The following is a 56,643-nucleotide window of genomic DNA, read 5'->3' as shown; positions in this document are numbered from 1 at the left end:
AATGGATGATCCGCTGGTGCACAGAGTTAGGGAGGCGCTGCAGGAGGTGCCGGATACCGATGTCACCGATCTGCATCTGTGGCGGGTAGGGCGGGCGCAATACAGCTGCATCCTGAGCCTGGTGACGCATCAGGCGCACACCGCCGACCACTACAAGGCTGCGTTGCAGGACTTTCCGCAGCTGGTGCACATCACCGTGGAAGTGAATCGCTGCGACGAAAGCGCGCACCTTGATCGTCGACAATAGCGCGGCCGAAACACGCGCGCCAAGGCCGTTTGGTCGATTCGTGAAAAAAAGCCGAGTTCAACGGAAAAGTCTTTTGTCTGTCATAACTTTTACGGTATTACCGAATTCAGACCGCCGAACCCTGCGACACAGGTGGCGGCTCCTGGGCAGCCCCGAATCCACCGGCTGCCCTCGTCCGCTCACCTGAATCGCATGGCGGTCACTCTGCAGCGAAGCGCTTTTGGCTCTTCGTTTCTGGCCCCAGAAGAAGGTGATCAGTATGGATGACTACGGCAGACCTCGCGCGACCCAGCCCACGCTCTACGTCCTCGACACGAATGTACTGATCCACGATCCCAATGCTTTGCTGAACTTCCAGGAACATCAGGTCGCCCTCCCGATGACCGTGCTGGAGGAGCTCGATCAACTCAAGACCGGTAAACACAGCGTCGCGGCCGAGTGTCGTCAGGCGATTCGTCTGATCGACAAGCTGCTCGGTGATGCAACGCCGGAAGAGGTCGAGCTCGGCGTACCGATCCAGCGCGGCAAGAGCGGGCCGTCCGGTAGTCTTTCGATCCTCATGAGCAAGCGTGGCGAGCCCAACGCGTTGCCGGAAGATCTGAACGACAACAAGATCATCAACCAGGTGGTCGAGCTGAGCAGACAACGCCCCGACGTGCCTGTGGTACTGGTCACCAAGGACATCAACATGCGCCTGAAGGCGCGTGCCTGTGGCGTAGCGGCAGAGGATTACCATACCGATCAGCTGGTCGATGACGTCGGCCAGCTTTCCCCCGGCTATCACAGCGTCAGCGGCTCGTTCTGGGATCGTGTGAGCAAGGTCGAGACCCACCAGGGCCATGGGCGCACCTGGCATCGCGTGCAACTGACCGACAATCTGCCTGCGGTACACATCAACGAGTTCATCATCGACGAACAGGGCTTCGTCGGCTGGATCAAGGGCATCAAGGCCGATGAGCTGCTGCTGCTCGACCTGCATCAGGAGCCGCTGCTGCATCAGGAAGCCTGGGGCTTGCGACCGCGGGACATTCATCAGGCATTGGCGCTGTTCGCCTTGCTCGACCCGGACATCCATCTGGTCAACCTGTCCGGCGCGGCCGGTTCGGGCAAGACCATTCTTGCGCTGGCTGCAGCCATCGAGCAGACCGTGGTCAGCAAGCGCTACCGGCGCATCATCGCCACCCGCAGCGTACAGGGGCTGGACGAAGACATCGGCTTTCTGCCTGGCACCGAGGCGGAGAAGATGGAGCCTTGGCTGGGTGCGATCACTGATAACCTCGAGGCGCTGCACATGGAGGACGAGAACACCCACGGCAGCATCGACTACATCCTGCAAAAGGTGCCGCTGCAGTTCAAATCGCTGAACTACATTCGCGGGCGCAGTTTCCAGCAGAGCCTGATCCTGATCGATGAATGCCAGAACCTCACGCCGCACCAGATGAAGACCATCATCACCCGTGCGGGCAACGGCTCGAAGGTGATCTGTCTGGGCAACCTGGCGCAGATCGACACGCCATATCTGTCGGCGACCAGTTCGGGCCTTACCTACCTGACCGAGCGCTTCAAGGACTTCTCCCACGGTGTTCACATCACCTTGCAAGGTGTGCCGCGTTCGGTACTGGCCGAGTACGCCGAAGCGCACATGTAGCGGAGAAGCGTGCGGCGATGCCCGGTAGTACCTCTTACGGGGGCGGGTTCATCGCCGACGACTGCGGTAGACTCGTGATTTTCCGATCAGGAGCGCCGAATGCTCACTCATCTCGATTCCCAAGGCCGGGCCAGCATGGTCGACGTCACCGACAAGGTCGTCACCGCGCGTGAGGCTGTGGCCGAGGCGCGTGTCCGCATGCTGCCGCAGACCCTGCAGATGATCCAGCAGGGTGGCCATCCAAAGGGCGATGTCTTCGCCGTGGCGCGCATCGCCGGTATCCAGGCGGCGAAGAAGACCTACGAACTGATTCCCCTGTGTCATCCGCTGCTGCTCACCAGCATCAAGGTCGAGCTGCAGGCGGATAGCGAAGACTGCGTGCTGATCCGCGCGGCCTGCAAGCTGGCCGGGCAGACCGGTGTCGAGATGGAAGCATTGACCGCTGCCAGCGTCGCTGCGCTGACCATCTACGACATGTGCAAGGCTGTGGATCGCGGCATGGTCATCGAAGGCGTGCGCCTGCTGGAAAAACTCGGCGGCAAGAGCGGCCACTGGCAGGTGCAGGCATGATTACCGTCCAGTTCTTTGCCCGTTATCGTGAAACCCTCGGCACCGATGGCGAACGCCTGCAGTGGGATGCTTCGCTCGCCAGCGTGAACGATGTGCGCCAGCGGCTGCTTGCGCAGGGCGGTGTTTGGGACGTGCTTGCCGAGCAGAACCTGATGTGTGCGCGCAATCAGGAACTCTGTGGTCTCGATGAGCCGATCACCGATGGCGATGAAGTCGCGTTCTTTCCCACCGTGACCGGAGGCTGAGCATGGCGGTTCGTGTACAGACGGCAGCGTTCGATCCGGGGGCCGAACTCAATGCGCTGCATGCGGCCAACCTGGGGATTGGAGCGGTCGCAGGGTTTGTCGGTTACGTAAGAGATTTCAATGACGGGCAGGATGTCGCCGGAATGTTTCTCGAACATGCGCCGGGGATGACCGAAAAGGCGCTGGAGAAAATCATCATCGAGGCGGAGCAGCGCTGGCCATTGTTGCGGCTCGACGTGTTGCATCGCGTCGGGCCCCTGGAACCAGGCGAGCCCATCGTCTTCGTCGGTGCGGCGAGCGCCCATCGCGACGCGGCCTTCGATGCCTGTCGCTTCGTGATGGATTATCTGAAGACGCGGGCGCCGTTCTGGAAGAAGGAAACGACGCCGTCCGGGCCGCGTTGGGTGGAAGGCCGCACCAGTGATCAGGCCGCAGCTGAACGATGGCGCGAGAACGGCTGAGCCCTCAATAGAAGGTGATGTACATCTTGAAGGCCAGCGTCGAGAACATGGTGAGCACACCCAGGCCAAGAAGGCCCACGCCCCAGTTCCGGTCTCGGTAGTTGAAGCCTACGCAGAGCAGGATGAAGCCAATGACGATTAGCGACAGTAGCCAGTGCATGCTGTCCATCGATTTCTCCTTGAGTTCCGATCTAGCTACCACTCTAGCCGTTTGAGCTCTTTTGTGGCCTGATTCAGGTCATTGATGGAGGAGGGAGCGGGGCACGGCGAATGCCGTGCCCGATTGACTCAGCGCGAGTGAGGGGGCGGTGCGAGCAGTTCCGCCGGAGGCATTTCGCACTGGATCTTGCGGCCGATCAGCGCTTCGATCGGCGGCAGGGCGAAGGCGTCGTCCTCGCCAGCGAAGCTGATCGACGTGCCACTGGTGCCGGCACGGCCTGTGCGGCCGATGCGGTGCACGTAGTCATCAGGATCTTCCGGTAGCGTGAAGTTGATCACGTGGCTGATGCCGTCGACATGGATACCGCGGCCGGCGACATCGGTCGCCACCAGCACGCGAATCTTGCCTTCGCGGAAGCCTTCCAGCGTGCGAATGCGCTTGTGCTGCGGCACGTCGCCGGACATCTGCGCGGCGCTGATGCCATCCCGGGTCAGGCGCTCTTCGATGCGCCGCACCTCGTCCTTGCGGTTGGCGAAGACCATCACCCGCGTCCAGTCGTTCTGGGTGATCAGGTTGTACAGCAGCTTGTACTTGTCGCTGCCGGCCACGGCGAATACGTGCTGCTCGACGGTGTCGCTGGCAACGTTCTCGGGTTCGATCTCGACGACGGCAGGATTGGTCGTCCACTGCTGCGCCAGATTCATCACGTCATCGGTGAAGGTGGCGGAGAACAGCAGGGTCTGACGCTCGCTCTTGGGTGGCGTCTGCCGGATGATCTGGCGGACCTGCGGGATGAAGCCCATGTCGAGCATGCGGTCGGCTTCGTCCAGCACCATCACTTCGACCATGTCCAGATGCACCTCGCCGCGCTGGTTGAAATCCAGCAGGCGACCGGGCGTGGCAACCAGGATGTCGCAGAACCGCGATTCCAGCAGCTTGAGCTGTTTGTCGAAATCCATGCCGCCGACGAAGCTCATCACGTTCAGGTTGGTGTACTTGGTCAGGTCCAGCGCGTCATTGGCGATCTGCACCACGAGTTCACGGGTCGGCGCGATGATCAGCGCGCGCGGCTCGCCCATGTAGCGATCTTTCGGCGGCGGCGTATCGAGCAGCTGCGTGATGGTGGAAATAAGGAAGGCGGCCGTCTTGCCGGTACCGGTCTGCGCGCGGCCAATGGCGTCTCTGCCGGCAAGGGTATAGCCGAGCACCTGGGCCTGGATCGGTGTGCAGTAGGGGAAACCCAGATCGTGAATCGCATGCATCAGCTCGGGCGCGAGCTTGAAGTCGTGGAAGCGGGTCTTGCCTTCGGCCGGTTCGACCACGAAGTCGTCCAGCTTCCAGGCTGGAGCGGCGGGTTGCGCTGGTTTGCGGCTGCGCTGATGGCGCGGTTTTTCGGCGGAGCGCTCAGCGGGCTGCGGCTTGGGTTGAGTATCGGGTGTCGTTGCTTGCTGCGGGGCCGGGGCGCTGTGTTGGCCCTCGTTGTCGGCGGCGAGCACGCTATCGGCTGTGCTGGCCCGTAGATCCGGGGCCTTGCCAAAGATTTTCTTGAGTGCTTTGAGCACGGTCTTCTCGTCATTTATTAGGAAAGTGTCGCGCGCCAGTGTAATGCAAGACGCATGCATGGCGAAGCCTCGCGCACCGGAAGGCTTGACTTCCAGCCGGACGCACTCGCGCCTCGCTTACGGTTGTGTGGTGCTGCGCGACAGGTCTAGTCCAGGAGAGGCCAGGGGCATGGCCGTGACTGACGCATAGACAGCCGGACCTGGCGCTCGGGAGGCATCTCAGTCAAGCAACGGTGCGAGCCAGTTGCCGATGTCGCGGATTTCCTCCGGGAGCACCTCGTGGCCCATCGGGTACTCGCGCCAAGTGACATTGACGCCGGCGTCGTGCAGGCACTGATAGGCGGCACGGCCCATCGCTGGCGGTACCACATCGTCCCGGCTGCCATGCAGGCATAGCGCCGGATAACGCCGGGCATCTTCGGAAAGCTCGAGGCGTTCGGCAAATGTCGGGGCATAGGTGGACAGTGCGATAACGCCGCCCAGCGGACCCTGCCAGCGCAGAAATGCCGTATGCAGCACCACCGCGCCACCTTGGGAGAAGCCGGCGAGAAAGATGCGTGCCGGATCGATGCCCGCGTCACGCTGCGCTTCGATCAGGGCGATGACCTGTTGTGCCGAGGCCTCGAGTTGCGCGCGATCGATCGCGCGCGCAGGGCTCATCGCCAGGATGTCGTACCAGCTGGGCATGCTCCAGCCGCCGTTGATGGTCACCGGCCGCGTTGGCGCCTGCGGCAGAACGAAGCGAGTGCTATGCAGGCTCTGCTGCAGCGCTTCGGCCACAGGCAGGAAATCATAGCGATCAGCGCCCAGGCCATGCAGCCAGATGATGCATGCATCGGCCACGGCATTGGGTTCGAGGGTCAACGGTTCGCTCATGGATCGGCTCCAGTTGGGGGCAAGTTGCCTCGTCTTGGGGCAATTACGCGCCACTGGCGAGGGAGTAGCGCGAGGTTACCCGCTCGCGCACTTCGATAGAACCCGCGACCTGGCGTATCGGGCTGATTGGCCGGATGAGCTGGTACGCGCCTTGCTAAGTCCAGTTCGACTCAAAAGGGAACGGCCCGCATGAGCGAGCCGAGGCAATGGCACAAAGAACATTGCCGATCATCCACGGACGACTAGACTCAGGTCAGGCTGCGCCGCTTCGCTGCTGCCGGTTACGCATCGAAGGGCATCAGACCCGGACCCGAGAATAAGAAAGCAAACTGGAGGTTTCGATGATTAGGGTGAAATCCACACTGGCTGCGCTGGGTGCAGCGTCACTGCTGGGAATCAGTGGGCTGGCGCAAGCGGGGGCGACCCTCGATGCGGTGCAGAAGAAAGGATTCGTGCAGTGCGGCATCAGTGATGGCCTTCCGGGCTTTTCCTACGCCGACGCAAAGGGGCAATACCTGGGGATCGACGTGGATGTGTGCCGCGCGGTAGCCGCGGCCGTGTTCGGTGACGCCAGCAAGGTCAAGTACAGTCCGTTGACCGCTAAAGAACGCTTCACCGCGCTGCAATCCGGCGAGGTGGACATGCTGTCGCGCAACACCACCTGGACCAGCTCGCGTGATGCGGCGATGGGCCTGAATTTCACCGGCGTGACCTATTACGATGGTCAGGGCTTTCTGGTGAACAAGGAGCTAGGCGTTAAAAGTGCCAAGGAGCTGGATGGCGCGACTGTCTGCATTCAGGCAGGCACGACTACCGAACTCAATCTCTCCGACTATTTCCGCGCCAACAACCTGAAATACACCCCCATCACTTACGACACCTCGGACGAAAGCGCCAAGTCCCTGGAGTCCGGTCGCTGCGACGTGCTGACTTCCGACCAGTCGCAGCTCTACGCCCAGCGCATCAAGCTGGCCAATCCCGATGACTACGTCGTGTTGCCCGAAGTGATATCCAAGGAGCCCCTCGGTCCGGCGGTCCGCCAGGGCGATGAGGAATGGTTCGATATCGTGCGCTGGACCTTGTTTGCCATGCTCAACGCCGAGGAATTGGGCATCACTTCGGCAGATGTCGAAGAAAAGGCCAAGAGTACCAAGAACCCGGACGTAGCCCGTCTTTTGGGTGTCGAGGGGGAATATGGCAAGGACCTGAAGCTGCCGAAGGATTGGGCGGTACAGATCGTCAAGCAGGTCGGTAACTATGGCGAGATCTTCGATCGCAACGTCGGCGCCGGCAGCGAGCTGAAGATCGAGCGTGGCCTCAATGCCCTGTGGAATAACGGCGGCCTGCAGTACGCCCCGCCGGTACGTTGACCAGACGGGGCCGGCTACACCGGCCCCGTTTTCCAAAGGGAGAAGTGCCGCCGGCGCGCACAACGCGCCGGCGGTGCGGTATGAGGACATTCGATGCGAACCATCGACAATCCTAGGCCGGCCGGCGGGTCGTTATTGACCGATCCTCGGGCACGGGCCTGGCTGTTTCAGATTCTGGCTGTAATCACCGTCGTAGCATTCGGCTGGTACCTTTTTCACAATACCCAGACCAACCTTGCCCATCGCGGCATTACCTCCGGCTTTGGTTTCCTCGAGAACGCCGCCGGCTTCGGCATATCCCAGCACCTGATCGACTACAGCGAGAGCGACAGCTACGGTCGCGTCTTCTGGGTCGGGCTGCTCAATACGCTGTTGGTCAGCGTCATCGGGATATTTCTCGCAACGGTGATGGGGTTCATCCTCGGCGTGGGGCGCCTGTCGAGCAACTGGCTGATCCGCCAGCTGGCGACGCTCTACATCGAGATATTCCGCAACATCCCGCCGTTGCTGCTGATCTTCTTCGTCTACTTCGCTGTGATCAGCCCGTTGCCCGGACCGCGCAACAGCCTGAGCCTGTGGGAGGCGGTATTCATCAACAACCGTGGCGTGCAGATGCCTGCACCCAGTGCCGCCGATGGCTTCTGGGCATTCTGGCTGGCATTGCTCGTGGCACTGGTGGCGGTGGTCCTGCTCAATCGCTGGGCTCGGGCGCGTCGGCACGCCACCGGGCAGATGTTTCCGGTGTTATGGACCAGCCTTGGGCTGTTTCTCGCGATTCCGTGGCTGACGACACTTGTCGCGGGAGTGCCTTTCACCTGGGATGTCCCGGAGCTGCAACGCTTCAATATCCGCGGCGGCTGGGTGGTGATCCCTGAGCTGGTATCGATCGTGGTCGCGTTGTCGGTGTACACCGCGGCGTTCATCGGCGAAACCGTGCGTTCAGGCATTCAGTCGGTCAGCCATGGTCAGACCGAGGCCGCTGCTTCGCTTGGGTTGCGCCCAGGACAAGTGCTGCGCCTGGTCATCGTGCCGCAGGCACTGCGGGTGATCGTGCCGCCGCTGACCAGCCAATACCTGAACCTGGCAAAGAACTCGTCGCTCGCTGCTGCCATCGGTTATCCGGACATGGTGTCGCTATTCGCCGGCACGGTGCTCAATCAGACCGGGCAGGCCATCGAAACCATGGCCATCACCATGAGCGTCTATCTAGCCATCAGCATCAGCATTTCGTTGCTGATGAACTGGTACAACAAGCGCATTGCGCTGATCGAGCGGTGAGCGCATGACCATTCATACCTTCAAGCCCGACCTGCCGCCACCGACGATCAGCATCGGTGCGCTCGGCTGGCTACGGGCCAATCTGTTTTCCAGCTGGATCAATACCCTGCTGACGCTGGCGGGGCTTTACCTGCTCTGGTTGATCGTGCCGCCGGTGCTCGAGTGGGCCATCTTCAAGGCCGACTGGACCGGTGAAACCCGCGCCGATTGCAGCCGCGAAGGCGCCTGCTGGGTATTCATCCAGACCCGTTTCGGCCAGTTCATGTATGGCTTCTACCCCACGGAGCTGCGCTGGCGCGTCGATGCGGCAGCCTGGCTGGCGATCATCGGTGCGGCGCCACTGTTCCTGCGACAGATGCCGCACAAGTTGCGCTACGGGCTGGGCTATCTGCTGGTCTACCCGCTGCTGGCCTACTGGCTGCTGCACGGTGGCTTTCTCGGCCTGCAGACGGTGCCGACCAGTCAGTGGGGCGGGCTCATGCTGACGGTGGTGATCGCTGCGGTGGGCATCGCCGGTGCGTTGCCGCTGGGCATCCTGCTGGCGCTCGGGCGGCGCTCGGACATGCCGGCGATTCGCGTGCTCTGCGTGACCTTCATCGAGTTCTGGCGCGGCGTGCCGTTGATCACCGTGCTGTTCATGTCCTCGGTGATGCTGCCGCTGTTCCTGCCCGAAGGCATGAGCCTCGACAAGCTGCTGCGGGCGATGCTGATGGTGGTGTTCTTCGAGGCCGCCTACGTTGCCGAGGTGGTGCGTGGCGGTCTGCAGGCGATCCCCAAGGGGCAGTACGAGGCCGCGGCGGCCATGGGCCTGGGCTATTGGCGCAGCACGCTGCTGGTGATCCTGCCGCAGGCGCTGAAACTGGTGATACCGGGCATCGTCAACACCTTCATTGCCCTGTTCAAGGACACCAGCCTGGTGATCATCATCGGCCTGTTCGACTTCCTCAACAGCATCAAGCGCGCCACCGCGGACCCGGCCTGGCTGGGCATGTCCACCGAGGGTTACGTGTTCGCCGCTCTGGTGTACTGGATGTTCTGTTTCGGCATGTCCCGCTATTCGATGCGCCTGGAGCGCAAGCTGGACACCGGCCACAAGCATTAGGAGTGATATATGAGTGATTCAAACGCGCAGGCCGAGCAGAGCAGCGAGCCGGTCATCCGCATGCAGGGCGTGCACAAATGGTTCGGCCAGTTCCATGTGCTCAAGGACATCAACCTCTCCGTGCGCCAGGGCGAGCGCATCGTCTTGTGCGGGCCTTCCGGCTCCGGCAAGTCGACCACCATTCGCTGCCTCAATCGCCTGGAAGAGCACCAGCAGGGGCGCATCGTCATCAACGGCGTGGAGCTGACCAGCGACCTCAAGCAGATCGAGGCGATCCGCAGCGAAGTCGGTATGGTGTTCCAGCACTTCAACCTGTTCCCGCACCTGACCGTGTTGCAGAACTGCACCCTGGCGCCGATGTGGGTGCGCAAGCTGCCGCGACGGCAGGCCGAGGAAATCGCCATGCATTATCTGGAGCGCGTGCGCATTCCGGAGCAGGCCAACAAGTTTCCCGGCCAGCTTTCCGGTGGCCAGCAGCAGCGCGTGGCGATCGCCCGTGCGCTGTGCATGAAGCCTAAGATCATGCTGTTCGACGAGCCGACCTCGGCCCTTGACCCGGAGATGGTAAAGGAGGTGCTCGACACCATGGTCAGCCTCGCCGAAAGCGGCATGACCATGCTCTGCGTGACCCATGAGATGGGCTTCGCCCGCACCGTGGCGGATCGGGTGATTTTCATGGACAAGGGCGAGATCGTCGAACAGGCCGAGCCAGAGGTGTTCTTTACCAACCCGGTCAATGACAGGACCAAGCTGTTCCTCAGCCAGATCCTGCACTGATCCAAGCCAGGCCAGGCGCGCCGTCGGAGCACGCGGCGCCTGGCTGTGTTCAGCCTTAGCCTCGGCCGCCGTCATGGGCTAGAATACGCGCCCCGACTGCTCCCCCCTCCGAGGCTGTTCCGACGATGTTGATCCTGCGCGGCGCTCCCGCTCTTTCCGCCTTCCGTCATGGCAAGCTCCTGGCACAACTGACCGAGAAGGTCCCCGCTGTCAGCGGGCTGTATGCCGAGTTCGCCCATTTTGCCGAGGTTTCCGGCACGCTCGGCGTGGATGAGCAGAACGTACTGACCCGCTTGCTGAAGTACGGTCCCAGTGTGCCGGTGCAGGAACCTGCCGGGCGGTTGTTCCTGGTGGTACCGCGCTTCGGCACCATCTCGCCGTGGTCGAGCAAGGCCAGCGATATCGCCCACAACTGCGGCCTGGAGAAGATTCAGCGGCTGGAGCGGGGCATCGCCTATTACGTGCAGGGCGAGTTTTCCGACAGCGATGCACAGCTGATTGCCGCGGCGCTGCACGACCGCATGACGCAAATGGTGCTCGCTCGCTTCGAAGAAGCCGCCAACCTGTTCAGCCATGCCGAGCCCAAGCCGCTGACGGCGGTAGACATCCTCGGTGGCGGCCGCGCTGCGCTGGAAAAGGCCAACACCGACCTGGGCCTGGCCCTGGCCGAAGACGAAATCGATTATCTGGTCAGCGCCTTCCAGGGCCTCAAGCGCAATCCGCACGACATCGAATTGATGATGTTCGCGCAGGCCAACTCCGAGCATTGTCGCCACAAGATCTTCAACGCCAGCTGGGACATCGACGGCGAAAGCCAGGACAAGTCGCTGTTCGGCATGATCAAGAACACCTACCAGATGCACAGCGAGAACGTGCTGTCCGCCTACAAGGACAACGCGTCGGTCATCGTCGGCCACATCGCAGGGCGTTTCTTCCCCAATCCTGAGACCCGCCAGTACGGCGCGGTGCAGGAGCCGGTGCATATCCTGATGAAGGTGGAAACCCACAACCACCCGACCGCCATCTCGCCGTTCTCCGGTGCTTCCACCGGCTCCGGTGGCGAGATTCGCGACGAGGGTGCCACCGGCCGCGGCGCCAAGCCAAAGGCCGGTCTGACCGGTTTCACCGTCTCCAACCTGAACATTCCCGGCTTCGAGCAGCCGTGGGAACAGGCCTATGGCAAGCCGGAACGCATCGTCACGCCGCTGGACATCATGATCGAAGGCCCGCTGGGCGGCGCCGCGTTCAACAACGAGTTCGGCCGCCCGGCGCTGACCGGTTACTTCCGTACCTTCGAGCAGTTGGTCAACACGCCGCGCGGCGATGAGGTGCGTGGATATCACAAGCCGATCATGCTCGCCGGCGGCATGGGCAACATCCGTGAAGATCATGTGCAGAAGGCCGAGATAACCGTTGGCGCCAAGCTGATCGTGCTCGGCGGCCCGGCCATGCTGATCGGCCTGGGCGGCGGCGCCGCCTCCTCGGTCGCGACCGGTGCCAGCTCGGCCGATCTGGATTTCGCCTCGGTGCAGCGCGAGAACCCGGAAATGGAGCGCCGCTGCCAGGAGGTCATCGACCGCTGCTGGCAGCTGGGCGACCAGAACCCCATCGCCTTCATCCATGACGTTGGCGCCGGTGGCATCTCCAACGCCTTCCCGGAACTGGTCAACGACGGTGGCCGCGGTGGCCGCTTCGAACTGCGCAACGTGCCCAACGACGAGCCGGGCATGGCCCCGCACGAGATCTGGAGCAACGAGTCCCAGGAGCGTTACGTGCTGGCCGTCAGTGCCGCCGATTTCGAGCGTTTCCAGGCCATCTGCGAACGTGAGCGCTGCCCGTTCGCGGTCGTCGGTGAGGCCACCGAGGAGCCGCAACTGACCGTCACCGACAGCCATTTCGGCAACACTCCGGTGGACATGCCGCTCGAAGTGCTGCTCGGCAAGCCGCCGCGCATGCACCGCAGCGCCAGCCGCGAAGCGGAGCTGGGCGACGATTTCGATGCGTCTGCGGTGGATCTGAACGAAGCTGTTACCCGCGTGTTGCGTCACCCCGCGGTGGCCAGCAAGAGCTTCCTGATCACCATCGGTGACCGCAGCATCACCGGCCAGGTGGCGCGCGATCAGATGGTCGGTCCTTGGCAGGTCCCTGTCGCCGACTGCGCCGTCACGGCTACCAGCTACGATGTTTACACCGGTGAAGCCATGGCGATGGGCGAGCGTACGCCGCTGGCGCTGCTGGATGCCCCGGCGTCGGGCCGCATGGCCATTGGCGAAACGCTGACCAACCTGGCAGCGGCGCGTATCGAGAAGATCTCCGACATCAAGTTGTCCGCCAACTGGATGGCCGCCGCCGGTCACCCCGGCGAAGACGCACGGTTGTACGACACCGTCCGCGCCGTCGGCATGGAACTGTGCCCGCAGCTGGGCCTGACCATTCCGGTGGGCAAGGACTCGATGTCGATGAAAACCCGTTGGAGCGAGGAGGGCGCCGAGAAAAACGTGACCTCGCCGATGTCGCTGGTCGTTTCCGGCTTCGCCCCGGTCACTGATGTCCGCCAGACGCTGACCCCGCAGCTACGCCTGGACAAGGGCGCAACGGACCTGATCCTGATCGACCTGGGTCGCGGGCAAAACCGCATGGGCGCTTCGATTCTTGCGCAGGTTTATGGTCAGCTCGGTCGCCAGGCACCTGACGTCGATGATGCCGAAGACCTGCAGGCATTCTTCGCCGTGGTCCAGGGGCTGAATGCCGATGGTCTGCTGCTGGCTTACCACGACCGTTCCGACGGAGGTCTGCTGACCACAGTCCTGGAAATGGCGTTTGCCGGCCACTGTGGTCTGAATCTGAATCTCGATGGCCTGCTGGAGAGCGCCGCAGATGTCGCACAGATGCTCTTCAACGAGGAGCTTGGTGCGGTGATCCAGGTGCGTCAGGACGACACCGAGATCGTGCTGGCGCAGTTCAGCGCAGCCGGTCTGGGTGACTGTGTCGCGGTCATCGGTCAGCCGGTCAACAATGGCCATGTGTCGATCAGGCACGGCGAGAACGAAGTCTTCGCCGGTGAGCGCCGTCTGCTGCAGCGCCAGTGGGCAGAAACCAGCTATCAGATCCAGCGTCTGCGCGATAACGCCGAGTGCGCCGATCAGGAATTCGACGCGCTGCTCGAAGAGGACAACCCGGGCCTCAGCGCCAAGCTCAGCTTCGACGTGAACGAAGACATCGCTGCGCCCTACATCAAGCGTGGCGTTCGTCCACAGATTGCGGTGCTGCGCGAGCAAGGCGTCAATGGCCAGGTGGAGATGGCGGCGGCGTTCGACCGTGCCGGTTTCGCCGCGGTTGACGTGCACATGAGCGATATCCTTTCCGGGCGTGTCAGCCTCGAGGAATTCAAGGGGCTGGTCGCCTGCGGTGGCTTCTCCTACGGCGACGTGCTCGGCGCCGGTGAAGGCTGGGCCAAGTCGGTTCTGTTCAATGCGCGTGCTCGGGATGGCTTCCAGGCCTTCTTCGAGCGCAAGGACAGCTTCGCTCTCGGCGTGTGCAACGGCTGCCAGATGATGAGCAACCTGCACGAGCTGATCCCGGGCACCGAGAACTGGCCGCACTTCGTGCGCAACCGCTCGGAGCAGTTCGAAGCACGGGTGGCGATGGTCCAGGTGCAGGATTCGCCATCGATCTTCCTGCAGGGCATGGCCGGTTCCCGCCTGCCGATCGCCATCGCCCACGGCGAAGGCCATGCGGAGTTCGAGAGCGAGGAGGCCATGCTGCAGGCGGATCTGTCCGGCACTGTGGCGCTGCGCTTCGTGGATAACCACGGCAAGGTGACCGAGCGTTACCCGGCCAATCCGAACGGCTCGCCGCGTGGCATCACCGGTCTCAGCAGCCGCGACGGCCGCGTGACCATCATGATGCCGCACCCGGAGCGGGTCTTCCGCGCCGTGACCAACTCCTGGCGCCCTGACGAGTGGCAGGAAGACGGTGGCTGGATGCGCATGTTCCGTAACGCGCGGGTCTGGGTCGACTGACCGGCCGGGTCAATCTGGCCACTCCCGAGAGCCCGTCGATAGCATATCGGCGGGCTTTTTCATTTGTGACGAAGGTCTATGAACCGGCAGCGCAAAGCGTCGTCTGAGCTATGACGCGACGCACTATTCGTCGCGCACACGGATGGCAGAATGCCAGTTCGTTCGGCCAGTCGAGGTCGGGCTCATCTGCACGGAGAGGTCGATGTACAAGCTGTGTTTCTATGTTCCAGACAGTCATCTGGAAGCGGTCAAGAAAGCAGTGTTCGCCGCGGGCGCTGGCCGCATCGGCGCATATGACAGTTGCTGCTGGCAGGTGCAGGGGCAGGGGCAGTACCGGCCGCTGGAGGGGAGCCAGCCATTTATCGGGCAAACCGGGCAGGTACAGCACGTTCCCGAGTGGAAGGTCGAAATGGTTGTGGCGGACGAGCTGATTCACGACAGCGTGAAGGCAATGAAGAAAGCCCATCCCTATGAAACGCCAGCGTTCGACGTCTGGCGTTTGTCCGACATGCAGTTCTAGCCAGTTGCTCCGCATGCCTGCCTGTCTTGACGGTTGCGGCGGTCAGGCGGCGCGGGCCGGCATCTGGCCTTACGGGCGGATCTCGATCAGCGTGCCATCTTTCACCAGTGTCCAGATTTCGCGCATGTCGCGGTTGCTCAGCGCGATGCAGCCCTCGGTCCAGTCGAGGGTGTGGAAGAACCACTCCGGATACTCCTCATCCAGCGGCGTGCCGTGAAGCATGATCATGCTCCCTGGCGCTACGCCTTCCTGTTGCGCACGGGCCAGATCGCGGGCGTTGGGGTAGGAGATGTGCATCGACAGGTTGTACTTGTCGCTGGTCTTGCGCCAGTCGATCCAGTAGAAGCCTTCCGGCGTGCGCTTGTCGCCTTCGCGCAGCTTTGCGCCGTTGGGTTGTTTGCCCAGCGAAACGCGATAGCTCTTGAGTGTCTGGCCTGCGCTGACCAGATGGAGTTTGCGCTCCGACTTGATCACCAGCACTTTGTCTATGGGCGACCCGTCCAGGCTGGGCGTCGCATTGGCATGGGAGAACGCGGTAAAGGTGACGCAGAGCAGGGCGAGCAGCCAACGCATCGAGGCTTTCCTTCGAACTTCATCAGACCTGTATGTGCCAGCCGGGCCGGCACACGCTTCAGTCTGCGCGGGCGTGGTCCTGCTGGCGGTTGCGATAGCTTGTCACGGCCTCGTTGCGCACCGGGAAGGTCTGCTGCACCCGGTCGGCGAAGAAGCATTCTAGGGTACGGCCGATGGTCGGAAAAGCCAGCTCGGACCAAGGGATGTCCTGCTGATGAAAGAGCTTCACTTCCAGGCTTTCGTCCCCTGCGCAGAAGTCCAGGTCGACGAGCTGAGCGCGGAAGAACATGTAGACCTGATTGATATGCGGCAGGTCGAACAGGGTATATAGCTGCAGGTCACGCACCCTGGCGCAGGCTTCTTCGAGCGTTTCGCGCTCTGCGGCCTGCTGCATGGTTTCGCCGTTCTCCATGAAGCCGGCCGGCAGGGTCCAGTAGCCCCGGCGCGGCTCGATCGCGCGCCGACAGAGCAGCACGCGATCATCCCAGACAGGTACGCAGCCGGCGACGATTCTCGGGTTCTGATAGTGCACCGTTTGGCAGCTGTCGCAGACGAAGCGCGGTCGGTTGTCGCCGTCCGGTACGCGGACCAGCACCGGATCGCCGCACTGGTTGCAGTATTTCATGGGCGCATTCCTGTTCGTTCCGGGAAATATTGGGCCGTTCACACGGATTGGGCAAGGCGGCAGCACGCCGTTGAGACTGGAGCAAACCTGTCTGGTTCGCAGTTGTAACATCGATATCGTATCGAGGCGTTGGGGCGTCTCGTTTGGCGCTCTCCGGGCCTTGGGCCGTTCCGCCTTTCATGCCATGATGCCGATCAAAGACGAAACGAGAAAGTTCATGCTGGACACAATACTCCACCGGGTGCGCGCTCATTCCCCGCATCTTCTGGAGCCGGAAGGCCGCCTGCCCGAGGCAGCCGTGTTGATGCCGATTACCCGCAGCGAGTCGCCGGAGCTGGTGCTGACGCTCCGTGCCGCCGGGCTTTCCACCCATGGTGGAGAAGTGGCGTTCCCCGGCGGTCGACGCGATCCGGAAGACCGCGATCTGCTGCACACCGCACTGCGTGAGGCCGAGGAAGAGGTAGGCCTGGCGCCAGGCATGGTCGAGGTCGTCGGCCCGCTCAGCAGCCTGGTGTCGGTGCATGGCATCCACGTCACGCCTTATGTCGGCCTGGTTCCGGACTATGTCGAGTACCGCGCCAACGATGCCGAAATCGCCTCGGTGTTCTCCGTGCCGCTGGAATTCTTCTGCGAGGATCCACGCGAGGTCACGCACCGCATCGATTACCAGGGGCATAGCTGGTACATCCCGTCCTACCGCTATGGCGAATACCAGATATGGGGTCTGACCGCGATCATGATCGTCGAGCTGGTCAATGTCATATACGACGCCGGCATTGAAATGCGCCGCGCGCCTGCCGCATTCATCGATCTGTCCGGACGGCGCGAGCCCTGAGCGCCGCCGCAGGGTCGAGCGGCATACCTGTGGCCTGAGTACAACTGACAAGAAGAGGTGTGTCGTGAAATACCGTCTGGGAGAATCGCGGGTCGAAGCGCATCCGCAAAGCTGGGTAGCCCCCAATGCCACGCTGGTCGGCAAGATTCGGCTGGATGCTGGCGCCAGTGTCTGGTTTGGCGCCGTTCTGCGTGGTGACAACGAGCTGATCCACATCGGTGAGAACAGCAACGTGCAAGACGGCAGCGTGATGCACACCGACATGGGGCATCCGTTGACCCTGGGTACTGGCGTCACGGTTGGCCACAACGCCATGTTGCACGGCTGTACGGTCGGTGATTACAGCCTGATCGGCATCAACGCGGTGGTGCTCAACGGCGCGAAGATCGGCAAGCACTGCATCATCGGCGCCAACACCCTGATTGCCGAGGGCAAGGAAATTCCCGATGGCTCACTGGTGGTCGGCTCGCCGGGCAAAGTGGTGCGCGAGCTGAGCGATGAGCAGAAGAAGATGCTCGAAGCCAGTGCCGCTCACTATGTGCATAACGCTCAGCGCTACGCGCGTGAGCTGGAGCGCGATGAGTGATCACCCAGGAAAAGCCGGTCGCATCGCCCTGCGTCAGTCTCTGCGCTCTGGATGAGGACGACCTGTGCGTCGGTTGCCAGCGCAGCGCGGATGAGATCCGCCGCTGGGGGTTGATGGACAACGAGGAGCGGCGCCAGGTGCTCCTGCGCTGCCATGAGAGAGCCCGTCTTGGCGGCCAGCTGATTTAGGGCGCAGCCGCGCCCGGTTCTATCTGAGAGGAATCCCATGCCGCGAATAGGCACCCCATTGTCTTCCGGCGCTACCCGTGTGCTGCTCTGTGGTTGCGGTGAGCTGGGCAAGGAGTTGGTCATCGAGCTGCAGCGGCTCGGCGTGGAGGTGATCGCCGTGGATCGCTATGCCAACGCCCCGGCCATGCAGGTTGCGCACCGCAGTCACGTGGTCGACATGCTCGACGGTGCTGCGCTGCGCGCGGTGATCGAGCAGGAGCGCCCGCATTACATCGTGCCGGAGATCGAGGCCATCGCCACCGCTACCCTGGTCGAGCTGGAGGGTGAAGGCTACACCGTGATACCCACGGCCCGTGCCGCGCAGCTGACGATGAATCGCGAAGGCATTCGTCGCCTGGCTGCAGAGGAGCTGGGCCTGCCGACCTCACCCTATCGCTTTGCGGATTCGCCGGAGGAGTGTCGCTCGGCGGCGATGGCTCTGGGCTTTCCCTGTCTGGTCAAGCCGGTGATGAGCTCGTCCGGCAAGGGGCAGTCGGTGTTGCGCAGCGAAGCCGATATCGATGCCGCCTGGGATTATGCGCAGGCCGGCGGTCGTGCAGGTCGCGGCCGGGTCATCGTCGAGGGCTTCATCGACTTCGATTACGAAATCACTTTGCTGACGGTGCGCCACGCCGGTGGCACGAGTTTCTGCGAGCCGGTCGGCCACCGCCAGGAGAAGGGCGACTATCAGGAGTCGTGGCAGCCGCAGCCGATGGCGCCGGCGGCGATGGCCGAGGCTAAGCGCATCGCATTGGCGGTCACTGAGGCGTTGGGTGGGTGGGGCATCTTTGGTGTCGAGTTGTTCGTCAAGGGCGATCAGGTCTGGTTCTGCGAGATTTCTCCGCGTCCTCACGATACCGGCCTTGTGACACTGGTTTCGCAGGATCTGTCCGAGTTCGCGCTGCATGCACGAGCCATTCTCGGCCTGCCGATTCCGAGTATCCGCCAGATGGGCCCGGCGGCTTCAGCGGTGATCCTGGTAGAAGGCGAATCTACCGAAGTGAGCTTCGGCAATCTCGCTGCTGCGCTTGCAGAACCGGATACCGCGCTGCGTCTGTTCGGCAAGCCCGGTGTCAGCGGCCAGCGGCGCATGGGGGTCGCGCTGGCGCGGGATGTATCCATCGAAGCGGCGAGAGAGAAGGCGTTGCGGGCAGCTGCTGCGGTGAAAGTGGAGCTGTGAGGCCTGTCGAGCCGGCTTGCTGCCGGCTCGGTTACTCGGGTTGTTGCTCGTCCGAGGGGGTATCGTCGATGGTCCAGGCGCGTACGCTTTTCACGCGGTTATCGGCCGCTTGCAGGATTTCCAGGCGGTAGTTGCCGATCTGCAAGCAGATACCGCTATCGGGCATGTGCTCAAGGGCTTCGGTGATGAGCCCATTGAGCGTCTTGGGGCCGTCGCAAGGCAACTTCCACCCCAAGGCGCGGTTTACCTCGCGAATATAGGCGGCGCCATCGATCACCAGTGTGCCGTCGTCCTGCGGGTGAATATCTGGGCTGCGCAGCACGTCCTGATTGCTGAACTCTCCGACGATCTCTTCGAGGATGTCTTCGAGCGTGACGATGCCGCGTACGTCGCCGTATTCGTCGACCACGATGCCGATCCGCCGCTTCTGCTTCTGGAAGTTCAGCAACTGGGTGGAAAGCGGAGTATTTTCCGGCACGAAATAGGGTTCGTTACAGGCTTCGAGCAGGCTTTCCTTGGTCAGCTGGTCATGGCTGAGCAGGCGAGCAATCTGTCGCATGTGGACGATGCCCTCGATCTGGTTGATGTCGTTGCGGAACACCGGCAGACGCGTGTGTGGCGTGGTGCGCAGCTGGCCGATGATCGATTCCAGATCGTCATCGAGATCGATCCCGGTGACCTCGTTACGCGGGATCATGATGTCGTCGACGGTGACCCGCTCCAGATCGAGAATGCCGAGCAGCATGCTCTGCCGATTCAGCGGCAGGTCGGTGCCGGATTCGCGTACGACGCTGCGTAGCTCCTCGGTGGAAAGGCTGTCGTTGCCCTTGTTGGACAGGTCGACGCCAAGCAGTTTGAGCAGCCCGTTGCTTACCCAGCCAAGCATGGCAACCAGCGGATAAAGCACCTTCTGTAGCAGCTTCAGTGGCAGGCTGACCGGGTAGGCGACAATCTCCGGGCGTAGCGCGGCCAGGGTCTTCGGCGTGATTTCGCCGAAGATCAGCAAGATGATGGTCAGGCCGATGGTGGCAATCGCGATCCCTGCTTCGCCCCATAGCTGCATGGCGAGCACGGTGGCGATGGACGAGGCCAGGATGTTGACGAAGTTGTTGCCAACCAGGATGGTGCCCAGCAGGCGATCAGGATGGGCCAGCAGTTCGCTGGCGCGCTGCGCGCCTCGATGACCTTCTTTGGCCTGATGCTTGAGGCGATAGCGGTTGAGGCTCAGCATGCCGGTTTCGGAGCTGGAGAAGAACGCCGAGCACAACAGCAGAAAGACCAGCAGTCCGACCAGAAAGCCGGGGTGTAGATTTTCCACGGGTTAGCCTGTTTGCGTCAGATGTGCAGGATGAATTCGCGGACCAGCTTGCTGCCGAAATACGCCAGCATCAGCAGGCAGAATCCGGCCAGTGTCCAGCGGATGGCCTTGTAGCCGCGCCAGCCAAGCTGGTGGCGCCCCCACAGCAGCAGGCCGAAGACGATCCAGGCAACCACCGAAAGGAGTGTCTTGTGGACCAGATGCTGCGCAAAAAGGTCATCAAGAAACAGCCAGCCGGAAAGCAGGGAAGAGGACAGCAGCAGCCAGCCTGCCCAGAGGAAGCCGAACAGCAGGCTTTCCATCGTTTGCAGGGGCGGGAAGTTGCGGATCAGTCCCGACGGGTGCTTGTGCTTGAGGTGATGATCCTGCAGCAGCAGCAGCAAGGCCTGGAAGACCGCAATGGTCAGCATGCCGTAGGCCAGGATCGACAACAGGATATGCGCGAGTATGCCGGGCTCCTCGGCAATCGCAGGTGCAGTACCGGATGGGGCGAACTGGGCGAAGAGTACCGTCAGACAGCCCAGCGGAAAGAGCAGCAGCAGCAGGTTTTCCACTGGCATCCGATGCAGCGCCAGCAGTATCAGCAGGATGACCGCAGCGGCAATCAGGCTCGAAGCGGTGAAGAAGTCCAGGTGCAGGCCGCTTGGCGACAGCAGTTGGATGAAAAGGCTGATCCCGTGGGCGAGCAGGGCGAGCAGTCCGACTGCCAGCAGCAGACGTCTGTCCGGCACGGCGCGTTGTGCCAGACGCAAACTTTGATAACCCGTGGCGCCGGCATACAGAGCCGCGGCGGCAAGGCTGGGTAGCAGAGGGTGCATAAGTTCCGGTAACGGGCTCGAAAGGTCGTGAGTGTGGCACAAAGACCCGAGGCGCAAAAGCGGCGGTCGGGTTATGGATCGTCACGGCGTGCGATGCGCCTATCCATCCCTGGTTTCAGGTCGCGCGGGAGCTGGCGCTCGGCCAGGTAAATACGAAAAGCCGTGCAGTCGGGGTACCGGCCGGACGCCCGCACCTTCTATAATCTCGCCCTTCAGCACTCCAGCGTGGAATGGCTCATGTTCGAAAACCTAACCGACCGCCTCTCACAAACGCTTCGCCACGTTACCGGCAAGGCGAAGCTGACCGAGGACAACATCAAGGACACACTGCGTGAAGTACGGATGGCGCTGCTCGAGGCCGACGTCGCACTGCCGGTGGTCAAGGAGTTCGTCAATCGGGTCAAGGAGCGCGCTGTTGGCACCGAGGTCTCGAAGAGCCTGACGCCGGGTCAGGCGTTCGTGAAGATCGTTCGCGCCGAGCTGGAAGAGTTGATGGGCGCGGCCAACGAGGACCTGGCGCTGCAGGTCACGCCGCCGGCCGTGGTGCTGATGGCCGGTCTGCAGGGGGCGGGCAAGACCACCACCGTAGGCAAGCTGGCGCGCTTCCTCAAGGAGCGCAAGAAGAAAAGCGTGCTGGTGGTTTCGGCTGACGTCTATCGTCCGGCTGCGATCAAGCAGCTCGAAACCCTGGCCGGCGAAGTGGGTGTGACCTTCTTCCCTTCCGATATCAGCCAGAAGCCGGTGGAGATCGCCCAGGCGGCCATCCGCGAAGCCAAGCTGAAGTTCATCGATGTGGTGCTGGTGGATACCGCCGGTCGTCTGGCCGTCGATGCCGAGATGATGGCCGAGATCCAGGCCGTACACGCCGCTATCAATCCTGCCGAAACGCTGTTCGTGGTCGATGCGATGACGGGCCAGGACGCGGCAAACACCGCCAAGGCGTTCGGCGAAGCACTGCCGCTGACCGGTGTGGTGCTGACCAAGGTGGATGGCGATGCGCGTGGCGGTGCCGCGCTGTCGGTGCGGCACGTGACCGGGAAGCCGATCAAGTTCCTCGGCATGGGCGAGAAGAGTGATGCCCTGGAGCCTTTCCATCCGGATCGGATCGCCTCGCGCATCCTCGGCATGGGCGATGTGCTCAGCCTCATCGAGCAGGCCGAGCAGACCCTTGATCGCGAGAAGGCCGAAAAGCTCACCAAGAAGCTCAAGAAGGGCAAAGGGTTCGATCTCGAGGACTTCCGCGATCAACTGCAGCAGATGAAGAACATGGGTGGCCTCGGTGGCTTGATGGACAAGCTGCCGTCGATCGGTGGCGTCAACCTGTCGCAGATGGGGCACGCTCAGGGCGCAGCCGAGAAGCAGTTCAAGCAGATGGAGGCGATCATCAACTCGATGACGCCTGCCGAACGACGCAATCCAGACATCATCAGCGGCTCGCGCAAGCGCCGTATCGCCATGGGCTCAGGCACCCAGGTTCAGGACATCGGCCGGCTCATCAAGCAGCACAAACAGATGCAGAAGATGATGAAAAAGGTCACCGGCAAAGGCGGCATGACCAAGATGATGCGCGGTATGGGTGGGATGTTCCCAGGCGGCGGTATGCCGAAGTTCTAGAGGGTGGCTTGTCGCGGCGCTGAGCCGCGACGTCATGCGGTCTGCAGCCTGATGCCCGGCATCGCCTCGTTCAGGCTGACGCCTTTAGTAAAAGAGTTTGCAAAATCCCCGGCATTCCTTAAAATGTGCGGCCTTTCGGGCCTAGGCCCATTTTAAGTGTGTGCCTTAAGTAAGTTAGCACCGACTACAGGAACGATGTTCACATGGTAACTATTCGTCTCGCCCGTGGCGGCTCCAAGAAGCGCCCTTTCTACCACCTGACCGTGACCAACAGCCGCAACCCGCGCGATGGTCGCTTCGTCGAGCGCATCGGTTTCTTCAATCCGATCGCCACTGGTGCGGAAGTGAAGCTCTCTGTAAACCAAGAGCGCGCTACTTACTGGCTGAGCCAGGGCGCACAGCCGTCTGAGCGCGTTGCTCAGCTGCTGAAGGAAGCTGCCAAGGCCGCTGCCTGAATCGCATGAACGCAACGTCTGCTCCGGTCGATGACCTGGTTGTCATCGGCAAGATCGTTTCGGTGCATGGCGTGCGCGGTGACGTAAAGGTCTATTCCTTTACCGATCCGATCGACAACCTGCTGGACTATCGACGCTGGACGCTAAGGCGAGGCGACGAAGTGAAGCAGGTCGAGTTGGTCAAGGGGCGCCTCCAGGGGAAGATTCTGGTGGCAACGCTGAAGGGTTTGGATGATCGCGAAGTGGCGCGTACCTACGCCGATTTCGAGATATGCATCCCGCGTAGCGAACTGCCCGCCTTGGACGACGGTGAGTACTACTGGTATCAGCTTCAGGGTTTGAAGGTCATCAATCAGGCTGGGCAGTTGCTTGGTCAGATCGATCACCTGCTCGAAACCGGAGCCAACGACGTGATGGTCTTGAAGCCTTGCGCTGAAAGCCTGGACGATCGCGAGCGTCTGCTGCCTTACACCGATCAATGCGTGTTGAAGATCGATCTGGTAGCGGGCGAGATGCAGGTCGATTGGGACGCGGATTTCTGAACGGCATGTCCGCTTTGCGCGTCGAGGTCATCAGCCTGTTCCCGGATATGTTCGCAGCGATATGTGACTACGGGATTACCAGTCGTGCGGTCAAGCAGGGGTTGTTGCAGTTGAACTGCTGGAATCCCAGAAGCTACACCGAAGACCGCCACCAGACGGTGGACGACCGTCCGTTCGGCGGTGGTCCCGGCATGGTGATGAAGATCAAACCGCTCGAGCTTGCCTTGGCTGACGCCAAACAGGCTGCGGGCGAGACTGCGAAGGTGATCTACCTGTCGCCGCAGGGGCGTCAGCTGAAACAGGCTGATGTCCGCGAGATGGCAAAAGAGGATGCGCTTATCCTGATTGCCGGTCGCTACGAAGGTATTGATGAGCGCTTCATCGAAGCGCATGTCGATGAGGAATGGTCGATTGGTGACTATGTACTGTCCGGCGGCGAGCTGCCGGCAATGGTCCTGATCGATGCCGTGACCAGGCTGCTTCCGGGTGCCCTGGGTCATGCTGGTTCCGCCGAGGAGGATTCGTTCACCGACGGCCTGCTCGACTGTCCGCACTACACGCGGCCTGAGGTGTATGCGGGTAAATGTGTTCCTGATGTGCTGCTCAGCGGCAATCACGAACACATCCGGCGCTGGCGCTTGCAGCAGTCCCTTGGACGGACCTGGGAGCGACGCGCCGATCTTCTGGATAGCCGCTCGCTTTCTGGAGAAGAACAGAAGCTGCTGGCGGAATACATCCGCCAGCGGGACGATAGTTAACGTATCGATGGCAACCCACAGGGTTGACCTTAGGAGCACAGCATGACCAACAAGATCATTCAGCAGCTCGAAGCCGAGCAGATGAACAAAGAAATCCCGCCGTTCGCACCGGGCGACACCGTTATCGTTCAGGTGAAGGTGAAGGAAGGCGAGCGTCAGCGTCTGCAGGCCTTCGAAGGCGTCGTGATCGGCAAGCGCAACCGCGGCCTGAACAGTGCTTTCACCGTTCGCAAGATTTCCAATGGTGTAGGTGTCGAGCGTACTTTCCAGAGCTACAGCCCTATGGTCGACAGCATCAGCGTCAAGCGTCGCGGTGACGTGCGCAAGGCCAAGCTGTACTATCTCCGCGCGCTGTCCGGCAAGGCCGCCCGCATCAAGGAAAAGCTGGTCTAAGACCGCTGTTCCGCAAAAAAAGCAGCCCGAGGGCTGCTTTTTTCGTTTCTAGGGCTTGCCGATTCCGGCAGAGCGAGACGGTTGCCCTGCGATTGTGCGGCGATCAAATGAAGGGAGAGCGATTCGTTTGCGCTCTGGTCGCATCGGATCGCCTGTGGAAAACTGTTGTACCCGTTCTGATTGAAGCTGTCATGCCCGCACTCGACGATCCCATCATCGACCGTTACCTTGATGCGCTCTGGCTGGAAAAAGGGCTGACGGACAATAGCCGCGAGGCCTACCGCAGCGACCTCGCATTGTTCAACGGCTGGCTGGAGGAGCAGGGTGTTCGTCTCGTCACCGCCGGGCGCGAGATCATTCTGGATCACCTCGCATGGCGTCTGAACAACGGCTACAAGGCGCGCTCCACAGCGCGCTTTCTGTCAGGGTTAAGAGGCTTTTATCGCTACCTGTTGCGCGAGAGCGAGATCGCCGTCGATCCGACCTTGCGCGTGGATCTTCCGCGGCTCGGGCGCCCCTTGCCCAAGGCGTTGTCCGAGGCCGATGTAGAGGCATTGCTGGCTGCGCCGGATACTGGCGAGCCGTTAGGGCTGCGTGATCGCGCCATGCTCGAGGTGCTTTATGCCTGTGGGTTGCGGGTTACCGAGTTGATCAGCCTGACGCTCGAGCAGGTCAGCATGCGCCAGGGCGTCGTGCGAACGTTCGGCAAAGGCAATAAAGAGCGTCTTGTGCCACTTGGCGATGAGGCTTTGCACTGGCTGGAGCGTTATCAGCGCGATGGTCGTGAGCCCTTGCTCTCAGGCAAGGCCAGCGATGTGCTGTTTCCAAGTCAGCGCGGTGATCAGATGACGCGCCAGACCTTCTGGCACCGAATCAAGCTGCACGCGAAGGTCGCCGGTATCGCCACGTCGATTTCACCGCATACCTTGCGCCACGCTTTCGCCACCCATTTGCTGAACCATGGTGCGGATCTGCGTACCGTGCAGATGCTCCTTGGTCATAGCGACCTGTCGACCACTCAGATCTACACCCACATCGCGCGAGCGCGGTTGCAGGAGTTGCATGCGGCGCACCACCCGCGTGGCTAGGTAAAGCGCTGGTGCTAGAGTAGGCCAATGGTCTCAGCGGCGGTCCAGAGAAGCAGCTAGCAGTTTGTACGGCATGGCTATGATAGGCTTTGCGCCTTTCCCGATTGTCGCTGCCAGGAGTTCCCATGGGCGTGATTCGTTTGTTCGCTGCCGCCGTTGCAGGTCTGGCCAGCACTGTTGTAATGGCCGCCGATCCGGATCAGGCAATTCGCCAGTCTTTGCAGAAGATCCAGCCGGACATGCCGATCGAGGCCATTGCCGAGAGCCCGATGCCGGGGGTTTATCAAGTTCAACTGGAAGGTGGGCGGCAGCTGTATGCCAGCGCTGATGGGCAGTTCGTCATCCAGGGCTATCTCTACCAGTTCAAGGATGGTCAGGCCGTCAACCTGACCGAGCAAGCTCAAAGCAAGTCGGTGGCCAAGCAGATCAACTCGATCCCCGCCAGCGAGATGGTGGTGTTTGCGCCCAAGGATCCCAAGACCCATATCACCGTGTTTACCGATACTGACTGCGGCTACTGCCAGAAGCTGCACAGCGAGGTTGCGCAGCTGAATCGTCTCGGTGTCGAGGTTCGCTATGTCGCGTTTCCGCGGCAGGGCATGGGTAGCCATGGGGCCAATACCCTGACCAGCGTATGGTGCGCTAAGGATCGCCAGGACGCCATGAACAAGGCCAAGGCGCGCGAAGAGCTGCCTGCAGCCAGCTGCGAGACACCTATCGCCAAGCAGTATCAGCTTGGCCAGATGATCGGCGTACAGGGCACGCCCGCCATCATTCTCGCCAACGGTCAGATGATTCCCGGCTATCAGCCAGCGGCCCAGCTGGCCGAAGTTGCGCTCGGCGCCGAGTAATGCTGCCGAGGCCATTGGTCCGATTCGTTCGGGCTGATTGCCGATAGTGGAACTGGCTGGCCTGATGCGTTCAAACCCTATGGGTCTGAATGAGGTGGGTCGTGATGAAGCTCGAAGGTTCCTGTCACTGTCAGGCTGTGCGGTTCAGCCTTGAATCCGCGCAGCCGTATCCTTTCATGCGCTGCTACTGTTCGATCTGCCGCAAGACGGCGGGAGGTGGCGGCTACGCGATCAATCTTGGCGGTGATTATCGAAGCCTGCAGGTCGAGGGGCGGGAGCATCTTGGCGTCTACCAGGCGCGTATCACCGATGCCGAGACTGGCGAGGTAAAGATCAGTGATGGTCGCCGTCACTTCTGTCGGCACTGCGCCAGTGCGTTGTGGCTGTGGGATCCGAACTGGCCCGAACTGGTGCATCCTTTTGCATCGGCGATCGACACCGATCTGCCTATCCCGCCGGAGCACACGCATCTGATGCTCGACTCCAAGGCGAGCTGGGTAGAGCCGCAGGTACAGGGACACGATCGCTGTTTTGCCGAATACCCGGACGAATCGCTCGCGCAATGGCATCAGCGGTTGGGGCTTGACGCCGGGGCACGCCCGCCGCAAGGCGAGGCTGATTGACTAAAAGCTGCTCCCTTCGTAATGTGCGACTCTTTTGTCGACCGGCAGGTCCGGTCGTCTCGCTGTGAATGGGGAGTTCAGCTTGAAACCGGTGAAAGTTGGCATCTGTGGGCTGGGGACCGTCGGTGGCGGTACCTTCAATGTGCTCAAACGCAACGCCGAGGAGATTGCCCGCCGTGCCGGGCGCGGAATCGAGGTTGCGCAGATTGCCACCCGGCACCCGAATCCCAAGTGCGATACCGGTACGACAGCCATCACGGCGGACATCTTCGATGTCGTGAACAACCCCGAAATCGACATCGTCGTCGAGCTGATCGGCGGTTATACGCTGGCCAAGGAACTCGTCCTCAAGGCCATCGAGAATGGCAAGCACGTGGTCACCGCCAACAAGGCGCTGATCGCCGTGCACGGCAATGAAATCTTCGCCAAGGCGTGCGAGAAAGGCGTCATCGTCGCCTTCGAAGCCTCGGTCGCGGGTGGTATCCCGGTGATCAAGGCGATTCGTGAAGGATTGGCTGGTAACCGCATCAACTGGCTGGCGGGCATCATCAACGGCACCGGCAACTTCATCCTCACCGAGATGCGTGAAAAGGGCCGCACCTTCGAGGACGTCCTCAAGGAGGCCCAGGAGCTAGGCTACGCCGAGGCCGACCCGACCTTCGACGTCGAGGGCATCGATGCCGCGCACAAGCTGACGATCCTGGCGTCCATCGCTTTCGGGATCCCGCTGCAGTTCGACAAGGCTTATACCGAGGGCATCGCGCGCCTGACCACGGCTGATGTGAATTACGCCGAAGCGCTGGGCTATCGCATCAAGCACCTGGGCGTCGCGCGCCGCACCGATGCTGGCATCGAACTGCGCGTTCACCCGACGCTGATACCGGCCGACCGCCTGATCGCCAACGTCAACGGCGTGATGAACGCCGTCATGGTCAATGGCGATGCCGTCGGCAGCACGCTCTACTACGGTGCCGGTGCCGGCATGGAGCCGACCGCTTCGGCAGTCGTGGCGGACCTCGTGGATGTGACCCGGGCCCTGACCACCGATCCGAACAATCGCGTGCCGCATCTGGCGTTTCAGCCCGACTCGCTGTCCGATCATCCGATTCTGCCGATCAGTGCCTGCGAGAGCGCCTACTACCTGCGCATCCAGGCCAAGGATCATCCGGGCGTGCTGGCTCAGGTGGCGACCATTCTCTCCGAGCGTGGCATCAACATCGAGTCGATCATGCAGAAGGAAGCCGAGGTCCAGGACGGCCTGGTTCCTGTGATTCTGGTGACTCATCGAGTGGTCGAGCAGCGTATCGACGATGCTATCGCTGCGTTGGAAGCCCTTGATGATGTGGCGGACAAGGTCGTGCGCATTCGCGTCGAACAGCTCAATTAACTGAAGCCGGAAGCCGGAAGCCGGAAGCCAGAAGCCAGAACGCTTCAAGCTTCAAGCTTCAAGCTTCAAGCTCAAACCGAAGGTTTGAAAAATGCGCTACATCAGCACTCGCGGCCAGGCACCGGCCCTGAACTTCGAAGACGTCCTGCTGGCCGGCCTGGCCAGCGATGGCGGCCTCTACGTGCCGGAGAACCTGCCACGGTTCACCGTGGAAGAAATTGCCTCCTGGGCCGGCCTGCCGTATCACGAGCTGGCTTTTCGGGTCATGCGCCCGTTCGTTGCCGGCAGCATACCGGACGCCGACTTCAAGCGAATCCTCGAAGAAACCTACGGCGTCTTCGCCCATAGCGCCATCGCCCCGCTGCGTCAGCTGAACGGCAACGAGTGGGTGCTCGAGCTGTTCCACGGCCCGACCCTGGCGTTCAAGGATTTCGCCCTGCAGCTGCTCGGCCGCCTGCTCGATTACGTACTGGCCAAGCGCGGCGAGCGCGTGGTGATCATGGGCGCGACTTCCGGCGATACCGGTTCGGCTGCCATCGAAGGCTGCCGCCGTTGCGAGAACGTCGACATCTTCATCCTGCATCCGCACCAGCGTGTATCGGAAGTACAGCGTCGGCAGATGACTACCATTCTCGGCGACAACATTCACAACATCGCCATCGAAGGCAACTTCGACGACTGCCAGGAGATGGTCAAGGCCAGCTTTGCCGACCAGGGTTTTCTCAAGGGCACCCGTCTGGTGGCGGTCAATTCGATCAACTGGGCGCGGATCATGGCCCAGATCGTCTACTACTTCCACGCTGCACTGCAGCTCGGCGGTCCGGCGCGCTCGGTGGCGTTCTCGGTGCCGACCGGCAATTTCGGCGACATCTTCGCCGGCTATCTGGCGCGCAACATGGGCCTGCCGATCAACCAGCTGATCGTCGCCACCAACCGCAACGACATCCTGCATCGCTTCATGTCCGGCAACCGCTACGACAAGGAAACCCTGCACGCGTCGCTGTCGCCGTCGATGGACATCATGGTCTCGTCGAATTTCGAGCGTCTGCTGTTCGACCTGCATGGCCGCAATGGCAAGGCCGTGGCCGAGTTGCTGGATGGCTTCCGTGCCAGCGGCAAGCTGTCGGTGGAAGAAGAGCGCTGGACTGAAGCGCGCAAGCTGTTCGATTCGCTGGCCGTGGATGACGAGCAGACCTGCGCCACCATCGCCCAGATCTTCAAAGAAACCGGCGAGGTTCTCGATCCACACACGGCCATCGGCGTGCATGCTGCACGCGAATGCCGTCGCAGCCTGAGCATCCCGATGGTGACGCTGGGCACCGCGCATCCGGTGAAATTCCCCGAGGCGGTGGAAAAGGCCGGCGTTGGCAAGGCGCTGGAACTGCCGGCACATTTGACCGATCTCTTCGAGCGCCCAGAGCGCTGCACGGTCCTGGCCAACGAGCTACAAGCCGTGCAGGCCTTCGTCGGGCAGCACGGCAACCGCGGCAAGCCGCTGTAAGCAGCCATCAGCTGCAAGCTACAAGCTGCAAGTGGAAGCCGTCGGGGCCTGCTCTGGCGGCTTTTTCTTATGCGTCCAGTGTGGGTGAAGCTCAAAAGCATCGCCCCCGCGGCGATGCAGGCCGAAGGACTGCTTGGAGCTTGAGGCTTGAAGCTCAAGCCCGGCCGTCGTCATCAATCGGGGCTGATTACGCCAGCGAGGTTGACCGCCTCGAGCTTGTGGCTCAGGTGTCCCCTGAGGATATCCCCCAGGCGTTTCCCGTCCCGGTCGCGCAGTGCTTCGATCATCTCCTCGTGCTCGTTCATCGCCTTGCGCCAGAACGCCTCGTTCATTTCCATGGAATAACGGATTCTTTTGATTCGCTGGCTGAGGTTGTTGTACATCTCGAGCAGGATGGGGTTGCGCGACGCCTGGAGGATGCGCTCGTGAATCTGCTGGTTGGCATGGAAATAGGCCTGCAATTCCTTGCGTTGGTAGTGTCCGACCATCTGCTGGTGGAGCGTGCAGATGCGCTCCAGCTCCTCGTCGTCCAGGTGGCGGCAGGCCGCCTCGCCGGCAAGGCCTTCGAGGGCGGCCATCACGTCGTAGGTGTGCTCGACGTCGCTCAGGGTCAGCAGGCTGACGCGCGCGCCGCGGTTCGGCAGGATCTCCACCAAGCCCTCGGACGTCAGTACCTTCAGCGCTTCGCGTAGCGGCGTCCTGGAGATGCCGAATTTTTCGCAGAGGCGCTTTTCCGAGATTTTCTCCCCCGCCACCAGCGCTCCGTGCTCGATCAGCTCGCGAATCCGATTGGCGGCCTCCAAATAGAGAATCTTGTGCTGGATCTTTTCCACACTGGTTTCCTGCACGGGTAACGTCATATCGGCACCTGCTGGATCATGGGACGGCGAATTGGTTGGGCTGTGCTAGCTTTTGTATTAAGAATTCAAAATAGCGCAAAGCGTCGCTGGCGGAAACTTCCTTGCGATCGTGCGGATCGCTCGACCGCCAATGCGGTGAGCAGGTGCGCAGCACGACGTGGCAGATCATCACACCCAGAAGGAGCCGGACATGGCTGGAAAAGTTTATCGTGCAAGCGTAGTCATTTCCCGTAGTCAGGCGCGCCGCATCCTCGATGCGGCATTCGCCGAAGCGAGGGCCAAGGCGTTGGAACCACTGACGGCATTCGTCATGGACGGTGGCGGCCATCTCATCGCCGCCGAGCGTGAAGACGGTTGTGCGCCGCTGCGCCTGCCGGTGGCCAGAGGCAAGGCATTCGCTGCATTGGGCAATGGTGTCTCCAGCCGAACGGTGGGGGAGCGCAATGATCTTCGTCCGGCTTTTCTTGCATCGGTCGCGGCGGCTTCCGAGGGCAATTTCATTCCCGTGGCCGGCGGCGTACTGATCCTCAACGCCGATGACGAAGTCATTGGCGCGGTGGGGGTCAGCGGCGCCTCATCAGACGAAGATGAGCACGTGGCCATGGTCGGCATCGAGGCGGCTGGCTTCAAGGCCGGCATTCTGCCGGCCTGAGCGAGGCCGTTCGACCATACGCTTACGAGCGCGCTCGTTACCGGACGAGGTGGCGAGCAGCACCATGCCGAACAAGCACCAGCTCAGCCTGAAACGAACCGGTTGACGGCGCGGTCTCGCCCGCAACCGGCCGCCGGGAGGTGTTCGGCATTGTTGTCTACGCGGATGTCCTGTCGGTGTGAACCCGGCCTTTCTCTGCATCGTTCCCGCGTTGCCGCGAGCCGCATCGCTGCGGCAAATATCGGCGGACCCGATGGCGTTCCGTAAGGCAAGACGCCAGCCGCGACGGTCCTGAGCCGTCATCACCTTCTCTTGTGCCCGCACGATGCGAACCTTGCTCTGCGAGAGCAGAAAAATTTTTCCTTTCGAAGTTGGCGCTTGGAAAAAAGCTGAACTACCGTCTGTTTCTGTAAATGAATAATGAATTCATTTTCGGCATGGCTAACCTTGCTTCGTGCACTTTCCAACGCATCTGCTGGTAGCAGGGGCGGCCTGAACGACGGTGAATGCGGTACCACCTCAATAAGAACAAGAGTGGAGGCAGCAGCATGAAAATCTTCAAATCAGCGTTGATCGGGTCACTGTTGGGACTCACCGCGTCGGTGGCGCAGGCCGCGGAGATCCAGATCAAGTTCGGCCACGTCGGTGGTCCGGATTCCCTGTTCGAACTCTCGGTCAACGAATTCGCGCGCATCGCCAACGAAAAGCTCCAGGGCAAGGCCAAGGTGGTGGCTTACGGGTCGAGTCAGCTGGGCAGCGATTCGCAGATGCTCAACAAGCTCAAGCTCGGTTCGCTGGACCTGGCGCTGCCATCCACGGTGATGAGTAGCGTGGCGCCCGAGTTCTCGCTGTTCGAGATGCCGTACTTGATCAGCAACCGGGAACACATGGTGCGGGTGCGCGAGGAAGTGGTCCGCGATGTCATGTACAAGGCCGCCGAGAAGCGTGGCTACACCGTTGTCGGCGTCTGGGAGAACGGCTTCCGGCAGATCACCAACAACGCCCGTCCTATCGTCGTGCCAGCTGACCTGAAGGGGCTCAAGCTGCGCACACCCAATGGCATCTGGCGGGTCGCGATGTTCCAGAGCTACGGCGCCAACCCCGCGCCGATGGCGCTCTCCGAAGCCTTCGTGGCGCTGCAGACGGGGGCGATGGACGGTCAGGAAAATCCCTTGGTGCAGAGTTACTCGCAGCGCTTCCATGAGGTTCAGAAGTATCTCTCCATGTCCAACCATGTCTACACCCCGGCCTTCGTGGTCGCCGGCGCCAGCTGGAAGCGCCTGCCCGAGGATGTGCGCAAGGTGTTGAGCGACGCCGCCAAGGAGGTCGAGGGCTTTGCCCTGGAGCAGGGCCGCATGTTGGACGAGAGCCTGGTGAAGAAGATGGCAGAGGCAGGGATGGAGGTGAACGAGATCGATCAGAAAGCCTTCATCGAGGGCTCCGAAAAGGTCTATGCGAAGTTCGCCGACGAGGTCGAGGGCGGGCAGGCGATGCTGGACAAGGTGACGCAGCTCCGTCAGCTGTAGCCGCACCAATGATCGGCATCGACCGGATTGCCTGTGTTTCAGACCTATCGGAGAACGCTGATGAATGCTCTTACTGCGATCAGAGCCGGCTTTTCGAAATTCCTGGAAATCATCGTCGTCGTCAACGTGGTGGCGCTCACGCTGGTGGTCACTATCGGCTTCGCGTCCCGGCTGGCCGGCACGCCGTTCAGTTGGTACGACGAAGTGGCCTCGGTGGGGCTCGCCTGGCTCACCTATTACAGTGCGGCATTGGCGGCCGCGAAGGGCGCGCATATCGGCTGCCCGAGCGTCATCAATTACTTTCCGCCGACGCTGCGCCTGTTCGTCGCTCTGGTCGCAGAGGTGATCACCATCGGTTTCTTCGTGCTGCTGGCCTATACCGGCGTGCAGGTGGTGCTGATTCTCGAGGGCTCGACGCTGATCAGCCTGACCAGTGTGTCGCTGCAGCTGACCCAGTCCGTCCTGCCGCTTGGCGCGGCGCTGTTCATCATCGCCGAGCTGTTGCGTCTGCCCGAGGTCATCGCCAGTGCCAAGGGCGACGGATTCGTCGATCACGAGCTGGAAGAGGCCGGTATCAAGCTTGCCAAGGCCTGAGTTCCGAAACAGGTACAGAGCGCCCGGCCGGGCGCTCGGGAGAATAAGAAATGACCATCCTCTATATGTTTCTCGGCTTGATCCTGCTGATACTGATCAACGTCCCGGTGGCCATCGCCTTGGGCGTAGTCGGTGCGGTGGCGATCTTCCTGAGCTACGGCGAACTGGCACTCCCCAATATCGGGATGGTCATGTACGACGGCGCCACCAGCTTCCCTCTGATCGCCATTCCGCTGTTCATCCTGGCCGGCGCGATAATGAACGCCTCGAGCATTTCCCGACGCCTGATCGACCTGGCCTCAGCGATGCTCGGATTCATCAAGGGCGGCTTGTCGATGGTGACCATCGGCGCCTCGATCTTCTTCGCGGAAATCTCCGGTTCCGCCGTGGCGGGTGTTTCGGCCATCGGTAGCATCATGATCCCGGCGATGAGGACCAAGGGCTACTCGAAGGAGTTCTCCGCCGCGCTGTCGTCCTCGGCGGCGAGCCTGGCGATCATCCTGCCGCCGTCGATTCCGATGATCCTCTATGCAGTGATGTCCGGCGAATCGGTGGTCAAGATGTTCGTCGCCGGCATATTCCCAGGCCTGCTTGGCGCCTTCGGCCTGGCCTGCATGTGCTATTACCTGGCACGCAAGCACGGCTTTCCTTCGGAGGGGCGCTTCCAGGCCAAGCGCTTATGGGAAGCCTTCAGGGGGGCGATCTGGGCGCTGTCGATCCCGGTGATCATTCTCGGTGGGATTTTCGGCGGCATCGTGACGGCCACCGAAGGCGCCGCGCTGGCGGTGGTGGTGGCGATATTCATCAGCGCCGTGATCTACCGCGAGTTCACCCTGAAAACCTTCTACAAAGCCTGTCTCGATGCCGGTGTGCAGACCGCGGTGGTGATGTTGCTGGTGGCGAGTTCGGCGGTGGTCGGTCTGTACCTGACCGAAACGCAATTGCCGCAGCAGCTGGCTCGCTCGATCGGCGAGCTGACCAGCAACAAATACGTCATCCTGGCGCTGCTCAACGTCATCTTCCTCATCCTTGGGATGTTCCTGCACTCGGCGGCGGCGATCATCCTGGTGGTGCCGATCGTGTTGCCGCTGGTGCTCGCCGTCGGCATCGACCCGATCCACTTCGGCCTGATCGTCACGCTTAACCTGGCCATCGGCCAGCAGACGCCGCCGGTGGCCAGTGTGCTGATCGCCTCCTGTTCCATCGCCAAGGCGGACATCTGGGCCACAACCCGGACCAATCTCTGGTTCCTCGGGGTGCTGGTGCTGATCCTGCTGATCAACACCTACATACCCGCCTTCGCCATGGCGCTGGTAAACCTGATCTACGGCTGACAGCCACGTAACGGAGGCTCGGAACCATGAGCGATACATCCAAGGGGCAGGTCGACTGCCGCATCGAGCAGGGCGTCGCCTGGATCGGTTTCAACCGTCCGCACAGCCGCAACGCCATGACCTGGGACATGTACGACGCCCTGGCCCGATCGCTTCAGGAGGTGGAGAACGATCGGAACATCGTCGCCGTGGTGCTCCACGGTTGCGGCGGCCAGGCGTTCGTCGCCGGCACCGACATCAGGCAGTTCGTCGATTTCGAGGACGGCGACGCGGGTGTGGCTTATGAGCGTGGCATCGACAACGCCATCGCCGGGCTGGAAAGCCTGCGCAAACCCACCATCGCCTTGCTGGAAGGCTTCTGCGTCGGCGGCGGGGCGGCCATCGCCCTGGCCTGCGATTTCCGCTACTGCACGCCGTCGTTGAAGTTCGGCGTGCCGATCGCCGAGACGCTCGGCAACTGCCTGTCGGTGAGCAACGTCGCACGCCTGATGGACCTACTGGGCGTTGCCCGGACCAAGGAAGTGCTCATGGCGGCAAAGCTGATCGAAGCGTCTGAAGCCGCGACCATGGGCCTGGTCAGCGAGGTATTCGAGGCGCAGGTGATCTACCCGGAGGTTGCGCGCAAGGCGCAGGCCTTCGGCGGACGCGCGCCGCTCACCGTGCAGGCTTCCAAGGACCTGATCAACCGGGTGCTCGCGCACCGCCGCGCGGCGGCGGAGAGCGGCGACGACTGGATACGGGCCTGCTACGGCAGCCGCGACTTCAAGGCCGCCGTCGAGCGCTTCGTCAGCAAGACCCCCTTCCAATGGACCGGTGAATGACATCGCCGCCACTGCCTGGAGAACACCCATGCTTGCACTGCAGAACATGAAAGTCCTCGATATTTCCCAGATCATGGCCGGGCCGTACTGCACCATGGTGCTGGGCGACCTGGGCGCCGAGGTAATCAAGGTCGAGAAGGCCAACGGCGGCGACGACAGCCGGCAGATGGGACCCTACGTCAACGGCGAATCCAGCTGCTTCTTCCAGATCAACCGGAACAAGAAAAGCATTTCGCTGAACCTCAAGGACAGCCGTGCCCGGGACATCTTCTATCGCCTGGCCAGCGAGGCCGACGTGATCGTGGAAAATTACCGGCCGGGCGTCACCCAGTCGCTGGAGATCGACTACGAAACGATCAGCCGGATCAATCCCGGCATCATCTACTGTTCGATCTCGGGCTACGGTCAGACCGGGCCGTACCGCAGCAAGGGTGGCTTCGATCTGGTCGCCCAAGGCATGAGCGGCTTGATGTCGATGACCGGCGAGCCGGGCCGCAGCCCGCTGAAGACCGGCATCGCGGTCTACGACATCGGCGGCGGCATCACTGCGGTCTATTCCATTCTGGCCGCCTACATCCATAAGCAGAACACCGGCGAAGGGCAGCACATCGACATCGCCATCAGCGAATGCGGCCTGCCCTGGTTCAGCTGGGAGGCGGCGGCTTATTTCGCCGAAGGCCGGGTGCCGCAGCCCACCGGCTCGCGCCACCGAGTCTCGGCGCCTTATCAGGCGATCAAGGCTCAGGACGGCTATCTGATGCTCGGCTGCGCCAACCAGCGCACCTGGGAACGTCTGTGCCGCGACGTGATCGAGCGCGAAGACCTGTTGGTCGACGCACGCTTCGTGACCAACAGTGACCGTGCGCGCAATGTCGAGGCGCTCGAAGACATTCTCCAGGACATCCTTTCCCGGCAGCCGATCAGGCATTGGCTCGAACGCTGCGACGAGGCCGGCGTGCCGGCCGGGCCGATCAATGACTTCGCCCAGGCCATGCAGGACGAACATTACCTGGCGCGGGACATGGTCCAGGAAGTCGAACATCCGGTTATCGGCACCATGAAGACCATCGGCTTCCCCAGCAAATTCTCCCGTACACCTTCACAGATCCGTCGCCCGGCACCGCTCTTCGCCGAGCATACCGACGAAGTCCTGCAAGGCATTGGGCTGACCGAGGCGGAAATCCTCGGCCTGCGTAGCGAGGGTTGCATTCGCTGAATAGCTTTTTCGCTTTTTATGTGATTTTGAATTCAAAACGCAAAATACAAGAATCGGAGAACCGCCATGCTGAAGCTCGACTTTCATCCATCCGGCCGTCATTTTCTGCAGATTCCCGGCCCGTCGCCGGTGCCGGACCGCATCCTGCGCGCCATGAGCCTGCCGACCATCGACCACCGCGGCCCCGAGTTCGGCGCACTGGGGCTGGAGGTGCTGCGCAAGGTCCGCGAGGTGTTCAAGACCGAACAGCCGGTGGTCATCTACCCGGCCTCCGGCACCGGCGCCTGGGAGGCGGCGCTGGCCAACACTCTCTCGCCGGGCGATCGGGTGCTGATGTTCGAGACCGGCCATTTCGCCACGCTGTGGGAAAAGATGGCGCGCCGGCTGGGGCTCGAACCCGAGTTCCTCGGCCTGCCGGGTTACGAAGGCTGGCGTAACGGCGTGCAGGCCGACATGATCGAGCGGCGCCTGAAGGAGGACAGCAGCCACGCGATCAAGGCGGTCTGCGTGGTGCACAACGAAACCTCCACCGGTGTGACCAGCGACATCGCCGCCGTGCGCCGGGCAATCGATGAGGCGCGGCATCCGGCGCTGTTGCTGGTGGACACCATCTCGGGGTTGGCCTGCGCCGACTACCAGCACGACGGCTGGGGCGTCGACGTGACCATCTCCGGCTCGCAGAAGGGCCTGATGCTGCCGCCGGGCATCAGCTTCAACGCCGTCTCCGACAAGGCCGTCGAGGCCAGCCGCCATGCGCGGCTGCCGAAGAGCTTCTGGGCTTGGGACGAGATCCTGGAGATGAACAAGAGCGGCTACTGGCCGTACACCCCCAACACCAATCTGCTGTACGGCCTGAACGAGGCGCTGGACATGCTCCTCGAGGAGGGCCTGGACCAGGTATTCGCCCGCCACCAGCGCTGGGCGGCTGGCGTGCGCACCGCGGTCGAGTGCTGGGGCCTGGAAGTGCAGTGCCAGGACCCGAGTGTCTACTCGCCGGTGCTGACCGGCGTGGTGATGCCCGAGGGCATCGACGCCGACGCCGTGCGCAGCCTGATCTACAAGCGCTTCGACCTGTCGCTGGGCACCGGTCTGGGCAAGGCCAAGGGCAAGATGTTCCGCATCGGCCACCTGGGCGACTGCAACGACCTGACGCTGATCGCCACCCTTGGCGGTTGCGAGGCCGGGCTCAAACTCTCCGGGGCCGCGCTCGAGGGCAGCGGCGTGCTTGCCGCGCTGGACTATTTCGCGGCGCATCCGCTGGACGGCGCGCGCTGATATTCCCCTCGACCGCTGACATGGGAGGTCATGATGACTTCGTTTACCGAACCCAGAATACCGGCGAGCAAGGTCCCGCTCGATCGCGTGTCCGAGCTGGCGGCGCGCCTGCGGCGCGAGATCGCCGGGGAGGTCTTGTTCGACACGGCGTCGCGCGGCCGCTACGCCACCGACGCCTCGATCTACCAGGTGATGCCGGTGGGCGTCGTCATCCCCCGGCATCAGCACGACCTGCAGGTGGCGCTGGACATCGCTCGCGATGCCAAGGTGCCGCTGCTGGCCCGTGGTGGCGGTACCAGCCAGTGTGGCCAGACCGTGGGCGACGCGCTGGTGGTCGATGCCAGCCGCTGGCTGAATCAGATCGTCGAATTCGACCCGCAGAACCTGACGGTGGTGGTCGAACCGGGCATGGTGCTCGACGACCTGAACCGCTGGCTCAAGCCGCACGGGCTGTGGTTCCCGGTGGACGTCTCGACCTCCGCGCAGTGCACCCTCGGCGGCATGGCCGGCAACAACTCCTGCGGGTCGCGCTCGATCCGCTACGGCAATATGGTGCACAACGTGCTGGGCATCGACGCGCTGCTGGCTGACGGCAGCGAGGCCCGCTTCGGCTTCCTCCACGAACTCGCACAGGGCGACCGGGTTCGCCAGCTCGCCGGCGAAGTACAACGCATCGCCGAGCGCGAGCAGTCGAACATCCGCGAGCACTACCCCAAGGTGCTGCGGCGGGTCGGCGGCTACAACCTCGACCTGTTCGACTGCCAGAACCCGCGGCCCTACGACCCCGACGGGCAGGTCAACCTGGCGCACCTGTTGGTCGGCTCCGAGGGCACCCTCGGCGTGACCCGGCGGATCAGGCTCCGGCTCGCGCCGCTGCCACGGCACAAGGTGCTGGGGGTGGTGAATTTCCCCACCTTCTACCAATCGATGGACCTGACCCAGCACATCGTCAAGCTCGACCCCACCGCAGTCGAGCTGGTTGATCGCACCATGATCGAGCTGTCGCTGGAAAACCCGGCTTTCCGCCCGGTGATCGAAAAAGCCCTGATCGGCCAGCCGGACGCGCTGCTGCTGGTCGAGTTCGCCGGCGAGGACGAAGGTGAGCTGCGCCGACAGCTGGACGGCTTGAGCGAGCTGATGGCCGACCTCGGGCTGCCGGGCAGCGTCGTCAGCATGATCGAAGGGGCCGAGCAGACGGCATTGTGGAACGTGCGCAAGGCCGGCCTGAACATCATGATGAGCATGAAGGGCGACGGTAAGCCGGTGTCCTTCATTGAAGACTGCGCGGTGCCGCTGGAGCACCTCGCCGAATACACCGCCAAGCTCACCGAGGTGTTCCACAAACACGGCACCGAGGGCACCTGGTACGCCCACGCCAGCGTCGGCACCCTGCACGTGCGGCCGATCCTCGACATGCGTCGCGATGGCTCGGAGAAGATGCGGGCCATCGCCGAGGAGGCGTCCGAGCTGGTGCGCGCGTACAAGGGGGCGTTTTCCGGCGAACACGGTGACGGCCTCTGTCGCGGCGAGTGGGTGGCTTGGCAGTTCGGCCCGCAGCTCAACGCCGCGTTCAGGGAGATCAAGCAACTGTTCGACCCGGACAACCTGCTCAACCCCGGCAAGATCGTCGACACGCCACGAATGGACGATCACAGCTATTTCCGCTTCCCCAGGAGCTACCGGCCGATCCCGGTCACGCCGGTGCTCGACTGGTCGGACTGGGACGTGCTGCGCGACCCGCTCACCGGCAAGCAGAGCCGGCCGGGCAGCGCCGGCGATCCCACCGGCGGGCTGATCAAGGCCGTGGAGATGTGCAACAACAACGGTCACTGCCGCAAGTTCGACGCTGGCACCATGTGCCCCAGCTACCGCGCCACGCGCAACGAGCAGCACCTGACCCGCGGCCGTGCCAACACCCTGCGCCTGGCGCTGTCCGGACAGCTCGGCAGCGAAGGGCTGGCCAGTGAAGACGTGAAGGCGGCGCTGGATCTGTGCGTGTCCTGCAAGGGCTGCAAGCGCGAGTGCCCGACCGGCGTCGACATGGCCAAGATGAAGATCGAGGCGCGCGCCGCCTGGGCGAAGAACAACCCGTTGCCACTACGCGAGCGGCTGGTGGCGGAGATGCCGCGTTATGCGCCCTACGCGCGCCGTCTGGCCGGCCTGACCGCCGTCGTCGAGCGCATGTCGCCGCTGTCGCGCTGGCTCAAGCGCAGGCTCGGTCTGGCCGAGCAGCGTGCGCTGCCGCGTTTCGACGGCGACTTCCTGGCGAGCGCCAGCGCCAGCCCTGCGACGTCCACCCGGGAAGTGCTGCTGTTCGTCGACACCTTCAACAACTATATGGAGCCGGAAAACGCGCGGGCCGCGCGGAGGGTCCTGGAAGCGGCCGGCTATCGGGTGCACTTCAACCGGGCGCCGCAGCAGCGGCCGCTGTGCTGCGGGCGCACGTACCTGGCCTCGGGCCAGGTCGACAAGGCCAAGGCCGAGGCGCGGCGCACCCTCGATCACCTGCTGCCATTCGTCGAGCGCGGGGTGATCATCGTCGGGCTGGAGCCCTCGTGCCTGCTGACCCTGCGCGACGAGTTCCTGCGCTACGGCTACGGCGAAGAGGCCAGGGCGCTGGCCAGGGCTTCCCTGCTGTTCGAGGAGTTCCTGGTCAGGGAGCGCGATGCCGGGCGCATGCTGCTCGCGCTCAAACCCCTGGAGACGCCGCGGGTGCTGCTGCACGGCCACTGCCACCAGAAAGCGTTCGACGCGCTGCGGCCGGTGGAGCAGGTGCTGCGCTGGATACCGGATCTGGAGGTCAAGACCCTTGAAACCTCCTGCTGCGGCATGGCCGGCAGTTTCGGCTACGAGCGCGAGCACTACGAGGCCTCGATGCAGATGGCGGAGCTGGCGCTGCTACCGGCGGTCCGCCAGGCCAAGGCGGGCGACCTGGTGGTCGCCGACGGCACCAGTTGCCGGCACCAGATCCACGACGGTGCCCAGCGTACGGCGTTGCACGTGGCGAGGGTGCTGGAACGGGCGCTGGCGTGATACGACCGCTGGCTGGGCCCACGCATCGGTGCGTGGGCCCAGCCAGCGGGAACATTCAGCAGGCTCTTGAAAACGTAGGCGAGACAGGACAAAAACAGTCGTAAAAGCGGAGTTCAGCTGCTGTCAAAGGAGCATTTTTGAGACTGTTTTTAATGCCGCACTGTCACGCAGACAGTTTCCCAACGCTCTGCTAGTCGTCGAACTCTTCCCAGCCGCCCATTTCCCGCCAACGATTGACGATGCCGCAGAACAGCTCGGCGGTTTTCTCGGTGTCGTAGCGGGCCGAATGCGCCTCGCGGCCGTCGAAGTCGATCCCGGCGGCCTGGCAGGCCTTGGCCAGCACGGTCTGACCGTAGGCAAGGCCAGCCAGGGTGGCGGTGTCGAAGCTGGAGAAGGGGTGGAATGGGTTGCGCTTGATCTCGCAACGAGCGATGGCTGCGTTGAGAAAGCCCAGGTCGAAGCTGCTGTTATGACCGACCAGAATCGCGCGCTTGCAGCCGGCGGATTTCACCGCTTTGCGCACGCTGCGAAAGATATCGGTCAGGGCCTGCGATTCGGGCACGGCCATGCGCAGCGGATGGTCGAGCTTGATGCCGGTGAACTCCAGCGCGGCTGCCTCGATGTTGGCGCCAGCGAAAGGCTCCACGCGGTAGAACATCGTGTCCTGCGGATACAGCAGCCCTTGCTCGTCCATGCCGATGGTCACTGCCGCAATTTCCAGCAGCGCATCCGTTGCGCTGTTGAAGCCGCCGCACTCGACATCGATCACCACTGGCAGGAAGCCACGGAAACGACGCGCCATCGGCGAGCGGGGCTTGCCCGGCAGGTGCTCCTCGAGCTCGTCTTCGAAGTGTTCTTCGCTCATGCGTCCGCCTCCAGACGCCAGTGCAGTCGTTCCCCGGCACGCAGCGGCACGACGACCTGATCAGCGAATGGCAGATTGGCCGGCACGTTCCATTCCTCGCGCACCAGGGTGATCTGCGTGGTGTTGCGCGGCAGCCCGTAGAAATCCGGACCGAAGTGACTGGCAAAGGATTCCAACTTGTCCAGCGCCTGCCGCTGTTCGAAGGCTTCGGCATACAACTCGATGGCCGCATGCGCGGTATAGCAGCCAGCGCAACCACAGGCCGCTTCCTTGGCGTGCTGTGCATGGGGTGCCGAGTCGGTACCGAGGAAGAACTTCGGGCTGCCGCTGGTGGCGGCATCCAGCAAGGCTTCCTGGTGAACGTTGCGTTTGAGCACCGGCAGGCAGAACAGATGCGGACGAATGCCGCCGACCAGCATGTGGTTGCGGTTGTACAGCAGGTGGTGCGCGGTGATGGTAGCGCCGACGTTGGCGCCTGCCGCTTGGACGAACTGCACGGCGTCACGGGTCGTGATGTGCTCGAACACCACTTTCAGCGTCGGGAAGCGCGCGGTGACGCGACTCAACTGCTCGTCGATGAAGTGCTTCTCGCGATCGAAGATATCGATCTCGCTGCGCGTGACCTCGCCGTGGACCAGCAAAGGCAGGCCGACTTCGGCCATGGTTTCCAGCACGCCGAAGATGTTGTCGATCGCGGTCACGCCGGACGCGGAATTGGTGGTCGCGCCGGCTGGATAGAGCTTGGCGGCATGTACGAAGCCGCTGGCCTTGGCCTGGCGGATATCGTCGGCACTGGTGCTGTCGGTGAGATAGAGCACCATCAATGGTGTGAAATCACTGCCGGCCGGCCGAGCCGCCAAGATGCGCTGGCGATAAGCTTCGGCCTCATCGGCATTGCGTACCGGTGGCACCAGGTTCGGCATGATGATGGCGCGGGCGAACTGGCGGGCAGCATCCGCGACGGTGTGAGGCAGGGCGGCGCCGTCGCGCAAGTGGATGTGCCAGTCGTCGGGGCGCAGCAGGGTGAGTCGGTCGGACATGCAGGGGTTTCCAGGCGGGTGAAACGTGCGTGAATGCTACCGGAAAAGCCCGGAGACGGCATCTTGCCTTCGTCTGCCGGGCTTGAGCACTGGCCGTGCCACGCTCAAGTTTGCCGGTCGGGCACCGATACCTAGGAGGAATACGCATCCTCTCGGAGTTCATCGTGCGCCTGCGCCCTCTCGTACTGTTGTGCCTGCTCGCTTCACCGGCCAACGCCCTGACATTCCAGACTCGGCTGGAACGGGTGCAATGGCAGGTGGAGGGGGATCAGTTCGAGTGCCGGCTGACCCAGCCCATCGCCGGTTTCGGCAGCGGCGAGTTCGTCCGGCGCGCCGGCGAGCAGGCGGTCTTTCGTCTGCACTCGCCGGAGCGCTGGCTTGGTGCGGGCTCGGCGACCCTGCTTGCCGCAGCGGCGCCTTGGCAACCGTCGCGCAGTGATATCAATCTCGGCGTGGTCACCGTGAGTGGTGGCGATATTCCGTTCAACAGCACCCAGCTACAGGCCGGGCGCCTGCTCAGCGGTCTGCTCGAAGGGCGTAGTCCGGTGGTGCGGCATCGCACCATGCAAGGCGGCGATACGCTGGAGATTCGCCTGTTGCCGGCGCGCTTCGGTAAGGCTTACGAGGACTACCGTGCCTGTACGGCCAAGCTGCTGCCGGTCAATTTCGATCAGGTGCGCCAGTCGCAGATCGGTTTCCCGAGCAGCGACGTGGTGCTGGACGCCCAGGGGCGCGCCAGGCTCGATATCGTCCTGCAGTACATGCGTGCCGATCCCAGCGTGAACCGCATCGAACTGGACGGACATTCGGACAACAGCGGCAACCGTCTGCTCAATCGGGATCTGTCGCGCCGTCGCGCATTGGCGGTACAGGAGTACCTGGTCGCCAACGGCATACCGGTGGAGCGGATCACCCTGCGCTTCCATGGCGAACGCTATCCGCTGGTGACCAACAGCAGCGAGGCCAATCGCGCGAAGAATCGGCGTGTCACCTTGCGCCTGGCGCGCGAAGCGGCGCCACCCGCGTCCTCGGTTGCCGCCGCCCCGTCGTCTTGAATGCAGCCCAGGCGGTGCGCCCCTGTAAAAGCCAGCCCATGACCGGTAGAATCGCAAGCTTTCCGTACAACCCGTGGAGCTGATGGCATGGCGGACGTTAAGAAGGTAGTTCTGGCCTATTCCGGTGGCCTGGACACCTCGGTGATTCTGAAGTGGCTGCAAGACACCTATAGCTGTGAAGTGGTGACCTTCACCGCCGACCTCGGCCAGGGCGAAGAAGTCGAGCCAGCGCGCACCAAGGCACAGGCTCTGGGCGTCAAGGAAATCTACATCGACGACCTGCGCGAAGAGTTCGTACGCGACTTCGTCTTCCCCATGTTCCGCGCCAACACTGTCTACGAAGGCGAGTACCTGCTGGGTACCTCCATCGCTCGTCCGCTGATCGCCAAGCGCCTGATCGAAATCGCCAATGAAACCGGCGCCGATGCCATCTCTCACGGTGCCACCGGCAAGGGTAACGACCAGGTGCGTTTCGAACTGGGCGCCTATGCACTCAAGCCGGGCGTGAAAGTGATCGCCCCCTGGCGCGAGTGGGATCTGCTGTCGCGCGAGAAGCTGATGGACTACGCCGAGAAGCACGCCATCCCGATCGAGCGCCACGGCAAGAAGAAGTCGCCTTACTCCATGGATGCCAACCTGCTGCACATCTCCTACGAGGGCGGCGTGCTGGAAGACACCTGGACCGAGCACGAAGAAGACATGTGGCGCTGGACCAAGTCGCCGGAAGCCGCGCCGGACACCCCCACCTACCTCGAGCTGACCTATCGCAAGGGCGATATCGTCGCCATCGACGGCAAGGACATGACACCGGCTCAGGTGCTGACCGAGCTGAACCGCATCGGCGGTGAAAACGGCATCGGCCGCCTGGACATCGTCGAGAACCGTTATGTCGGCATGAAGTCCCGCGGCTGCTACGAGACCCCCGGCGGCACCATCATGCTCAAAGCCCACCGCGCCATCGAGTCGATCACCCTTGACCGCGAAGTCGCGCATCTGAAAGACGAGCTGATGCCCAAGTACGCCAGTCTGATCTACAACGGCTACTGGTGGAGCCCCGAGCGCAGCATGCTGCAGCAGATGATCGATGCCTCTCAGGTCAACGTGAACGGCGTGGTACGCCTGAAACTGTACAAGGGCAATGTCATCGTCGTCGGCCGCAAGTCCGACGATTCGCTGTTCGACGCCAACATCGCCACTTTCGAAGAGGATGGCGGCGCCTACAATCAGGCGGACGCTGGCGGCTTCATCAAGCTCAACGCGCTGCGCATGCGCATCGCTGCCGGCAAGGGCCGCACCCAGTTCTGATAAGCTGGCGCGCCTGAGCCCATCGACCCCGGCCATGTGCCGGGGTTGTACTTTCTGCACTGCCACAAGCGCTGCCGAACGAGGAGACCTGAATCATGAGACTGCTGCATACCATGCTGCGTGTCGGCGATATGGAGAAGTCCATCGCCTTCTACACCGAAGTGCTGGGCATGACCCTGCTGCGCCGCAAGGACTATCCGGAGGGCAAGTTCACCCTGGCCTTCGTCGGCTACGGCGACGAGGCGCACAACAGCGTCATCGAGCTGACTCACAACTGGGGCGTGGACAGCTACCAGCTGGGCGACGGCTACGGCCACATCGCTCTCGAAGTGGAGGATGTCTACAAGGCCTGCGAGGACATCCGCTCCCGCGGCGGCAAGATCACCCGCGAGCCGGGGCCGATGATGCACGGGTCGAGCATTCTGGCCTTCGTCGAAGACCCGGATGGCTACAAGATCGAACTCTTGTCGCCGAAGCGCGCCGACTGATCGGCAGAGATGAAAAAGCCCCTTTCGGGGCTTTTTCTTTTACAGATCGAAGTCGAAGTCGTTCAACTGTTTCTGCAGGCGGCGTTCCTCCAGCAGGTTGTCGATGATTCGGCGCTTGGTCAGATTGGTCTTGGCGACCTCGACAGGAGCTTCGCTGCTCTCATCGTCATCTTCGGCGATGAAATCGTCTTCGATCTGAATGTCTTCTTTCTCGGCCACTTGTTCACTCCAAGGCTACGGGGCGCTCTTGGCGCACCTTATAGCCGCAAATTTGAAGCCGGTAAAAAAGTTTTTTTCAATCGCGGTGCGAGCTTTTCACTAGCGCGCTCAATCGTCGGAAGTCTTGTGCTTGTATTCGCAAAGATCCTCGATCCGACAGCTGCCGCATAGCGGTTTGCGCGCCTTGCAGACATAGCGTCCGTGCAGGATCAGCCAATGGTGTGCATCGAGCAGATAATCCTTCGGTACGAAGCGGATCAGCTTGCGCTCGACCTCCAGAACATTCTTGCCCGGGGCGATGCCGGTGCGGTTGCTGACCCGGAAAATGTGCGTGTCCACCGCCATGGTGAATTGGCGGAACGCCGTGTTCAGCACCACGTTGGCGGTTTTGCGACCCACCCCGGGAAGGGCCTCCAGATCCTCGCGATTGTCCGGCACCTGGCTGCCATGCTTTTCGATCAGGATTCGGCAGGTCTCGATGACGTTCTTCGCCTTGCTCGGATACAGGCCGATGGTGCGGATGTATTCGCATAGGCCGTCGTAGCCGAGGGCGTAGATCGCCTCCGGGGTGTTGGCCACGGGGTAGAGCCGTGCAGTGGCCTTGTTCACGCCGACATCGGTGGCCTGGGCCGAGAGGATCACGGCGATCAGCAGTTCGAAGGGTGTGCTGTAGGCTAGCTCGGTCTTCGGTTCGGGATTGTCTTCATGCAGGCGGCGGAAGATCTCCCGACGTTTTTCGGCATTCATCGGAACGGGCTCACTCGATCACGCCGGTCACGCGTACACGGCGGCTGGCAGCCGGCGCGGCGGGTTGGGTGGCGCGGGCGCGTTCGGCGAGCTGTTGGTCGATCCGGTTCTTCAGCGCAATCAGCAGGCCGAGCACGATGAAGGCCCCTGGCGGCAGTATCGCCAACAGGAAGCCCTTGTAGTCGCTGAACAGTGTGATCTGCCAGTCAGTGGCGACTGGGCCGAACAGCAGGTGCATGTTGGCAAACAGTGTGCCGGTGCCGAACAGTTCGCGCAGGCCGCCGAGCACCAGCAGAACCAGACAGAAGCCGACGCCCATGACCAGGCCGTCGAAGCCGGCGATCAGCGGGTTGTGCTTGGCGGCGAAACCGTCGGCGCGACCAAGGATGACGCAGTTGGTGGTGATCAGTGGGATGAAGATGCCGAGAATCTGGTACAGCTCGTAGGTGAAGGCCTGCATCAGCAGCTCGATGCAGGTGGTCAGCGCGGCGATGATCATCACGAACGCCGGCAGGCGCACGGCGGTGTTGACCACGCCGCGCACCAGCGATACGCCGATGTTCGAGCAGGTCAGCACCAGCATCGTCGCGAGGCCGAGGCCGAGTGCGTTGACCGCCGAGTTGCTGACGCCGAGCAGCGGACAGAGTCCGAGCAGCTGTACCAGCGCCGGGTTGTTCTTCCACAGTCCGTTGACGGTCAATTCACGATAGCTGGGTGCGCTCATGGCTGATCCCCTTGCGGCTCGGCTTCAGGCTCGTTGGTTTGCAGCTCGTCGCGGGTGGCGGCACTGCCGGCGCGTGAGTGGACGGTGGCTTCGGCGGGCTCGGTGCGGCTTTCCAAGGCGTCGCCAGCGGCTTCGGTCGTCGCGCCGCCGGTTGTCAGCAGCTCGGCCTTGTGCGCATCGAAGTACTGCAAGGCGCGGTGCACGGCGCCGACCACGGCGCGGGGGGTGATGGTGGCGCCGGCGAACTGGTCGAACTCGCCGCGGTCCTTCTTCACTGCCCAGCCCTCAGCCTCGGGATTGCTCAGCGATTTGTCTTCGAAGCTGCGAATCCACGGACTTTTCGCCAGTTCGATCTTGTCGCCCAGGCCTGGCGTTTCACGATGGCCGATGACCCGGACACCGGCGACCCGGCCGTCGGCGTGAATGCCCACCAGCAGGTGAATCGCGCCGCTGTACCCGTCTGGAGCGATGGCCTGGAGGATCACGGCGCTCGGCCGGCCATCCTTGATCGCGACATAAGCGGGCAGCGGGCTCTTGTTGCCGAGCAAGCGGTCCTGGATCAATACGCTGTCGTCGAGCAGGTGATTGTCATAACTGCCTGCAGGCAGAATTTCACCCAGTGCGCGAACCTGTGCGGCGCGTTCGGCGGCCTGAATGCGTTCGGCGGTTCCCTGCTGAAGCAGCGTCACCGCGCCTACGGTGACGATTGCGAACAGGCCCAGCACCGCGGCGTTCTTCAGCATGGAACGGCTGATTTCCGGAAGCATCATGTCATTCGCCCAGCTTGAAGCCGCGCTCGGCCTTGCGGTGGCCGTAGGTGCGCGGGCGGGTGTAGTAATCGATGGTTGGGGCGGCGAGGTTCATCAGCAATACGCCGAAGGCCACGCCATCCGGATAGCCGCCCCAGGCGCGGATGACGTAGACCAGCACACCGACGCCGGCGCCGAAAATCAAACGTCCGCGTGGGCTGGTGGCGCTGCTGACGGGGTCGGTGACGATAAAGAAGGCGCCGAGCATGGTGGCGCCGCTGAGTAGATGAAACAGCGGTGAGCCGTTGCTATCGGAACCCGAGCCGTTCCAGAACAGCAGGCTCATCAGCATGAGCGTGCCAAGCATGCCGACCGGCGCGTGCCAACTGAATAGCCGCTTGTGCAGCAGGAACAGGCCGCCGGCAAGAAACGCCAGGTTCGCCACTTCCGAGCCGATGCCGCCGAAGTGGCCGAAGGCCGGGTTGCGCCAGAGTTCGTCGATGGTCAGGCTCTTGTTCACCTTGAGCACATCGAGGGCGGTGGCCTGGGTCCAGCCGTCGGGGAGCGAGGCGATGCCGAGGATATGCTGCAGCCCGGCGCTCAGCCCGACGCTGTGCGGCACCGGCCAGGTGGTCATTTCGACCGGGAAGGAAATCAGCACCACCACGTAGCCGATCATTGCCGGGTTGAAGGGGTTCTGGCCGAGGCCGCCATAGAGCTGTTTGCCGAAGACCACCGCGCAGCCAGTGGCAATCAGTGTCAGCCACCAGGGTGAGTAGGGCGGTAGCGCGAGGGCCAGCAACACCGCGGTAACCAGCACGCTGCCATCGCGCAGAAAGAAGCCTACCGGACGCTGGCGCAGCTTCAGAATCGCTGCCTCGAAACCAAGAGCGGCCGCGCAGGCCCAGGCCATGTTGATCAACGTACCGGCGCCGTAAAGCCAGGTCAGCACGATCACGCCGGGCAGAGTAGCCGCGAGCACCAGCAGCATGACGCGCTGGGTACGGCTGGGGCCCTTGGCATGGGGCGAAGTGATGCGGGGCAGGGCCATTGGCTCTCCGGTTCTAGCGTGTTGACTGGGTGCAGGCTGGGGAGCCTACGCCTTGTATCCGTTCTTTGCTGGGGTTCATCCAGGCGACTGCTGCTGCCGTGTCGGGCCGTGGGTTATGCGTCCTGATATTCCGCCATCTGGCGTTCCGCTTCGTTCAGCCGTGCGCGGGCAGCGTCTATTGCAGCGGGCTCTGCGTTCTCGTCGCGCTCAAGCTTGCGCAGATCGGCTCTGGCAAAGGCAAGCTCGGTCTTGAGCGCTCGCTGGCGATCATCGACGCCCGGCTTGCTGGTCCGTACCAGCTCGGGCGCAGGTTTTTGCGAGGCATCCTCGGCGGCGTGCAGCGCCTGCTCCGCTGTGCTCAGCGCATCACGCAGACGGCTGAGCTCCGGTTCGCCGCTGCCAGCTTTCTCGGCCTTCTTGAGTTCGGCGCGCTTCATCGCCAGTTCGATCTTGGCTTTCTTCAGCGCCTCGTCAGCGGCTGGCTTAGCGGCGGGCGCTGCGCTCTGCGCGGCACTGAGTGTCTGCTCTGCCTCGTGCTGCTGCTGACGTAGGCGGGCGAGTTCGGCTTGCTGATCGTCGTCCGGTGCTTCGAGCTTTTCCAGCTTGCGGATCTGCGCCTTGAGCATGGCGGTTTCGATCTTGGCTTTTTTCAGCGCTTCGTCATCGGCCGGCTTGGCGGCGGGCGTGGGCGCTGCATTCTGCGCGACGGTCAGCGCCTGTTCGGCTTCGTGCAGTTGCTGACGCAGGCGAGCGAGTTCGGCCTGCTGATCGTCGTCCGGTGCTTCGAGCTTCTCCAGCTTGCGGATCTGCGCCTTGAGCATGGCGGCTTCGATCTTGGCCTTTTTCAGTGCCTCGTCGTCGGCCGGCTTGGCGGCGGGCGTGGGCGCTGCACTCTGCGCGACGGTCAGCGCCTGTTCGGCTTCGTGCAGTTGCTGACGCAGGCGGGCGAGTTCGGCTTGCTGATCGTCATCCGGGGCTTCGAGCTTCTCCAGCTTGCGGATCTGTGCCTTGAGCATGGCGGCTTCGATCTTGGCCTTTTTCAGTGCCTCGTCGTCGGCCGGCTTGGCGGCGGGCGCGGGCGCTGCACTCTGCGCGACGGTCAGCGCCTGTTCGGCTTCGTGCAGTTGCTGGTGCAGGCGTGCGAGTTCGGCTTGCTGATCGTCATCCGGGGCTTCGAGCTTCTCCAGCTTGCGGATCTGTGCCTTGAGCATGGCGGCTTCGATCTTGGCCTTCTTCAGTGCCTCGTCGTCGGCAGGCGCGGCGCTGGCGCTCTCCTGCATGGCTGTATCGAGTGCCTGCTGCGCCGCTTCGGCGGCTTTGCGCAGATCGGCGACCTGGGCTTGCAGTTCGGGCGTATCGTGAGCGGCGAGTTGTTTTTCGGCCTTCTTCAGGGCGACCTGGGCCATGCTCGCTTCGATTTTCAGTTTCTTCTGGGTTTCCGAGAGCCCCGACTTGGGCGCTGCGCTCGGGGTGGCAGCGGTGGCACCAGAAGCAACCTGCGCGCTTTCGCCCTGTGCCGCCTTGGCACGTGCGGCGCGTTCGGCGCGGGCCTTGCGTTCGACTTCCTTCTGTTCTTCGGCGCGGCGCAGGCGCTCTTGGCGAAGCTCGAAGCGCTGTTTGGAGTGCTCGGCCTTCTGCTGCTTCTGCTCCAGCTCGCGAATCTCACTCTTGGCAGCGCGGTAGTACTGCACCAAGGGGATGCTGGAGGGGCACACGTAGGCGCAGGCACCGCACTCGATGCAGTCGAACAGGTTATGGGCCTTGAGCTGCTCGTGCTCCTGGCCAAGGGAAAAGAAATGCAGTTGCTGCGGTAGCAGGCTGACCGGGCAGGCCTCGGCGCACTCTCCGCAACGGATGCAGGGCAGCGCGGGCGGCGGTGGCGGCAGCTCTTCCAGTGTGCTCGCCAGCAGGCAGTTGGTGGTCTTGACCACCGGCACCTCGAGGGATGGCAGGCTGAAGCCCATCATCGGGCCGCCCATGATCAGACGGTTGAGCCTGTGCTGATCGAGACCGGCGAAGGCCAGCAGTTCATCCACGGGGGTGCCGATCAGCACCTCGACGTTCATCGGCCGCGCCAGCGCCTCACCGGTCAGGGTGGTGATGCGCGAAATCAGCGGCTTGCCGAGCAGCACGGCGTCGTGGATGGCGACGCAGGTTCCGACGTTCTGACAGAGCATGCCGATATCCGCTGGCAGGCCACCACTGGGCACCTCTTCTCCGGTGAGAATCTGGATCAGTTGTTTTTCACCGCCGGACGGATACTTGGTCGGGAAGACCTTCAACATGAAGGGGCGCTCGCCGATGGCCGCACGCACCGCGGCGATCGCTTCGGGCTTGTTGTCCTCGATACCGATCAGTACCTCCTGCGGCTGAATCAGGTGCGCGAGGATCTCGATTCCCGCGACCAACTCGGCCGCCTTTTCACGCATCAGCAGGTCATCGGCGGTGATGTAGGGCTCGCACTCGGTGCCGTTGATGATCAGCGTGCGGATCGTCTGGGTCGGCGGCGGGCTGAGCTTCACGGCGGTGGGGAAGCCAGCGCCGCCGAGGCCGCTGATGCCGGCCTGGCGAATCAGCTCGAGCAGGGCAGGGCGCTCGAGTTCGCGGTAATCCGGTTGCGGATGCAGGTCGATCCATTTGTCTTCGCCATCGCTGTCGATGACGATCGCATTGGCGAGCATGCCTGATACATGCGGATAGGGCTGCGGGCCGATGAAGCTGATCACGCCGGAGGTCGGAGCATGTAGCGGCGCACTGACGAATCCGCTGGCGACAGCGATCTGCTGGCCTTTGAGTACCTGTTCGCCAAGCGTGACGCAGGGCTCGGCTGGCGCACCGAGATGCTGCGCCAGTGGCAGGACCAGGCGCTTGGGCAGCGGGACCGGCTGGATCGGCGTGCGGTTGGACAGATCCTTGTGTTCCGGCGGATGAATGCCGCCATGGATGTCCCAGATCTTCAGTGCGGTCATGCGGCCTGCTCCCGATCAGTTGCGATCAACTGGCCGGGCGCCAACGGCCGGTTCCATTTCCAGCTCTGCAGATTGCTGCCGACTTCGATCATGTCGATGCAGTCCACCGGGCAGGGTTCGACACACAGGTCGCAGCCGGTGCACTCGGAAATGATCACGGTGTGCATCTGTCGCGCGGCACCGACGATGGCGTCAACCGGGCAGGCCTGGATGCACTTGGTGCAGCCGATGCACTCGGCTTCGCGGATGTAGGCGACCATCTGCGGCTTTTCGCCACCCTCGGCATCCAGCGGCTCCGCCTCGACATCGAGCAGGTCGGCCAGGGCCTGGATGGTGGCTTCGCCGCCTGGTGGGCACTTGTTGATCTTGTCGCCGCCGGCAATGGCTTCGGCGTAGGGTTTGCAGCCCGGATAACCGCATTGGCCACATTGGGTCTGGGGCAGCAGGGCATTGATCTGCTCGGCGATCGGGTCGCCTTCGACACGAAAACGCACAGCGGCGAAACCGAGGATGGCGCCGCCGAGCAGGCACAGGGCGAGCAGGGCGAGGATCGCGATGACGACTGCGCTCATAGCTTGATCAGCCCGGTGAAGCCCATGAATGCCAGCGACATCAGGCCGGCGGTGACCATGCCGATCGCCGCACCCTGGAACGACTTGGGCACGTCGGCAATGGCGATACGCTCACGCATGGCGGCGAACAGTACGAGCACCAGGGAAAAGCCCAGCCCCGCGGCGAAGCCGTTGACGGTCGCGGTGAGAAAGGTGAACTCGGCCTTGTTGGCGTTCAGCAGCGCCACGCCGAGCACGATGCAGTTGGTGGTGATCAGTGGCAGGAAGATGCCGAGTACGCGGTAGAGCAGCGGACTGGTCTTGTTCACCACCATCTCGGTGAACTGGACGGTCACCGCGATCACCAGAATGAAACTGATGGTGCGTAGGAACTCGAGGTCCAGCGGCTTGAGCACATACTGCTGGACGAGGTAGCTGCACATGGCGGCGAGCGTCAGCACGAAGGTGGTGGCCAGCGACAGGCCGATGGCGGTCTCGATCTTCTTCGAGACGCCCATGAACGGGCACAGACCGAGGAACTGCACCAGTACGAAATTGTTGACCAGTATGGCGCTAACCATGATCAGGGCGAGTTCGGTCATCTAGGGTCTGTTCCCGTTCCGTCCGCTCTGCGAGAGCCGTGGGGCTAAAGGGCCGCTATTATCGGGAAGCGGCGGCAGCCATACAAGGTGCGGTGGCCCGTCGCGGTCCCCGGGCGACGCATGACGTCGTGTCAGAACTGCCGGTTGTCCGCTGTTTCTGCAGCTGTCTCATGGTTGTGGTCTGATGAATCGAAGCCTGTGACGCCATCGGAGGTGGTTTCCATGAGCATTCGTTCTGCATTGCTTACTCTGCTCTGCATCGGCCTGGGCATGAGCCTGCAGGCCCACGCGGAGCGGCGAGACGGCGTCTGGGTCTTCCAGGCGGAAAGTCCGCGCTACTACAACCCGGGGCCGCGACACTATGACCGCGGCTATCGTCAGCACAACCGTGCGCATCAATACGATCCGCGAAGCCCTTACTCCCACTATCCGCAGTACCCGCGCAACCTGCCGCCGCGTTATCAGAGCCAGCTGCCACCGCAGTACTACGACCGTCATCGGGGCTTCGAGCAACGTGGCTACTGGCGTCAGGAGCATCGCCAGCAGCGTCCGCCGCTGATCAGGGATGGACGCGACCATCGGTTACGGCCGCATTACGATAGGGACGGGCGTCAGCACTACTACCGCCGGTGATCAAGGGCATTCAGGCCAGGCCGGCCAGGGGGTGAGTTCCTTCCCAGATTGGCTCGAAGTGCGCCTCGACCACCGCTGGGGGAACGCTGTGGGCATCCGGCCAATGCCAGCTTGGTCGATTGTCCTTGTCGATCAGGCGGGCACGTACGCCTTCGGCGAACTCGGGGTAGCGACAGCAATTCAGGCTTAGCGTGTACTCCATCTGCAATGCCTGGCCCAGCGACAGCTTCTGGCCTTTCTCCTGCTGTCGCCAGGCGAGGTGGGCGCTCAGTGGGCATCCGTCGCGCAGGCCGCGAGCGGCCTGTGCGAGTACCTCGTCGGAATCATCCTGCAACGCGACCAAGGCCTGCCATGCATGCGTGAGTTCGGCCACGTCCAGCAGTTCATCGATCCGCTCTCGCCGTGGCAGCAGCCTGGGGGCGGGCAGCTGCGCAGAGGCGTGTCTGGACAGGGCTCGCAACAGGCTGTGGAGCTGGCAGTCCGCCTGGTCCTGCCAGTTGATCTGAACCAGCCCCTCGATGAGTTCGGGCTGTTGCTCATCCATCAGGCAACGGTCGGCAAGGCCGATGTCCAGTGCATCACGGGCATTCACCCGCGCGCCGGTGAGGCCCAGAAACAGGCCCAGCCTGCCTGCCAGGCGAGGAAGGAACCAGCTCGCGCCGACATCCGTATGCAGCCCGATGGCGACTTCCGGCATCGCCAGCCAACTGTCCGGTGTAACGATGCGGATCGTCGCGCTTTGCAAGAGTCCCATGCCGCCACCCATCACGTAGCCATGGCCCCAGCAGATAAGCGGCTTCGGGTAATGGTGCAGCAGGTGGACGAGGCGGTACTCGTCGGCAAAGAATCGCTCGGCCAGAGCCGGCACCGTTCCGGGCTCGCCTCGGCAGGCCTCTGCAAGGCGGCGTACGTCACCACCGGCGCAGAACGCCTTGGCGCCGTTTCCGCGCAGCAGCACGCAGGCGACCGCTGGCTCGTTGGCCCAGCGGCCAAGCTGGTCGAGCAGTGCGTCGATCATCGGCAGGCTCAGAGCGTTGAGTTGCTGCGCGGCGTCCAGGGTGGCGATGGCTATTCGCATGCCGTGCAGCGCGGGGCGTTCTTCGAAGGTGACGTGCATGTAATTCTCGGCGCCGGGTTGGTGGGCAGGTCTCACAGGGCTGCGCTTGGTGCCGCGGTCATCGGTTGCGCCAGCGCGGATCGCGTTTTTCGAGAAAGGCATTGACGCCTTCAAGGGTGTCATCGGCCTCGAACAGCTCGACGAAGGCCTCGCGCTCGGCGGCGGCGAGCGTATTGGGCACACGCTGACGGGCTGCGTCGATCAACGGCTTGATCGCACGCACCGCAACAGGGCTTTGTCGTGCGACCCGGGATGCGAGCATCAGTGCGTGACCACGCGATTGGCCGGGCTCGACCACCTGCTCCACCAGACCGATGCGCAGCGCAGTGTCTGCCGTGATGCGCTCGCCACAGAGGATCATACGTTTGGCCCAGCCCTCGCCGACCAGCCAGGCCAGTGCCTGGGTGCCGCCCGCACAGGGCAATAGGCCTACCGATGCTTCCGGCAAGCCCATTTGTGCCTGCTGCTCGGCGATGCGCAGGTCGCAGGCCAGTGCGCATTCCAGGCCTCCTCCAAGGGCGAATCCGTTGATTGCCGCAATGGAGACACCGCGGAAATCGCGCAGCGCCTCGAAGGCTTCGCCAAAGCGGCGGGCCATTTCCCGGGCTCGGTTGCGATCACCATCAGCGAAGAGTTTCAGGTCCGCACCCGCGCTGAAGAACTTCTCGCCCTGACCGCAGATCACCAGTGCGTAGATGTCGTCATCGTGGTTCAGGTGGTCGATGACCTGCTTGAGTCCGATGAGCGACTCGCGATCCCAAGTGTTGGCAGGCGGATGGTTGATGGTGATGAGGGCAGTGTGACCATGCTTTTCCACGGTCAGCTTGTGGGTCAGGTCGAAGACACCGGCTTGGTAGGGCTCTACTGCAGTGCTCATGGTCGAAATCCTCGTGCATTTCAGGGCTCCGCTGACGAGCGACCGGTAACGTCGCTCCTCTTGAGAGTCCTTCAATGCAGCGAGGTTGCAGCGTTCCGGTCGGTCAGACGACCCGATGGAGCGCCTGG

At 62.7% G+C, this 56,643-nt stretch carries 57 protein-coding genes (1 of these 57 only partly in view); 37 read left to right on the top strand and 20 right to left on the bottom strand.

The genetic code is table 11. From position 1 onward, the window contains the following. The 5 genes from dmeF to moaE all read left to right on the top strand — a co-directional run. A protein-coding gene (dmeF, locus tag P5704_007670) for a CDF family Co(II)/Ni(II) efflux transporter DmeF (protein ID WOF80341.1) crosses the window boundary here: on the top strand, window positions 1-247 show its 3' end. The gene continues 722 nt to the left of window position 1, outside the view; only the last 247 of its 969 coding nucleotides appear in the window; its start codon lies beyond the left edge, outside the window; its stop codon occupies window positions 245-247. 259 nt (window positions 248-506) lie between these two features. Further along, a complete protein-coding gene (locus tag P5704_007665) occupies window positions 507-1,895 on the top strand; it encodes a PhoH family protein (protein ID WOF80340.1) in 1,389 nt (462 codons plus the stop codon). A gap of 99 nt (window positions 1,896-1,994) precedes the next feature. Continuing rightward, the gene (moaC, locus tag P5704_007660; GenBank protein WOF80339.1) at window positions 1,995-2,465 is read left to right on the top strand and encodes a cyclic pyranopterin monophosphate synthase MoaC; all 471 of its coding nucleotides are present in this window, start codon (window positions 1,995-1,997) and stop codon (window positions 2,463-2,465) included. Beyond that, the gene (locus tag P5704_007655) at window positions 2,462-2,710 is read left to right on the top strand and encodes a MoaD/ThiS family protein (protein WOF80338.1); all 249 of its coding nucleotides are present in this window, start codon (window positions 2,462-2,464) and stop codon (window positions 2,708-2,710) included. Before moaC ends, P5704_007655 begins: the two co-directional genes overlap by 4 nt. Window positions 2,711-2,712: 2 nt before the next feature. Next, window positions 2,713-3,171, top strand: a complete 459-nt coding sequence (gene moaE / locus P5704_007650) for a molybdopterin synthase catalytic subunit MoaE (protein WOF80337.1) — start codon at window positions 2,713-2,715, stop codon at window positions 3,169-3,171. Window positions 3,172-3,175: 4 nt separating this feature from the next. Here the strand turns inward: moaE and P5704_007645 are convergent, their stop codons facing one another. The 3 genes from P5704_007645 to P5704_007635 all read right to left on the bottom strand — a co-directional run bounded on the left by P5704_007645 (window position 3,176) and on the right by P5704_007635 (window position 5,769). Then, window positions 3,176-3,340, bottom strand: coding sequence for a hypothetical protein (locus P5704_007645; protein ID WOF80336.1), 165 nt, complete (start codon window positions 3,338-3,340; stop codon window positions 3,176-3,178). A gap of 119 nt (window positions 3,341-3,459) precedes the next feature. Beyond that, complete coding sequence (gene rhlB / locus P5704_007640) at window positions 3,460-4,893, bottom strand: ATP-dependent RNA helicase RhlB (GenBank protein WOF80335.1); 1,434 nt, start codon at window positions 4,891-4,893, stop codon at window positions 3,460-3,462. Window positions 4,894-5,112: 219 nt separating this feature from the next. Continuing rightward, a complete protein-coding gene (locus P5704_007635; GenBank protein ID WOF80334.1) occupies window positions 5,113-5,769 on the bottom strand; it encodes an alpha/beta hydrolase in 657 nt (218 codons plus the stop codon). Window positions 5,770-6,110: 341 nt separating this feature from the next. Between P5704_007635 and P5704_007630 the strand changes: the two genes are divergently transcribed. The 6 genes from P5704_007630 to P5704_007605 all read left to right on the top strand — a co-directional run bounded on the left by P5704_007630 (window position 6,111) and on the right by P5704_007605 (window position 14,838). Beyond that, window positions 6,111-7,139: an amino acid ABC transporter substrate-binding protein gene (locus P5704_007630; GenBank protein WOF80333.1), complete on the top strand. Its 1,029-nt coding sequence runs from the start codon at window positions 6,111-6,113 to the stop codon at window positions 7,137-7,139. Between the two features lie 93 nt (window positions 7,140-7,232). Further along, on the top strand, window positions 7,233-8,417 hold the full coding sequence (locus tag P5704_007625) for an amino acid ABC transporter permease (GenBank protein ID WOF80332.1): 1,185 nt from the start codon (window positions 7,233-7,235) through the stop codon (window positions 8,415-8,417). A 4-nt stretch (window positions 8,418-8,421) separates the two neighbouring features. Further along, window positions 8,422-9,519, top strand: a complete 1,098-nt coding sequence (locus P5704_007620; protein WOF80331.1) for an amino acid ABC transporter permease — start codon at window positions 8,422-8,424, stop codon at window positions 9,517-9,519. Window positions 9,520-9,528: 9 nt separating this feature from the next. Then, window positions 9,529-10,296 (top strand): amino acid ABC transporter ATP-binding protein, encoded by a 768-nt coding sequence (locus P5704_007615; GenBank protein ID WOF80330.1) that lies wholly within the window; start codon window positions 9,529-9,531, stop codon window positions 10,294-10,296. Window positions 10,297-10,421: 125 nt separating this feature from the next. Further along, on the top strand, window positions 10,422-14,318 hold the full coding sequence (gene purL, locus P5704_007610; protein WOF80329.1) for a phosphoribosylformylglycinamidine synthase: 3,897 nt from the start codon (window positions 10,422-10,424) through the stop codon (window positions 14,316-14,318). A 202-nt stretch (window positions 14,319-14,520) separates the two neighbouring features. Continuing rightward, entirely contained in the window at window positions 14,521-14,838 is a 318-nt protein-coding gene (locus P5704_007605) for a YqfO family protein (GenBank protein ID WOF80328.1), read from the top strand. A 69-nt stretch (window positions 14,839-14,907) separates the two neighbouring features. On the opposite strand, the gene P5704_007600 is transcribed toward P5704_007605, so the two are convergent. After that, window positions 14,908-15,411, bottom strand: a complete 504-nt coding sequence (locus P5704_007600) for a L,D-transpeptidase family protein (protein ID WOF80327.1) — start codon at window positions 15,409-15,411, stop codon at window positions 14,908-14,910. Window positions 15,412-15,469: 58 nt separating this feature from the next. Next, entirely contained in the window at window positions 15,470-16,036 is a 567-nt protein-coding gene (locus tag P5704_007595; protein ID WOF80326.1) for an NUDIX hydrolase, read from the bottom strand. Between the two features lie 217 nt (window positions 16,037-16,253). Between P5704_007595 and P5704_007590 the strand changes: the two genes are divergently transcribed. The 4 genes from P5704_007590 to purT all read left to right on the top strand — a co-directional run bounded on the left by P5704_007590 (window position 16,254) and on the right by purT (window position 18,864). After that, a complete protein-coding gene (locus P5704_007590) occupies window positions 16,254-16,871 on the top strand; it encodes a CoA pyrophosphatase (GenBank protein ID WOF80325.1) in 618 nt (205 codons plus the stop codon). Between the two features lie 64 nt (window positions 16,872-16,935). Next, entirely contained in the window at window positions 16,936-17,457 is a 522-nt protein-coding gene (locus P5704_007585) for a gamma carbonic anhydrase family protein (protein WOF80324.1), read from the top strand. After that, window positions 17,454-17,645 (top strand): DUF1289 domain-containing protein, encoded by a 192-nt coding sequence (locus P5704_007580; protein ID WOF80323.1) that lies wholly within the window; start codon window positions 17,454-17,456, stop codon window positions 17,643-17,645. The genes P5704_007585 and P5704_007580 overlap by 4 nt, the downstream gene beginning before the upstream one ends. Window positions 17,646-17,682: 37 nt before the next feature. Then, entirely contained in the window at window positions 17,683-18,864 is a 1,182-nt protein-coding gene (gene purT / locus P5704_007575; protein ID WOF80322.1) for a formate-dependent phosphoribosylglycinamide formyltransferase, read from the top strand. Between the two features lie 31 nt (window positions 18,865-18,895). On the opposite strand, the gene P5704_007570 is transcribed toward purT, so the two are convergent. Together P5704_007570 and ccsA are read right to left on the bottom strand one after the other, a co-directional pair. Further along, complete coding sequence (locus tag P5704_007570; protein ID WOF80321.1) at window positions 18,896-20,182, bottom strand: HlyC/CorC family transporter; 1,287 nt, start codon at window positions 20,180-20,182, stop codon at window positions 18,896-18,898. 17 nt (window positions 20,183-20,199) lie between these two features. Continuing rightward, complete coding sequence (gene ccsA, locus P5704_007565) at window positions 20,200-21,000, bottom strand: cytochrome c biogenesis protein CcsA (GenBank protein ID WOF80320.1); 801 nt, start codon at window positions 20,998-21,000, stop codon at window positions 20,200-20,202. A 237-nt stretch (window positions 21,001-21,237) separates the two neighbouring features. Here ccsA and ffh point away from each other — a divergent pair, with 237 nt between their 5' ends. From ffh to thrC, 10 genes are all read left to right on the top strand, one after another. Next, window positions 21,238-22,614 carry a signal recognition particle protein gene (ffh, locus tag P5704_007560; protein ID WOF80319.1) on the top strand — a complete coding sequence of 459 codons (1,377 nt, stop codon included), beginning with the start codon at window positions 21,238-21,240 and terminating at the stop codon, window positions 22,612-22,614. A gap of 203 nt (window positions 22,615-22,817) precedes the next feature. Next, window positions 22,818-23,069, top strand: coding sequence for a 30S ribosomal protein S16 (gene rpsP / locus P5704_007555; protein WOF80318.1), 252 nt, complete (start codon window positions 22,818-22,820; stop codon window positions 23,067-23,069). A 5-nt stretch (window positions 23,070-23,074) separates the two neighbouring features. Continuing rightward, window positions 23,075-23,611: a ribosome maturation factor RimM gene (gene rimM / locus P5704_007550; protein ID WOF80317.1), complete on the top strand. Its 537-nt coding sequence runs from the start codon at window positions 23,075-23,077 to the stop codon at window positions 23,609-23,611. A gap of 5 nt (window positions 23,612-23,616) precedes the next feature. Continuing rightward, window positions 23,617-24,369 carry a tRNA (guanosine(37)-N1)-methyltransferase TrmD gene (gene trmD, locus P5704_007545; protein WOF80316.1) on the top strand — a complete coding sequence of 251 codons (753 nt, stop codon included), beginning with the start codon at window positions 23,617-23,619 and terminating at the stop codon, window positions 24,367-24,369. 42 nt (window positions 24,370-24,411) lie between these two features. After that, complete coding sequence (gene rplS / locus P5704_007540) at window positions 24,412-24,762, top strand: 50S ribosomal protein L19 (GenBank protein WOF80315.1); 351 nt, start codon at window positions 24,412-24,414, stop codon at window positions 24,760-24,762. Window positions 24,763-24,953: 191 nt separating this feature from the next. Beyond that, the gene (gene xerD / locus P5704_007535) at window positions 24,954-25,850 is read left to right on the top strand and encodes a site-specific tyrosine recombinase XerD (protein WOF80314.1); all 897 of its coding nucleotides are present in this window, start codon (window positions 24,954-24,956) and stop codon (window positions 25,848-25,850) included. A gap of 125 nt (window positions 25,851-25,975) precedes the next feature. Further along, window positions 25,976-26,701: a thioredoxin fold domain-containing protein gene (locus P5704_007530; protein ID WOF80313.1), complete on the top strand. Its 726-nt coding sequence runs from the start codon at window positions 25,976-25,978 to the stop codon at window positions 26,699-26,701. 104 nt (window positions 26,702-26,805) lie between these two features. Continuing rightward, window positions 26,806-27,324: a GFA family protein gene (locus P5704_007525; GenBank protein WOF81186.1), complete on the top strand. Its 519-nt coding sequence runs from the start codon at window positions 26,806-26,808 to the stop codon at window positions 27,322-27,324. Between the two features lie 82 nt (window positions 27,325-27,406). Next, complete coding sequence (locus tag P5704_007520; protein WOF80312.1) at window positions 27,407-28,711, top strand: homoserine dehydrogenase; 1,305 nt, start codon at window positions 27,407-27,409, stop codon at window positions 28,709-28,711. Window positions 28,712-28,802: 91 nt separating this feature from the next. Then, window positions 28,803-30,212, top strand: a complete 1,410-nt coding sequence (gene thrC / locus P5704_007515) for a threonine synthase (protein ID WOF80311.1) — start codon at window positions 28,803-28,805, stop codon at window positions 30,210-30,212. Between the two features lie 173 nt (window positions 30,213-30,385). Here the strand turns inward: thrC and P5704_007510 are convergent, their stop codons facing one another. Further along, window positions 30,386-31,072: a GntR family transcriptional regulator gene (locus P5704_007510; GenBank protein ID WOF80310.1), complete on the bottom strand. Its 687-nt coding sequence runs from the start codon at window positions 31,070-31,072 to the stop codon at window positions 30,386-30,388. Window positions 31,073-31,262: 190 nt separating this feature from the next. On the opposite strand from P5704_007510, the gene P5704_007505 reads away from it, so the two are divergent. The 8 genes from P5704_007505 to P5704_007470 all read left to right on the top strand — a co-directional run bounded on the left by P5704_007505 (window position 31,263) and on the right by P5704_007470 (window position 41,523). Continuing rightward, window positions 31,263-31,724 (top strand): heme-binding protein, encoded by a 462-nt coding sequence (locus P5704_007505; GenBank protein ID WOF80309.1) that lies wholly within the window; start codon window positions 31,263-31,265, stop codon window positions 31,722-31,724. A gap of 548 nt (window positions 31,725-32,272) precedes the next feature. After that, complete coding sequence (locus P5704_007500) at window positions 32,273-33,250, top strand: TRAP transporter substrate-binding protein (GenBank protein WOF80308.1); 978 nt, start codon at window positions 32,273-32,275, stop codon at window positions 33,248-33,250. 60 nt (window positions 33,251-33,310) lie between these two features. Next, on the top strand, window positions 33,311-33,844 hold the full coding sequence (locus P5704_007495) for a TRAP transporter small permease subunit (GenBank protein WOF80307.1): 534 nt from the start codon (window positions 33,311-33,313) through the stop codon (window positions 33,842-33,844). Window positions 33,845-33,894: 50 nt separating this feature from the next. Continuing rightward, window positions 33,895-35,178, top strand: a complete 1,284-nt coding sequence (locus P5704_007490; protein ID WOF80306.1) for a TRAP transporter large permease — start codon at window positions 33,895-33,897, stop codon at window positions 35,176-35,178. Window positions 35,179-35,204: 26 nt separating this feature from the next. Continuing rightward, the gene (locus P5704_007485; protein ID WOF80305.1) at window positions 35,205-35,999 is read left to right on the top strand and encodes an enoyl-CoA hydratase; all 795 of its coding nucleotides are present in this window, start codon (window positions 35,205-35,207) and stop codon (window positions 35,997-35,999) included. Window positions 36,000-36,027: 28 nt separating this feature from the next. Continuing rightward, complete coding sequence (locus P5704_007480; GenBank protein WOF80304.1) at window positions 36,028-37,215, top strand: CoA transferase; 1,188 nt, start codon at window positions 36,028-36,030, stop codon at window positions 37,213-37,215. A gap of 66 nt (window positions 37,216-37,281) precedes the next feature. Next, on the top strand, window positions 37,282-38,490 hold the full coding sequence (locus P5704_007475) for an aminotransferase class V-fold PLP-dependent enzyme (GenBank protein ID WOF80303.1): 1,209 nt from the start codon (window positions 37,282-37,284) through the stop codon (window positions 38,488-38,490). A gap of 33 nt (window positions 38,491-38,523) precedes the next feature. Further along, entirely contained in the window at window positions 38,524-41,523 is a 3,000-nt protein-coding gene (locus P5704_007470) for an FAD-linked oxidase C-terminal domain-containing protein (GenBank protein ID WOF80302.1), read from the top strand. A 190-nt stretch (window positions 41,524-41,713) separates the two neighbouring features. Here P5704_007470 and rnt read toward each other — a convergent pair whose 3' ends face one another. Next, window positions 41,714-42,388: a ribonuclease T gene (rnt, locus tag P5704_007465; GenBank protein WOF80301.1), complete on the bottom strand. Its 675-nt coding sequence runs from the start codon at window positions 42,386-42,388 to the stop codon at window positions 41,714-41,716. Beyond that, a complete protein-coding gene (gene pyrC / locus P5704_007460; protein ID WOF80300.1) occupies window positions 42,385-43,428 on the bottom strand; it encodes a dihydroorotase in 1,044 nt (347 codons plus the stop codon). Before pyrC ends, rnt begins: the two co-directional genes overlap by 4 nt. A 164-nt stretch (window positions 43,429-43,592) precedes the next feature. On the opposite strand from pyrC, the gene P5704_007455 reads away from it, so the two are divergent. The 3 genes from P5704_007455 to gloA all read left to right on the top strand — a co-directional run bounded on the left by P5704_007455 (window position 43,593) and on the right by gloA (window position 46,276). Beyond that, entirely contained in the window at window positions 43,593-44,483 is an 891-nt protein-coding gene (locus P5704_007455; protein WOF80299.1) for an OmpA family protein, read from the top strand. A gap of 87 nt (window positions 44,484-44,570) precedes the next feature. Next, window positions 44,571-45,788 (top strand): argininosuccinate synthase, encoded by a 1,218-nt coding sequence (locus tag P5704_007450; protein WOF80298.1) that lies wholly within the window; start codon window positions 44,571-44,573, stop codon window positions 45,786-45,788. Window positions 45,789-45,883: 95 nt separating this feature from the next. Beyond that, window positions 45,884-46,276 (top strand): lactoylglutathione lyase, encoded by a 393-nt coding sequence (gene gloA / locus P5704_007445; protein ID WOF80297.1) that lies wholly within the window; start codon window positions 45,884-45,886, stop codon window positions 46,274-46,276. A gap of 39 nt (window positions 46,277-46,315) precedes the next feature. On the opposite strand, the gene P5704_007440 is transcribed toward gloA, so the two are convergent. From P5704_007440 to rsxA, 8 genes are all read right to left on the bottom strand, one after another. Further along, entirely contained in the window at window positions 46,316-46,495 is a 180-nt protein-coding gene (locus P5704_007440) for a hypothetical protein (GenBank protein WOF80296.1), read from the bottom strand. Between the two features lie 108 nt (window positions 46,496-46,603). Then, on the bottom strand, window positions 46,604-47,242 hold the full coding sequence (nth, locus tag P5704_007435; protein WOF80295.1) for an endonuclease III: 639 nt from the start codon (window positions 47,240-47,242) through the stop codon (window positions 46,604-46,606). Window positions 47,243-47,252: 10 nt separating this feature from the next. Next, entirely contained in the window at window positions 47,253-47,966 is a 714-nt protein-coding gene (locus P5704_007430; GenBank protein ID WOF80294.1) for an electron transport complex subunit E, read from the bottom strand. Beyond that, window positions 47,963-48,736 (bottom strand): electron transport complex subunit RsxG, encoded by a 774-nt coding sequence (gene rsxG, locus P5704_007425; protein WOF80293.1) that lies wholly within the window; start codon window positions 48,734-48,736, stop codon window positions 47,963-47,965. The genes P5704_007430 and rsxG overlap by 4 nt, the downstream gene beginning before the upstream one ends. A gap of 1 nt (window position 48,737) precedes the next feature. After that, window positions 48,738-49,766 carry an RnfABCDGE type electron transport complex subunit D gene (locus P5704_007420; GenBank protein WOF80292.1) on the bottom strand — a complete coding sequence of 343 codons (1,029 nt, stop codon included), beginning with the start codon at window positions 49,764-49,766 and terminating at the stop codon, window positions 48,738-48,740. Window positions 49,767-49,879: 113 nt separating this feature from the next. Continuing rightward, the gene (gene rsxC, locus P5704_007415; GenBank protein WOF80291.1) at window positions 49,880-52,735 is read right to left on the bottom strand and encodes an electron transport complex subunit RsxC; all 2,856 of its coding nucleotides are present in this window, start codon (window positions 52,733-52,735) and stop codon (window positions 49,880-49,882) included. Further along, complete coding sequence (gene rsxB / locus P5704_007410; protein WOF80290.1) at window positions 52,732-53,307, bottom strand: electron transport complex subunit RsxB; 576 nt, start codon at window positions 53,305-53,307, stop codon at window positions 52,732-52,734. Before rsxB ends, rsxC begins: the two co-directional genes overlap by 4 nt. Continuing rightward, window positions 53,304-53,888 carry an electron transport complex subunit RsxA gene (rsxA, locus tag P5704_007405; GenBank protein WOF80289.1) on the bottom strand — a complete coding sequence of 195 codons (585 nt, stop codon included), beginning with the start codon at window positions 53,886-53,888 and terminating at the stop codon, window positions 53,304-53,306. The genes rsxB and rsxA overlap by 4 nt, the downstream gene beginning before the upstream one ends. A 222-nt stretch (window positions 53,889-54,110) precedes the next feature. Here rsxA and P5704_007400 point away from each other — a divergent pair, with 222 nt between their 5' ends. Beyond that, the gene (locus P5704_007400; protein WOF80288.1) at window positions 54,111-54,521 is read left to right on the top strand and encodes a hypothetical protein; all 411 of its coding nucleotides are present in this window, start codon (window positions 54,111-54,113) and stop codon (window positions 54,519-54,521) included. Window positions 54,522-54,531: 10 nt separating this feature from the next. Here the strand turns inward: P5704_007400 and P5704_007395 are convergent, their stop codons facing one another. Both P5704_007395 and P5704_007390 read right to left on the bottom strand, forming a co-directional pair. Then, entirely contained in the window at window positions 54,532-55,638 is a 1,107-nt protein-coding gene (locus tag P5704_007395; protein ID WOF80287.1) for an enoyl-CoA hydratase/isomerase family protein, read from the bottom strand. Window positions 55,639-55,696: 58 nt separating this feature from the next. Next, window positions 55,697-56,515 (bottom strand): enoyl-CoA hydratase, encoded by an 819-nt coding sequence (locus P5704_007390; GenBank protein ID WOF80286.1) that lies wholly within the window; start codon window positions 56,513-56,515, stop codon window positions 55,697-55,699. Window positions 56,516-56,643: the final 128 nt, after the last annotated feature.

Origin of the sequence: Pseudomonas sp. FeN3W, assembly GCA_030263805.2 — a bacterium.
In the GTDB taxonomy this organism is placed as follows: domain Bacteria; phylum Pseudomonadota; class Gammaproteobacteria; order Pseudomonadales; family Pseudomonadaceae; genus Stutzerimonas; species Stutzerimonas stutzeri_G.
The sequence above is the reverse complement of the archived record's forward strand: the minus strand, read 5'-3'. Positions and strand labels throughout refer to the sequence as shown.

Coding starts and splice junctions, on each gene's coding strand:
- P5704_007665 (WOF80340.1), top strand. CDS start 507: ATGGATGACTACGGCAGACCTCGCGCGACCCAGCCCACGCTCTACGTC.
- moaC (WOF80339.1), top strand. CDS start 1,995: ATGCTCACTCATCTCGATTCCCAAGGCCGGGCCAGCATGGTCGACGTC.
- P5704_007655 (WOF80338.1), top strand. CDS start 2,462: ATGATTACCGTCCAGTTCTTTGCCCGTTATCGTGAAACCCTCGGCACC.
- moaE (WOF80337.1), top strand. CDS start 2,713: ATGGCGGTTCGTGTACAGACGGCAGCGTTCGATCCGGGGGCCGAACTC.
- P5704_007645 (WOF80336.1), bottom strand. CDS start 3,340: ATGGACAGCATGCACTGGCTACTGTCGCTAATCGTCATTGGCTTCATC.
- P5704_007635 (WOF80334.1), bottom strand. CDS start 5,769: ATGAGCGAACCGTTGACCCTCGAACCCAATGCCGTGGCCGATGCATGC.
- P5704_007630 (WOF80333.1), top strand. CDS start 6,111: ATGATTAGGGTGAAATCCACACTGGCTGCGCTGGGTGCAGCGTCACTG.
- P5704_007625 (WOF80332.1), top strand. CDS start 7,233: ATGCGAACCATCGACAATCCTAGGCCGGCCGGCGGGTCGTTATTGACC.
- P5704_007620 (WOF80331.1), top strand. CDS start 8,422: ATGACCATTCATACCTTCAAGCCCGACCTGCCGCCACCGACGATCAGC.
- P5704_007615 (WOF80330.1), top strand. CDS start 9,529: ATGAGTGATTCAAACGCGCAGGCCGAGCAGAGCAGCGAGCCGGTCATC.
- purL (WOF80329.1), top strand. CDS start 10,422: ATGTTGATCCTGCGCGGCGCTCCCGCTCTTTCCGCCTTCCGTCATGGC.
- P5704_007605 (WOF80328.1), top strand. CDS start 14,521: ATGTACAAGCTGTGTTTCTATGTTCCAGACAGTCATCTGGAAGCGGTC.
- P5704_007600 (WOF80327.1), bottom strand. CDS start 15,411: ATGCGTTGGCTGCTCGCCCTGCTCTGCGTCACCTTTACCGCGTTCTCC.
- P5704_007595 (WOF80326.1), bottom strand. CDS start 16,036: ATGAAATACTGCAACCAGTGCGGCGATCCGGTGCTGGTCCGCGTACCG.
- P5704_007590 (WOF80325.1), top strand. CDS start 16,254: ATGCTGGACACAATACTCCACCGGGTGCGCGCTCATTCCCCGCATCTT.
- purT (WOF80322.1), top strand. CDS start 17,683: ATGCCGCGAATAGGCACCCCATTGTCTTCCGGCGCTACCCGTGTGCTG.
- ccsA (WOF80320.1), bottom strand. CDS start 21,000: ATGCACCCTCTGCTACCCAGCCTTGCCGCCGCGGCTCTGTATGCCGGC.
- ffh (WOF80319.1), top strand. CDS start 21,238: ATGTTCGAAAACCTAACCGACCGCCTCTCACAAACGCTTCGCCACGTT.
- rpsP (WOF80318.1), top strand. CDS start 22,818: ATGGTAACTATTCGTCTCGCCCGTGGCGGCTCCAAGAAGCGCCCTTTC.
- rimM (WOF80317.1), top strand. CDS start 23,075: ATGAACGCAACGTCTGCTCCGGTCGATGACCTGGTTGTCATCGGCAAG.
- trmD (WOF80316.1), top strand. CDS start 23,617: ATGTCCGCTTTGCGCGTCGAGGTCATCAGCCTGTTCCCGGATATGTTC.
- rplS (WOF80315.1), top strand. CDS start 24,412: ATGACCAACAAGATCATTCAGCAGCTCGAAGCCGAGCAGATGAACAAA.
- xerD (WOF80314.1), top strand. CDS start 24,954: ATGCCCGCACTCGACGATCCCATCATCGACCGTTACCTTGATGCGCTC.
- P5704_007530 (WOF80313.1), top strand. CDS start 25,976: ATGGGCGTGATTCGTTTGTTCGCTGCCGCCGTTGCAGGTCTGGCCAGC.
- P5704_007525 (WOF81186.1), top strand. CDS start 26,806: ATGAAGCTCGAAGGTTCCTGTCACTGTCAGGCTGTGCGGTTCAGCCTT.
- thrC (WOF80311.1), top strand. CDS start 28,803: ATGCGCTACATCAGCACTCGCGGCCAGGCACCGGCCCTGAACTTCGAA.
- P5704_007510 (WOF80310.1), bottom strand. CDS start 31,072: ATGACGTTACCCGTGCAGGAAACCAGTGTGGAAAAGATCCAGCACAAG.
- P5704_007505 (WOF80309.1), top strand. CDS start 31,263: ATGGCTGGAAAAGTTTATCGTGCAAGCGTAGTCATTTCCCGTAGTCAG.
- P5704_007500 (WOF80308.1), top strand. CDS start 32,273: ATGAAAATCTTCAAATCAGCGTTGATCGGGTCACTGTTGGGACTCACC.
- P5704_007495 (WOF80307.1), top strand. CDS start 33,311: ATGAATGCTCTTACTGCGATCAGAGCCGGCTTTTCGAAATTCCTGGAA.
- P5704_007490 (WOF80306.1), top strand. CDS start 33,895: ATGACCATCCTCTATATGTTTCTCGGCTTGATCCTGCTGATACTGATC.
- P5704_007485 (WOF80305.1), top strand. CDS start 35,205: ATGAGCGATACATCCAAGGGGCAGGTCGACTGCCGCATCGAGCAGGGC.
- P5704_007480 (WOF80304.1), top strand. CDS start 36,028: ATGCTTGCACTGCAGAACATGAAAGTCCTCGATATTTCCCAGATCATG.
- P5704_007475 (WOF80303.1), top strand. CDS start 37,282: ATGCTGAAGCTCGACTTTCATCCATCCGGCCGTCATTTTCTGCAGATT.
- P5704_007470 (WOF80302.1), top strand. CDS start 38,524: ATGACTTCGTTTACCGAACCCAGAATACCGGCGAGCAAGGTCCCGCTC.
- rnt (WOF80301.1), bottom strand. CDS start 42,388: ATGAGCGAAGAACACTTCGAAGACGAGCTCGAGGAGCACCTGCCGGGC.
- pyrC (WOF80300.1), bottom strand. CDS start 43,428: ATGTCCGACCGACTCACCCTGCTGCGCCCCGACGACTGGCACATCCAC.
- P5704_007450 (WOF80298.1), top strand. CDS start 44,571: ATGGCGGACGTTAAGAAGGTAGTTCTGGCCTATTCCGGTGGCCTGGAC.
- gloA (WOF80297.1), top strand. CDS start 45,884: ATGAGACTGCTGCATACCATGCTGCGTGTCGGCGATATGGAGAAGTCC.
- nth (WOF80295.1), bottom strand. CDS start 47,242: ATGAATGCCGAAAAACGTCGGGAGATCTTCCGCCGCCTGCATGAAGAC.
- P5704_007430 (WOF80294.1), bottom strand. CDS start 47,966: ATGAGCGCACCCAGCTATCGTGAATTGACCGTCAACGGACTGTGGAAG.
- rsxG (WOF80293.1), bottom strand. CDS start 48,736: ATGATGCTTCCGGAAATCAGCCGTTCCATGCTGAAGAACGCCGCGGTG.
- P5704_007420 (WOF80292.1), bottom strand. CDS start 49,766: ATGGCCCTGCCCCGCATCACTTCGCCCCATGCCAAGGGCCCCAGCCGT.
- rsxC (WOF80291.1), bottom strand. CDS start 52,735: ATGACCGCACTGAAGATCTGGGACATCCATGGCGGCATTCATCCGCCG.
- rsxB (WOF80290.1), bottom strand. CDS start 53,307: ATGAGCGCAGTCGTCATCGCGATCCTCGCCCTGCTCGCCCTGTGCCTG.
- rsxA (WOF80289.1), bottom strand. CDS start 53,888: ATGACCGAACTCGCCCTGATCATGGTTAGCGCCATACTGGTCAACAAT.
- P5704_007400 (WOF80288.1), top strand. CDS start 54,111: ATGAGCATTCGTTCTGCATTGCTTACTCTGCTCTGCATCGGCCTGGGC.
- P5704_007395 (WOF80287.1), bottom strand. CDS start 55,638: ATGCACGTCACCTTCGAAGAACGCCCCGCGCTGCACGGCATGCGAATA.
- P5704_007390 (WOF80286.1), bottom strand. CDS start 56,515: ATGAGCACTGCAGTAGAGCCCTACCAAGCCGGTGTCTTCGACCTGACC.